General features: G+C 51.3%; 51 protein-coding genes, 1 other RNA gene and 1 pseudogene (1 of these 53 running past the window's edge). 22 read left to right on the forward strand and 31 right to left on the reverse strand.

Going from position 1 to position 57,671, the window contains the following annotated elements; translation table 11 throughout:
• The coding region (locus tag HA050_RS22730) for a polymorphic toxin type 33 domain-containing protein (protein WP_501037372.1) at positions 1-125 on the reverse strand (125 nt) is incomplete at its 3' end.
• A gap of 72 nt (positions 126-197) precedes the next feature.
• Between HA050_RS22730 and HA050_RS17255 the strand changes: the two genes are divergently transcribed.
• Positions 198-1,285 (forward strand): IS3 family transposase gene (locus tag HA050_RS17255; protein WP_166828907.1). Its coding sequence is split into 2 segments (ribosomal slippage): positions 198-450 and positions 450-1,285, totalling 1,089 coding nucleotides; the frame shifts between segments, so codons are not numbered across the junction.
• Here the strand turns inward: HA050_RS17255 and HA050_RS17260 are convergent.
• The 11 genes and pseudogenes from HA050_RS17260 to HA050_RS17310 all read right to left on the reverse strand — a co-directional run bounded on the left by HA050_RS17260 (position 1,251) and on the right by HA050_RS17310 (position 13,021).
• Positions 1,251-1,952 carry an RHS repeat domain-containing protein gene (locus HA050_RS17260; RefSeq protein WP_166828910.1) on the reverse strand — a complete coding sequence of 234 codons (702 nt, stop codon included), beginning with the start codon at positions 1,950-1,952 and terminating at the stop codon, positions 1,251-1,253. The two genes, HA050_RS17255 and HA050_RS17260, sit on opposite strands and share 35 nt — an antisense overlap.
• Positions 1,953-2,198: 246 nt before the next feature.
• A complete protein-coding gene (locus tag HA050_RS17265) occupies positions 2,199-2,489 on the reverse strand; it encodes a hypothetical protein (RefSeq protein WP_166828912.1) in 291 nt (96 codons plus the stop codon).
• 23 nt (positions 2,490-2,512) lie between these two features.
• Positions 2,513-3,730: pseudogene (locus HA050_RS17270) on the reverse strand (RHS repeat domain-containing protein); the annotation flags it as partial.
• Positions 3,731-4,208: 478 nt separating this feature from the next.
• Positions 4,209-5,558, reverse strand: coding sequence for an RHS repeat-associated core domain-containing protein (locus HA050_RS17275; RefSeq protein WP_501037373.1), 1,350 nt, complete (start codon positions 5,556-5,558; stop codon positions 4,209-4,211).
• Positions 5,559-5,739: 181 nt separating this feature from the next.
• The gene (locus HA050_RS17280) at positions 5,740-5,988 is read right to left on the reverse strand and encodes a hypothetical protein (RefSeq protein WP_166828917.1); all 249 of its coding nucleotides are present in this window, start codon (positions 5,986-5,988) and stop codon (positions 5,740-5,742) included.
• An 8-nt stretch (positions 5,989-5,996) separates the two neighbouring features.
• On the reverse strand, positions 5,997-6,782 hold the full coding sequence (locus HA050_RS17285; RefSeq protein WP_308418914.1) for an RHS repeat domain-containing protein: 786 nt from the start codon (positions 6,780-6,782) through the stop codon (positions 5,997-5,999).
• Positions 6,783-7,022: 240 nt separating this feature from the next.
• Positions 7,023-8,033: a YncE family protein gene (locus HA050_RS17290; protein WP_166828920.1), complete on the reverse strand. Its 1,011-nt coding sequence runs from the start codon at positions 8,031-8,033 to the stop codon at positions 7,023-7,025.
• Positions 8,034-8,050: 17 nt separating this feature from the next.
• Complete coding sequence (locus HA050_RS17295; protein WP_166828923.1) at positions 8,051-9,532, reverse strand: BACON domain-containing protein; 1,482 nt, start codon at positions 9,530-9,532, stop codon at positions 8,051-8,053.
• 469 nt (positions 9,533-10,001) lie between these two features.
• A complete protein-coding gene (gene fba, locus HA050_RS17300) occupies positions 10,002-11,045 on the reverse strand; it encodes a class II fructose-bisphosphate aldolase (protein WP_166828926.1) in 1,044 nt (347 codons plus the stop codon).
• A gap of 159 nt (positions 11,046-11,204) precedes the next feature.
• Positions 11,205-11,720 carry a cupin domain-containing protein gene (locus HA050_RS17305; protein ID WP_166828929.1) on the reverse strand — a complete coding sequence of 172 codons (516 nt, stop codon included), beginning with the start codon at positions 11,718-11,720 and terminating at the stop codon, positions 11,205-11,207.
• A 128-nt stretch (positions 11,721-11,848) separates the two neighbouring features.
• Positions 11,849-13,021 carry a phosphoglycerate kinase gene (locus tag HA050_RS17310; RefSeq protein WP_166828932.1) on the reverse strand — a complete coding sequence of 391 codons (1,173 nt, stop codon included), beginning with the start codon at positions 13,019-13,021 and terminating at the stop codon, positions 11,849-11,851.
• A 131-nt stretch (positions 13,022-13,152) separates the two neighbouring features.
• On the opposite strand from HA050_RS17310, the gene HA050_RS17315 reads away from it, so the two are divergent.
• Complete coding sequence (locus HA050_RS17315) at positions 13,153-14,367, forward strand: MFS transporter (RefSeq protein ID WP_166828935.1); 1,215 nt, start codon at positions 13,153-13,155, stop codon at positions 14,365-14,367.
• A gap of 92 nt (positions 14,368-14,459) precedes the next feature.
• Here HA050_RS17315 and HA050_RS17320 read toward each other — a convergent pair whose 3' ends face one another.
• Positions 14,460-14,993, reverse strand: a complete 534-nt coding sequence (locus tag HA050_RS17320) for a YfaZ family outer membrane protein (protein ID WP_166828938.1) — start codon at positions 14,991-14,993, stop codon at positions 14,460-14,462.
• A gap of 695 nt (positions 14,994-15,688) precedes the next feature.
• Between HA050_RS17320 and HA050_RS17325 the strand changes: the two genes are divergently transcribed.
• Positions 15,689-24,859 carry a beta strand repeat-containing protein gene (locus HA050_RS17325; protein WP_166828941.1) on the forward strand — a complete coding sequence of 3,057 codons (9,171 nt, stop codon included), beginning with the start codon at positions 15,689-15,691 and terminating at the stop codon, positions 24,857-24,859.
• 46 nt (positions 24,860-24,905) lie between these two features.
• On the opposite strand, the gene HA050_RS17330 is transcribed toward HA050_RS17325, so the two are convergent.
• From HA050_RS17330 to cysK, 6 genes are all read right to left on the reverse strand, one after another.
• Complete coding sequence (locus HA050_RS17330; protein WP_166828944.1) at positions 24,906-26,006, reverse strand: alkene reductase; 1,101 nt, start codon at positions 26,004-26,006, stop codon at positions 24,906-24,908.
• Positions 26,007-26,047: 41 nt separating this feature from the next.
• Positions 26,048-27,070, reverse strand: a complete 1,023-nt coding sequence (curA, locus tag HA050_RS17335; RefSeq protein WP_166828947.1) for an NADPH-dependent curcumin/dihydrocurcumin reductase — start codon at positions 27,068-27,070, stop codon at positions 26,048-26,050.
• Between the two features lie 79 nt (positions 27,071-27,149).
• Positions 27,150-28,061, reverse strand: a complete 912-nt coding sequence (locus tag HA050_RS17340; RefSeq protein WP_166828950.1) for a glutathione S-transferase — start codon at positions 28,059-28,061, stop codon at positions 27,150-27,152.
• A gap of 1 nt (position 28,062) precedes the next feature.
• Positions 28,063-29,220: an iron-containing alcohol dehydrogenase gene (locus tag HA050_RS17345; protein ID WP_166828953.1), complete on the reverse strand. Its 1,158-nt coding sequence runs from the start codon at positions 29,218-29,220 to the stop codon at positions 28,063-28,065.
• Between the two features lie 163 nt (positions 29,221-29,383).
• Positions 29,384-29,980: a TetR/AcrR family transcriptional regulator gene (locus HA050_RS17350; RefSeq protein ID WP_099399418.1), complete on the reverse strand. Its 597-nt coding sequence runs from the start codon at positions 29,978-29,980 to the stop codon at positions 29,384-29,386.
• Positions 29,981-30,098: 118 nt separating this feature from the next.
• On the reverse strand, positions 30,099-31,031 hold the full coding sequence (gene cysK, locus HA050_RS17355) for a cysteine synthase A (RefSeq protein WP_166828956.1): 933 nt from the start codon (positions 31,029-31,031) through the stop codon (positions 30,099-30,101).
• A 94-nt stretch (positions 31,032-31,125) separates the two neighbouring features.
• Here cysK and HA050_RS17360 point away from each other — a divergent pair, with 94 nt between their 5' ends.
• Positions 31,126-32,343 carry a multifunctional CCA addition/repair protein gene (locus tag HA050_RS17360; protein WP_166828959.1) on the forward strand — a complete coding sequence of 406 codons (1,218 nt, stop codon included), beginning with the start codon at positions 31,126-31,128 and terminating at the stop codon, positions 32,341-32,343.
• Between the two features lie 225 nt (positions 32,344-32,568).
• Here the strand turns inward: HA050_RS17360 and amt are convergent, their stop codons facing one another.
• The 3 genes from amt to HA050_RS17375 all read right to left on the reverse strand — a co-directional run bounded on the left by amt (position 32,569) and on the right by HA050_RS17375 (position 34,658).
• On the reverse strand, positions 32,569-33,978 hold the full coding sequence (amt, locus tag HA050_RS17365) for an ammonium transporter (RefSeq protein ID WP_166828960.1): 1,410 nt from the start codon (positions 33,976-33,978) through the stop codon (positions 32,569-32,571).
• A 23-nt stretch (positions 33,979-34,001) separates the two neighbouring features.
• Positions 34,002-34,340 carry a P-II family nitrogen regulator gene (glnK, locus tag HA050_RS17370; RefSeq protein WP_099399413.1) on the reverse strand — a complete coding sequence of 113 codons (339 nt, stop codon included), beginning with the start codon at positions 34,338-34,340 and terminating at the stop codon, positions 34,002-34,004.
• A 141-nt stretch (positions 34,341-34,481) separates the two neighbouring features.
• Positions 34,482-34,658, reverse strand: a complete 177-nt coding sequence (locus HA050_RS17375) for a hypothetical protein (RefSeq protein WP_166828962.1) — start codon at positions 34,656-34,658, stop codon at positions 34,482-34,484.
• On the opposite strand from HA050_RS17375, the gene HA050_RS17380 reads away from it, so the two are divergent.
• The 4 genes from HA050_RS17380 (at position 34,657) to HA050_RS17395 (ending at position 36,831) form a co-directional block, all read left to right on the forward strand.
• Positions 34,657-34,917 carry an accessory factor UbiK family protein gene (locus tag HA050_RS17380; protein WP_099399412.1) on the forward strand — a complete coding sequence of 87 codons (261 nt, stop codon included), beginning with the start codon at positions 34,657-34,659 and terminating at the stop codon, positions 34,915-34,917. The two genes, HA050_RS17375 and HA050_RS17380, sit on opposite strands and share 2 nt — an antisense overlap.
• Positions 34,914-35,489, forward strand: coding sequence for a ribosomal protein S5-alanine N-acetyltransferase (gene rimJ, locus HA050_RS17385; protein ID WP_166828963.1), 576 nt, complete (start codon positions 34,914-34,916; stop codon positions 35,487-35,489). The genes HA050_RS17380 and rimJ overlap by 4 nt, the downstream gene beginning before the upstream one ends.
• Positions 35,490-35,609: 120 nt before the next feature.
• On the forward strand, positions 35,610-36,305 hold the full coding sequence (gene aqpZ / locus HA050_RS17390; RefSeq protein ID WP_166828966.1) for an aquaporin Z: 696 nt from the start codon (positions 35,610-35,612) through the stop codon (positions 36,303-36,305).
• A 70-nt stretch (positions 36,306-36,375) separates the two neighbouring features.
• Positions 36,376-36,831: a VOC family protein gene (locus tag HA050_RS17395; RefSeq protein WP_166828968.1), complete on the forward strand. Its 456-nt coding sequence runs from the start codon at positions 36,376-36,378 to the stop codon at positions 36,829-36,831.
• A 64-nt stretch (positions 36,832-36,895) separates the two neighbouring features.
• On the opposite strand, the gene rnpB is transcribed toward HA050_RS17395, so the two are convergent.
• From rnpB to HA050_RS17415, 4 genes are all read right to left on the reverse strand, one after another.
• Positions 36,896-37,330, reverse strand: an RNA gene (gene rnpB, locus HA050_RS17400) — RNase P RNA component class A.
• Positions 37,331-37,344: 14 nt separating this feature from the next.
• A complete protein-coding gene (locus HA050_RS17405) occupies positions 37,345-37,836 on the reverse strand; it encodes a hypothetical protein (protein WP_166828971.1) in 492 nt (163 codons plus the stop codon).
• Entirely contained in the window at positions 37,833-38,867 is a 1,035-nt protein-coding gene (pyrC, locus tag HA050_RS17410) for a dihydroorotase (protein WP_166828973.1), read from the reverse strand. The genes HA050_RS17405 and pyrC overlap by 4 nt, the downstream gene beginning before the upstream one ends.
• A gap of 64 nt (positions 38,868-38,931) precedes the next feature.
• Positions 38,932-39,171 (reverse strand): sulfurtransferase TusA family protein, encoded by a 240-nt coding sequence (locus HA050_RS17415; RefSeq protein ID WP_166828976.1) that lies wholly within the window; start codon positions 39,169-39,171, stop codon positions 38,932-38,934.
• 216 nt (positions 39,172-39,387) lie between these two features.
• On the opposite strand from HA050_RS17415, the gene HA050_RS17420 reads away from it, so the two are divergent.
• From HA050_RS17420 to HA050_RS17450, 7 genes are all read left to right on the forward strand, one after another.
• Positions 39,388-40,311, forward strand: coding sequence for a cation diffusion facilitator family transporter (locus HA050_RS17420; protein ID WP_166828978.1), 924 nt, complete (start codon positions 39,388-39,390; stop codon positions 40,309-40,311).
• A 103-nt stretch (positions 40,312-40,414) separates the two neighbouring features.
• Positions 40,415-40,684: a PepSY domain-containing protein gene (locus HA050_RS17425; RefSeq protein WP_115230099.1), complete on the forward strand. Its 270-nt coding sequence runs from the start codon at positions 40,415-40,417 to the stop codon at positions 40,682-40,684.
• 168 nt (positions 40,685-40,852) lie between these two features.
• A complete protein-coding gene (locus HA050_RS17430) occupies positions 40,853-41,395 on the forward strand; it encodes a cytochrome b/b6 domain-containing protein (protein WP_166828981.1) in 543 nt (180 codons plus the stop codon).
• A gap of 27 nt (positions 41,396-41,422) precedes the next feature.
• On the forward strand, positions 41,423-42,088 hold the full coding sequence (locus HA050_RS17435; protein WP_166828984.1) for a response regulator: 666 nt from the start codon (positions 41,423-41,425) through the stop codon (positions 42,086-42,088).
• Entirely contained in the window at positions 42,085-43,371 is a 1,287-nt protein-coding gene (locus HA050_RS17440; protein ID WP_166828986.1) for an ATP-binding protein, read from the forward strand. The genes HA050_RS17435 and HA050_RS17440 overlap by 4 nt, the downstream gene beginning before the upstream one ends.
• Positions 43,372-44,349, forward strand: a complete 978-nt coding sequence (locus HA050_RS17445) for a cation diffusion facilitator family transporter (protein WP_166828989.1) — start codon at positions 43,372-43,374, stop codon at positions 44,347-44,349.
• A 31-nt stretch (positions 44,350-44,380) separates the two neighbouring features.
• Complete coding sequence (locus HA050_RS17450; RefSeq protein ID WP_166828992.1) at positions 44,381-44,938, forward strand: CNP1-like family protein; 558 nt, start codon at positions 44,381-44,383, stop codon at positions 44,936-44,938.
• 83 nt (positions 44,939-45,021) lie between these two features.
• Here HA050_RS17450 and HA050_RS17455 read toward each other — a convergent pair whose 3' ends face one another.
• A complete protein-coding gene (locus HA050_RS17455) occupies positions 45,022-46,230 on the reverse strand; it encodes a multidrug effflux MFS transporter (RefSeq protein WP_205836489.1) in 1,209 nt (402 codons plus the stop codon).
• 9 nt (positions 46,231-46,239) lie between these two features.
• On the reverse strand, positions 46,240-46,770 hold the full coding sequence (locus HA050_RS17460) for a lipocalin-like domain-containing protein (RefSeq protein ID WP_166828997.1): 531 nt from the start codon (positions 46,768-46,770) through the stop codon (positions 46,240-46,242).
• Between the two features lie 277 nt (positions 46,771-47,047).
• Here HA050_RS17460 and HA050_RS17465 point away from each other — a divergent pair, with 277 nt between their 5' ends.
• Positions 47,048-47,938, forward strand: coding sequence for a LysR family transcriptional regulator (locus HA050_RS17465; protein ID WP_166828999.1), 891 nt, complete (start codon positions 47,048-47,050; stop codon positions 47,936-47,938).
• A 39-nt stretch (positions 47,939-47,977) separates the two neighbouring features.
• Here HA050_RS17465 and proB read toward each other — a convergent pair whose 3' ends face one another.
• A complete protein-coding gene (gene proB, locus HA050_RS17470) occupies positions 47,978-49,102 on the reverse strand; it encodes a glutamate 5-kinase (RefSeq protein WP_166829002.1) in 1,125 nt (374 codons plus the stop codon).
• Here proB and msrQ point away from each other — a divergent pair.
• The gene (gene msrQ / locus HA050_RS17475; protein ID WP_240929138.1) at positions 49,089-49,805 is read left to right on the forward strand and encodes a protein-methionine-sulfoxide reductase heme-binding subunit MsrQ; all 717 of its coding nucleotides are present in this window, start codon (positions 49,089-49,091) and stop codon (positions 49,803-49,805) included. The genes proB and msrQ overlap by 14 nt on opposite strands.
• A 219-nt stretch (positions 49,806-50,024) precedes the next feature.
• Here msrQ and HA050_RS17480 read toward each other — a convergent pair whose 3' ends face one another.
• On the reverse strand, positions 50,025-51,248 hold the full coding sequence (locus HA050_RS17480; RefSeq protein ID WP_166829005.1) for an HD-GYP domain-containing protein: 1,224 nt from the start codon (positions 51,246-51,248) through the stop codon (positions 50,025-50,027).
• Between the two features lie 57 nt (positions 51,249-51,305).
• On the opposite strand from HA050_RS17480, the gene HA050_RS17485 reads away from it, so the two are divergent.
• The gene (locus HA050_RS17485; protein WP_166829007.1) at positions 51,306-51,647 is read left to right on the forward strand and encodes a 2Fe-2S iron-sulfur cluster-binding protein; all 342 of its coding nucleotides are present in this window, start codon (positions 51,306-51,308) and stop codon (positions 51,645-51,647) included.
• A gap of 82 nt (positions 51,648-51,729) precedes the next feature.
• Here HA050_RS17485 and HA050_RS17490 read toward each other — a convergent pair whose 3' ends face one another.
• Positions 51,730-52,488: an IclR family transcriptional regulator gene (locus HA050_RS17490; RefSeq protein ID WP_166829010.1), complete on the reverse strand. Its 759-nt coding sequence runs from the start codon at positions 52,486-52,488 to the stop codon at positions 51,730-51,732.
• Between the two features lie 109 nt (positions 52,489-52,597).
• Between HA050_RS17490 and hmgA the strand changes: the two genes are divergently transcribed.
• The 4 genes from hmgA to HA050_RS17510 all read left to right on the forward strand — a co-directional run.
• On the forward strand, positions 52,598-53,884 hold the full coding sequence (gene hmgA, locus HA050_RS17495; protein WP_166829012.1) for a homogentisate 1,2-dioxygenase: 1,287 nt from the start codon (positions 52,598-52,600) through the stop codon (positions 53,882-53,884).
• A 242-nt stretch (positions 53,885-54,126) separates the two neighbouring features.
• On the forward strand, positions 54,127-55,431 hold the full coding sequence (gene fahA / locus HA050_RS17500) for a fumarylacetoacetase (protein ID WP_166829015.1): 1,305 nt from the start codon (positions 54,127-54,129) through the stop codon (positions 55,429-55,431).
• A gap of 191 nt (positions 55,432-55,622) precedes the next feature.
• Positions 55,623-56,252, forward strand: coding sequence for a maleylacetoacetate isomerase (gene maiA, locus HA050_RS17505; protein WP_166829018.1), 630 nt, complete (start codon positions 55,623-55,625; stop codon positions 56,250-56,252).
• A gap of 180 nt (positions 56,253-56,432) precedes the next feature.
• Positions 56,433-57,671, forward strand: the 5' portion of a protein-coding gene (locus tag HA050_RS17510; protein ID WP_166829021.1) for an acetoacetate--CoA ligase. It continues 720 nt past the right edge of the window; 1,239 of the gene's 1,959 nt are visible here — the first part of the coding sequence; the start codon lies at positions 56,433-56,435; the stop codon falls past the right edge of the window.

Here is a 57,671-nt window from a genome sequence, read left to right on the forward strand (position 1 = left end):
CAACCATTTACATTCATATTTAAATACTTTGGAATCCCCGTCCCTTTTCGTGGGCCAGAATACATATTTCCATCCTTATCTGAAAATATATCGCTTCTTGAGTTTAACTTTAAATCATTCTTCATATGGTAATCCCCCCACCAAATAATCGTTGTTAGAAGTAGAATTTTCTCCTAATGAATTTGAGGAAGTTTTACATGAAATCATCCCGCTTTACTGACAGCCAAATCATCGCCATTCTTAAGCAAGCCGAAGGCGGTAGCCCGGTAGCTGAACTGTGCCGTGAGCACGGCTTTAGCTCAGCGACGTTTTACAAATGGCGTGCCAAATTTGGTGGCATGGACGCCTCCATGATGGCGCGCCTTAAAGAGCTCGAAGACGAAAATCGCCGCCTCAAAAAGATGTATGCCGAAGAACGCCTGAAGGCTGAAATCGTCCGGGAAGCGCTCGAAAAAAAGTGGTAAAGCCATCTCGGCGGCGCGAGATGGCACGGCGAGTAGTCAAAGAACAACGCGCAACCATTGCTTTGGCCTGCTTGGCGTTCGGCATCAGCCCAACCTGTTATCGCTATGTGAGTCAGCAATCGAGTGTCAATCGAGAGATTGCTGATCAGCTCATCACCTTGACGCAGAATCAGCGTAACTGGGGATTTGGGCTGTGTTTTTTGTATTTGCGGAATGTGAAAGGTCAGCACTGGAATCACAAACGGGTGTATCGAATTTACCGCCAGTTGGCGCTCAATCTGCGAATCAAACCGCATAAACGCTTGATTCGCGCCAAGCCTGAGCCGCTCGCCGTGCCAGCGCAAATCAATGAGTGCTGGTCAATGGATTTTATGCACGATCAGTTGGCCGATGGTCGCAGCTATCGTTTGTTAAATGTGATTGATGACTTTAATCGCGAAGATTTAGCAATGGAAATAGACCTGTCCTTGCCGGCGGAACGCGTGGTACGGACGTTAGAGCAAATCATTGAATGGCGAGGCAAACCGAAAGCCATTCGTAGTGACAATGGCCCTGAATATATTAGCGTCACCTTGCTGAATTGGGCCGCCCAGCAAGGTATTCGGCTGGAGCACATTCAGCCAGGCAATCCACAACAGAATGCCTACGTTGAACGCTACAACCGAACCGTGCGTTACGATTGGCTAAATCAATATTTATTTGATTCAATTGCCGAAGTGCAAGAGTTTGGCACGAGTTGGCTGTGGACTTACAATAACGAAAGACCGAATATGGCTTTGGGTGGCATTACGCCAAAACAAAAATTAGCACTTGCGGCATAGCTCTACTTTTAACCCCGATTAAAAATGGGGGGATTACCATATCATGAGCATCTTTATAGCCATTTTTTTTGCAGGCATTATCAAGTTCACTATCTGACACTCTTACCGCATCTTTAGCCTGTTGCTCACTCGGATTTTGGCCATCATCTGTACAGTTCTGTAAATCAAAACCTGGCATTTTTAATATGGTTTTACATTTGTAGGCAAGGCCTAACGGATCTATATATCCAATAGGATTCCCCCCAACATACCCATAAGTATTAATCCCGCCCGCCAAACCAATCGGGTCAGATTCAATATACCTGCCTGTCGCCGGATCGTAATCCCGGAAGTAGTTGTAGTGCTTGCCGGTTTCTTTATCAAAATACTGGCCGGGGAAGCGCAGGTTGTAGCTGAACTTTTTACCTGTCTTACTTGGGTCTTCGTCAGCCAGGCTGTTGCCGAAGGGCTCGCCATCCCAGCGCCAGAGGATTTGTTTGCTGGCTGGGTCAGTAATCTGGCGGGGCGTGCCGAGGTGATCGGCCCAAATATAGCTGATGTTAGCACTTGCGCCCGTTGTGCTGACCACGGCTACCGGCGTATCGCCCAGCCAAATGATTTCCTGCACCGGCTTGTCATCTGCCTGATATTCACCCAGTAAATGACCCTGAGTATCATTGATACACAAAGCAGGACTAACTCAGCGTATAACTTGGATCAGAAAAAGTTTAATTCCTTTATTTAACATTCTCAGAGCCAAAGAAATTAGATTTAACTTTACTCTGACCCCAGTTATTCAGGTGTATGGCGGGTTAGCCCTAAGCCTAACCCGCCACTATTTTTGCAGTCTGAGAAGTGATTAATGCAGACAGTCTATTTAATGAATATCAGCGCGGGTTGATAAAACTAACCAGAGCCCTGCTGGGCTCCCCCCTTATAACTCCCCTAGTTCAACAAGTCTGAAGGTAAATTGGGTACCAGCCTCATCTAACGAATGTTTAAAATTAAAGTTTTTATGAAAATGATATCCACAAGGGAAATTTCCAAGAGCCAATTCAGCACAGATACGAGCCATATGCAGAAAACCATCAGCATTAGCACTGAGACAAAAATTTCCAGCTTCATCGACTTTCATAAAAATTGTGGCTCCATCAGGGGTATCAGTATTGAACGGAATATATCCATCCAATTGATCATCAACACGGTGGGAGAATTCTTTTCTCATGAGTAGCTCCAAATATTTTCAATTCAATTTTTGTAAGTAAAAAGTCGTTCCACACCCCTCGTGTTTCGAGCGTGGAAGTGTGGACAATTATGATGGGCGGGTCCTGGCTGATCAGGATGAGCAAACGGATGCTCCGTCACTGATGCCCCATCAGGAGTGCCATAACCATAAGGTGGGGCATTATTTTTTCGCATAAAATCCCCAAAAGGCCGCCCTCCCTTACTCATGCCCGCCGGAAAATTAAAGTTACTCCATGGAATGGGATTAGCATCATCACCGGAAGAAGAAATTCCTGCCCAGCTATATGCCGCAGCCATTGCTTCAGCTCGCGACATAGTTGCATCGCACTTATCGTCATCATTCTTTTTGCAAAGATCAGCAATATTTTTAGCAAAATCTTTAAGTACTTTCTGCCCCGGTGGAGACATAAGGATCAACGAACCAACCCCAGCAGCACATCCCCATGGCCCTCCCAAACACCAAGTTAATGTAGCAGCTTCACCTGTCGGGTCCGTAGAACTCAGTGGATTCCCCCCAACATACCCATAAGTATTAATCCCTCCCGCCAAACCAATCGGGTCAGATTGAATATACCGGCCGGTAGCCGGATCGTAATCCCGGAAGTAGTTGTAATGCTTGCCGGTTTCTTTATCAAAATACTGGCCGGGGAAGCGCAGGTTGTAGCTGAGTTTTTTACCTGTTTTACTTGGGTCTTCGTCCGCCAGGCTATTGCCAAATGGCTCGCCATCCCAGCGCCAGAGGATTTGTTTGCTGGCTGGATCAGTAATCTGGCGAGGCGTGCCCAGGTGATCGGCCCAAATATAGCTGATGTTAGTGCTTGCGCCCGTTGTGCTAAGCACTGCCACCGGCGTATCGCCCAGCCAAATTGTTTCCTGCACCGGCTTGCCATCGGCTTGATACTCACCCAGCAAATGCCCCTGAGTATCATAAGCAAACAAGGTAGTGCCGGTTGCTGAGGTTTTTTGTACCCTTTGCCCAAGCGCGTTATAGCTATAGCTGACCGCCACCGTGCCTTTGCTGGATTTAACTAAGCGGCCAGCGTTGTTATAAGTCAGCAGCCAGCCATTATCGTTAGCGCGATTCCCTGCCGCATCGTAAGTGTAAGTGGCTTTGTTCGCCCCGCTGGATGAAAGCAGGCGGTTGCTATTGTCAGCGTGCTTATAATTTGTAGTCCCCGCCCCAACGGTTTGGTCGGTACGGTTGCCGCTTAAATCGTAATAATAGTTAAAAGCTCTGCAGCTTGGGCTGGTGACCGATCAGCCCAACAATTCCATGATGCAAATGTTGGGCTGATAAAGCTTTAGCCCAACCTACCGAGCTGCGACAAGAGAACGCGGGCGTGAAACGCTTAGAACAACTGCAAAGATCAAATGCGCGAATCAAACTGTCTGCTGATTTGAAGGAATGGCTGCTGAGCGAGAATGAGACAAATACCAACACGTGATTTATTCAGTACAAAAGACAAAGCCAGCTCAATGGCGGCACACGGTTTTTAGTGTGCCGCCATTGAGCTGGCCGACAAGCGAAGCGCGGCAGCTTATTACTTATTACAGATACCCGTGATGAGGTTTAATCACGAAATACGAGCACAAGAATAACAAGAAAGAAAGTCACTCCAACGCATACAAAGACCCATGGTTTAATTTTTTCTTTTGTGCCATCACGCTTGTAACCACCAATAAACATAAACCCCCCGGTTTATTTGTCACAACCACATTTTAATGCGGCAGGATCCCAGCTTATTCCTGTTTCGCCTTGATCTTTGGTATATCCACCACCGGGACCTCCAGCTAATTGCGCTGCAGAGCCATAAGCATATCCTACCCCGACACCAACAACTGTTGCAGTGCCACTACCAGGAGAATAAACCAGTCCACCGCCGACTCCTGTATATGCAGCATTTCCTCCACCAGCATAACCAGAAAGAAAACCATTTGTTTGACCTGGTTTTACCGTCCAAGTATTCAGCCAGCCAGCCGAAACGCTGGCATTCAGGTTTAACGGATTTGAATACCCTCTATTAAATCCTCCCCCAGCAAAAGAGTGTCCGTCCCTAGAGAAAGTACCCCAAACACTGAAAACATAAAGATCAAGTTGGAAGTTTACAAAGTCTGGAGCTCTTGGAACCTTACAACCATCCCCTTTATTTGGAACTCCAGACATTGGACCACTAGGACGCACGCCAGCCAATCCATTAGGATCAATAGCGTTCAGCGGATTCCCGCCCACATACCCATAAGTATTAATCCCGCCAGCCAACCCAATCGGGTCTGATTGAATATACCTGCCGGTAGCCGGATCGTAATCCCGGAAGTAGTTGTAGTGCTTGCCGGTTTCTTTATCAAAATACTGGCCGGGGAAGCGCAGGTTGTAGCTGAACTTTTTACCTGTCTTACTTGGGTCTTCGTCAGCCAAGCTATTGCCAAATGGCTCGCCATCCCAGCGCCAGAGGATTTGTTTGCTGGCTGGATCAGTAATCTGGCGGGGTGTGCCGAGGTGATCGGCCCAGATATAGCTGATGTTAGCGCTTGCGCCCGTTGTGCTTAGCACAGCTACCGGCGTATCACCCAGCCAAATGGTTTCCTGCACCGGCTTGCCATCGGCTTGATATTCACCCAGTAAATGGCCTTGCTGATCGTAAACAAACAGGCTAGAGCCGGTTGCTGAGGTTTTTCCTACTCTTTGCCCGAGCGCGTTATAGCTATAGCTGACCGCCACTGTGCCTTTGCTGGATTTAACTAAGCGGCCAGCGTTGTTATAAGTCAGCAGCCAGCCATTATCGTTAGCGCGATTACCTGCCGCATCGTAAGTATAAGTGGCTTTATTGGCCCCGCTGGATGAGAGCAGGCGGTTGCTATTGTCAGCGTGCTTATAATTTGTAGTCCCCGCCCCCACGGTTTGGTCGGTACGGTTGCCGTTAAAGTCATAAAAATAATTAAACGAGCTGTTATTACTGACAGCCAGATTTAGCCGGTCGAGCAGATCGTAGCTATATTCCTGGCTGCGCTGCGGGGCGTTAATGTCTTCGATGTGGCGTAAATTGCTGATGCCGTACTATTTACTCAACATTTATTGGGTATTTGGGCTTTGTAAGCTTTGGCATAAGCTACAAAGCCCACCGTGGAGTATTGCGGGTTAGCTCTAGGCGTAACCCGCCACCATTTTGACAACCTATTTAATGATCGTCAGCACAGATTGATAAAACCAATCTGCCCAGAAGGTAATAACATTATTTTCGAGGTAATAGGTCTATATCTGCTCTGGAATAATAAAGAAATCCGTACTCTTCCGTCTTCACCATAACTCCTCCAGAAAAAATATCGCCATTTGCCAACTTCTCCATGGTTAGCCAGGACTCATACCCTGAAAGGCACAATTGAGACTCATAATCACAAATAACAACCCCCTCCACTCCATCAGCAACAACTTGGTCACCAAGTTTAATTGTACTTCCTGTCCCAAAATATTTCATAAACATGGTTCTCACTATTTAATAAATTGTTCAATTGGAATTGAACCAGGAAGTAGTTGATCAGGCTTAAGTACATAATTTTTCTTTGCCCAAAAACAATTGCAATTTGATGGAATTTGATTAGCTTCAAATATATTATGATGTGAGCCATAAACACCATGCTGCATCTCATTTTCTGGAATAACATCTAATGGCCGATATGCAATTGTTCCAACGGGAACAATTTTGCCTGTAACTGTTTTGCAAGGAGGACATTTATTATCAGTCTTTTCACAAGCATTATAAATTGCTGTACCAACAATGATTGCGACTCCAACTACATCCCCTACAGGCAAAGGCCCGTCCGCGGCAGCCGCAGTACCTGCTGCAGGTAATGCTACATTCCATGGAATAGCAGCAAGACCTCGTGAGTCGGTATAACTAACTGGATTCCCCCCCACATACCCATAAGTATTAATCCCACCCGCCAAACCAATCGGGTCAGATTGAATATACCGGCCGGTAGCCGGATCGTAATCCCGGAAGTAGTTGTAGTGTTTGCCGGTTTCTTTATCAAAATACTGGCCGGGGAAGCGCAGGTTGTAGCTGAACTTTTTACCCGTTTTACTTGGGTCTTCGTCAGCCAGGCTATTGCCAAATGGCTCGCCATCCCAGCGCCAGAGGATTTGTTTGCTGGCTGGATCAGTAATCTGGCGGGGCGTGCCCAGGTGATCGGCCCAGATATAGCTGATGTTAGTGCTGGCACCCGCAATGCTAAGCACAGATACCGGCGTATCGCCCAGCCAAATTGTTTCCTGCACAGGCTTGCCATCTGCCTGATATTCACCCAGTAAATGGCCTTGAGTATCAGTGATACACAGAGCAGGAATAACTCAGCGTATAACTTGGATCAGAACAAGTTTAATTCCTATGTTTAACATTCTCAGAGCCAAAGAAATTAGATTTAACTTTACTCTGTTTCCAGTTACTAAACTGAAATGCAAACAAGCACACCATTTTGGTGTGCTTGTTTCTAAATATCGATTTAATTAATTCAATCTTTACAAGCCAATCGCTACAAAAGCCAGTAATGGATCATCTGTTAGCGCGGCAACAATTAAGCCATCAGGCGTCATGACCAGTTGCCGGTCTTGAAGAGCTCTTCCATAACCGGCAATTTTATAGCTGGCCAGTTGCGCCCCATTTGCAGAGTACACCCAAAAATCAGCTTTTGAATACCAGCCAAATATGCCACAAATCACTCGCCCGTCATTGCTCACTTCAACATTATTCGGATAGGCATCTCCGCCAGGCAATGAACCCGTTTTACTCATGGTATAGAGATCGGCGACCGTGCATTGATAAGGATAACCAGATGCCAGATAGAGACGTGTACCATCCAAGCTTATAGCAATATCCTTTCCGTTTGATCCTCCCAGCCCAGAAGACCTCGACCCAGGCTTGACCATCAACATCCCCCCACCTATGGCAGAGTAAGTAATGTGATATACAGCCGATGATGCTGGGCTCATACCAGAATCTTGAATATACACGGCACTCCCGTCAGCCATTGCGCTCATTGCACCCGCCTGCGAGTAGTAACCCGCACTCATCCCCGTTCTCCCCAGGCTAAGCCCATCGCGTAACGCCATTCCATTGCCCAGCAGCACAAAATCAACATCATTGGAACGCATTGCCAGTAGGGGCATAGTCGAACTATTGGCACCCTTTGTGCTCCAAGTGGCGCTTAGCTTCATAGTGGATAAATCAATCACGGCTAAAGCAGGATTGGCTGTATCCAGCACAAACAAGCGGCTGCCATCTGGCGATACAGCCATGCCTGCTACATTGGCCGCTACATTATTAATGGTAAAGATTTTTTTAGCGGTAAAGGCATGATAAACATCGATCGATGTCCCCCCGTTATGAGCATAAATATACGGACGAATTTTATCTGCAATAATCGTGCTGTAATTTATTGGCAATTTGTTCATCGCCACAGCACCCGCGCTGTCCTTCCAAATAGCGACTTTAATCAGGGCGGGATCCACCCCTGCCACATTGGTTTTCACGGAGATGTTGGCGTAGCTTAGCGATCCATTTGCAAGCTTGCCTGGATTGCCTTCATTACGAGATCGGTAGTTTTACCCGTAGTGCCGCTGGGAGTAACGCTCAACCAAGCACTATCCGATGTGGCCGTCCAAGCGGTATTGCCAGCAAAATTATCGCTAATTTTGATACTTCGGCTCGTCACATCACCAGTTGGTGTACTCGATAAACCAATGCCCCACTCCGATGCCAGTAATTTTTGCTGGTCCCGATTAGCGTTAATCGTAATCGGGACGGAAATTTTATCTCCGTTTACAGTGACTGTAATCATTGCTGCTGCAGAAGAAGAGCCGTAGGGTAGTTTATTGAGATCCAAACCAAAACTAAGTGTTGCCCCTTTTTGACTCACCGTGCCAGATGGTGTTGTTGTAGTTACCCAGTCTGGCAAGTCGCTTAATACCCAGGGAAAAGCGTTACTGCCGGTATTCAGGCGAATATTTAGTGTTTTGACCGAATAATCACGCCCATTATCTCCCCCCAAAAGAATGGACGATTCTGAGACAGTCAAGCTTGCGGGAAGCAATGTTAAGCCCACACTGACTTTACGACTCAAACCTCCAGACGAAGTCAGCAATAAATCGGTTGAGTACGTTCCACTGGCTAACTTTGCAATGCTTGGGTCTGGGCGCAGCATAACGCTGCCTTGAGTTGTGCCAGAGAGAGGGGAGCCTGGCAACCATGAGGCCGTTGTGCTTGCAGACCATTGTGCAAAAGGCCGGTAAGTCAGCACAAAAGAAACCGCCTGCCCTGCAATCGGCTCACCGTTTACAGCAGTAAACTGAGGAATGGCACTCGTAATCCTGATTTCTGCAGGGGGCTCAATAGGTGGGGTGACGCTGCTTGGGCCCGATGCTGTTGGAGTTGATGGTACTGGAGTTGGTGTCGGGGTTGGAAAGTCAACTTGCTTAGGTAAGATAGTAAGATTAAAAGGCAATACATTGGTTTGGCCAGTCGTGTTGCTGACTATGATATTAGCTGAATAATTGCCAGGTGCCAGCCCTGCTGAAACAAAACTTACAGACATAACTCCTGAGCCGCGTCGTTTTTCTGTGCTCACTTTTAGCCAGGATGCCTCGCTGCGAGCAGACCATTCCTGCCCCTCCGCATTGACGAATACACTCGCATCAGGCGCTGCTCCACCAAGATGCATTGTCGCTTGAGGGCTGGTTTCCATCCTGCTGGTGAGCGAATAGTTATTCACCACTATTTCATACGGCAAGTCCACTGGTGAGCCTGCGTACTGGGCGGCGCACTGTACGTCCTTGCAAATTTGTACCTGTAATGTTCCAGTATGCTGGCCCACTGTAAGATTTGCTGACGTATGAAATGTGGTCGAAAACAGTGTAGGAGTCAGATTAGATAAACCAAAATCTTTGCTTAATACCTGTTTGCTATCAACGATATAAATATAAACAGGGGCAACGCTACCATTTGCAGTGGCAAAGGTCAGCAGATCGTTCACACTTGCCTGCATACTCACCGTCGCCGACACACCTGGCTGAACATTTGCCCGCAATACTGAAGGCGAAAAAGTAAGTGCCGGACTTGGGTTAGCAGGAACAGTTGGCGGCTTTGAACCGGTATTTGATGGGCCTGACCCAGAACTGCTATCCCCCCCACCCCCACCGCATGAAGTTAAAATACTCAAACACAGAATTGCAATCAGTCGACGTAACACGCGGACACTCCATATCCTCTCATGCACCAGGGCTAAGCCATTATTATGAATTGAGGAAATAAATTGAATCGATAGGGGCAGCTTGGTTTTTGCTTAGGCATACCAGCATGCAAACAAAATTCTGCGCATATTGTAAGATAAAAGTCAGCCAGCACCAATATTTAAATGGCATACCCTAAAGATACGCTGCGCTAAATGCAAAAAGGGAGTGCAGTTTCGTGCACTCCCTTTTAAGTTCTTGCCATTAAAATATTTATGCTTTGTTATACCGCTGCGCCATTTTCTCCAGCGATACGGGTTTCATTTTTTCTGCCATCCCGGCTGCGCCAAAGGCGTCGTAGCGGGCTTCGCATACTGAGCGCATGGCGCTGATGGCGGGTTTCAGGTAGGCGCGGGGGTCGAAATCTGCGGGGTTCATGGCTAAATGACGGCGGATGGCGGCGGTCATGGCGAGGCGCAAATCGGTGTCGATATTGATTTTACGTACGCCGTACTGAATGGCGCGGCGGATTTCTTCTACGGGAACTCCCCATGTAGGTTTCAGCTCACCGCCGTATTTACGCATTTCTTCCAGCAATTCTTGCGGCACGCTGGATGAGCCGTGCATCACCAGATGCACATCGGGGATGGCGGCGTTAATTTCACGCACGCGATCAATGGCCAGCACTTCGCCGCAAGGTGGTTTGGTAAATTTATACGCGCCGTGGCTGGTGCCAATGGCAATGGCCAGGGCATCTACGCCGGTGGCTTTTACAAAGGCCAGCGCTTCTTGCGGATCAGTCAGCATTTCGGCGTGGCTTAATACGCGGTTGGCGCCTACGCCGTCTTCTTCTTCGCCCATGCCGGTTTCCAAACTCCCCAGGCAGCCCAGCTCGCCCTCTACTGATACGCCACAGGCATGCGCCATGCGTACCACTTCGGCAGTCACTGCCGCATTGTAGGCGTAGTCAGACGGGGTCTTGCCGTCTTGCAGCAAGGAGCCATCCATCATCACGCTGGTAAAGCCCATTTTAATGGCGGTCATACATACTGCGGGGCTTACGCCGTGATCCTGATGCATCACAACAGGCAGATGCGGGTAGCTGGCTACTGCGCCTTCGATCAGCGTTTTTAAAAACTGCTCGCCTGCATATTTACGCGCACCGGCACTGGCCTGCAGGATCACCGGGCTGGATGTGGCATCGGCGGCTTGCAAAATAGCCTGAACTTGTTCGAGGTTATTGACGTTAAAAGCAGGTACGCCATAACCGTGTTCGGCGGCGTGGTCAAGAACTTGGCGAAGGGATACGAGTGACATGACGAAGATCCGGAATATTGTTGCTGCGATGCAACACATATTAGTATCCCACGCAGCCGCATCCAATCGGGAGTAACGTCATTCGGGAAAACGCTAAAACCACTTTGCAGCCGTTTTAGCGCCTGATTTAAATCTGTTTACCTTAAACTTTCCCTTCCATCAAAAGGGCCCGTTTGATGCGCGCAGCTGATCGGGCAAACCATCGTGATCACCCAGCGGCTGCTTTGGCGCGTCGTGCCAGTGAAAATCGCCATTAGCGAGATTTTTCCTGGCGTCCAGCGGGTAATCCACTTGATTGTCTGCCCGGTTGGTGTCACCCACAACCAGCAGGCGCACATCGCTGCCGGTATTATTAATAAAGGTATGGGCAATGCCTGTGCCTGGCACAAAACCCACGCCATCCCCTGGCGCTAAGCGATGCAGCACCCCATCCACCCAGCAATCCGGGGTGCCTTCAATGACGTAAACAAATTCTTCTTCGGTTTTTTCTGAATGCGGCCACGAGGTGCGGCGGCCTGGCGGCAATACTTCGTGATGAATACCAAGACGGGTCAGGCCAAAAGTGCGGCCAAAAGGCGAGCCTATCGATAGTTTCTCTGAGCTATTGGCATAACAGGCCTTATCTTCCTCCTGGATTTCTTGCCAGTGCTTGATAAAAGGGGGGCGGGTGGTCATAGCGAATCCTCTTGTCAAAGTAGAACAGACGAAAAAAACGCCAGCATGCTTGCTGGCGTTGATCTTACTGATAGAGCTGAACTGCCGTCTACCGATACGTCCTTGTATGGCAATTGTGCTGGCGCAACTTAAGCGCCGCGCTGTTCCAGAATCTCTACGGCTGGCAATACTTTGCCTTCGAGGAATTCAAGGAAGGCACCACCGCCGGTAGAGATATAGCTGACATCATCAGCAATATCATACTTAGCCACAGCGGCCAGGGTGTCGCCACCACCGGCAATCGAGAACGCTGGCGATGCGGCAATGGCGCGGGCCAGCACTTCAGTACCTTTGCCAAACTGGTCAAACTCAAACACGCCAACCGGGCCATTCCAGACAATGGTACCTGCGGTTTTTAATACTTCAGCCAGGCGTGCTGCGGTATCCGGGCCGATATCAAAAATCATATCATCGCTGGCCACATCGGCAATCGCTTTAACAACAGCAGGCTCGGTTGGAGAGAATTGCTTGCCAACCACTACATCTGTTGGCAAAGGCACATCGCCGCCACGGGCGCGGATTTTGGCGATTACGCGCTTGGCGTTATCCACCAGATCGGCTTCGGCTAAGGATTTACCCACTTCACGGCCTTCGGCCAGTAAAAATGTATTGGCAATGCCGCCGCCCACGATCAGGTAGTCCACTTTATCTGACAAAGATTCCAGAATGGTCAGCTTGGTAGATACCTTAGAGCCCGCCACAATGGCCACCAGTGGTGAAGCCGGGGCTTTCAGTGCTTTGCCCAAAGCATCCAGCTCGCCCGCCATCAACAGGCCAGCAGCTGCGACGGGTGCAAATTTAGCCACGGCGTGGGTAGATGCTTCGGCGCGGTGCGCTGTACCAAAGGCATCGTTTACAAATACATCGCACAACGCAGCGTAGGCCTTGCCCAGCTCGTCAGCGTTTTTCTTTTCGCCTTTATTGCAGCGCACGTTTTGCAGCAGTACCAGCTCGCCGGCTTTAACTACAAAACCGTTGAAATCATTCACCACAGCCACGTCCCTGCCCATGAGTTCGCCAAGGCGTTTAGCTACAGGGGCGAGATCATCGGCAGGCTGAAATTCGCCTTCAGTCGGGCGGCCCAGATGGCTCATCACAATCACGCCGGCACCGGCTTGCAAAGCGGCTTCGATCGTTGGGATCGATGCGCGGATACGGGTGTCATCACCAATCACACCGTCTTTTACCGGCACATTCAGATCGGCACGGATCAGTACTTTTTTACCCGCTAATTCAAGCTCGGTCATCTTACGAAAAGCCATGGTGATTTCCTTTTAAAGGATGAAATGTAAAGAGGAATAGTGTGAGGCAAATACGCAAGCAGAGCATAACGCTCTGGCAGCGACTGCGCTTAAGATGTTTGACGCATTTTAACATACTGATTCTGAGATCTATGAAGCAAGCTCCTGCACTATTGCGCAATCGCAATTTCCTTTTGCTCTGGCTGGCCAGCCTGATCAGCAACTTTGCACTCGCCATCGCCATGCTGGCCGAAACATGGCTGGTAATCAAAACCCTGGGGGCAAAAGAACAGCTGGGGCTGGTGATGATCGCCGGATCAGTGCCCCGCATTATGCTGATGGCGGTAGGCGGCGTGCTGGCCGACCGGATGAAGCGCAGCCATATTATTCTGGCCTCGGTGGGCCTGCGGGTGCTGCTGCTGATGGTGCTGGTGGGGATTGTTGCCAGTGATCAGCTCAGCATGGGTGTGATGGTTGGCTTTGCGCTGATTTATGGCGCACTGGATGCTTTTTTCTGGCCTGCACGCGATGCACTTGTCCCCAATATTGTGGCCGACAGTGATTTAACCCGCGCCAACTCCATCATGCTGACGACGAATCAGGCAGGGCTGGTGTTTGGCCCGGTGCTGGGTGGCACTATGCTGGCTTTATTCAGCTATGAAACCGTATTTTCGCTCACCGCCATCATGTTGCTGGCCGGGCTGATTGCCATGGCACTGATCAAAGAGCCCGCCTTACTGGCTGGCCGCAAGCGATTCAGCATGCTCAGCGAGCTGAAAGAAGGCATGCAGTACATGATTCAAACGCCCGTGCTGCGGACCCTGATGCTGGTTTATGCTGCGGCCAATTTACTCTTTATGGGCCCGCTGGGGTTAGGCGTGCCGCTGGTGGTAACGGATCTTTTACAAGGCAGCGCCAGTACGCTTTCCTTTATGCAAAGCGCTTTTGCGGCGGGCATGGTGCTGGGCGGGCTGCTGCTTACCCTCTACCCGCCTACCCAAAAACGCCTGCTGATGATTACCGTGGTGATTGCCATCGAAGGCCTGCTGCTGGCCTCTTTGGCACTCGCTACCTGGCTGCCCGCAGCATTAGCGCTGCAAGTTTTAATCGGGCTGGGCGTTGCAGCCAATAATGTGCCGATGATGTCGCTGATCCAGCATTACACCGACAGGCAAAAGCTGGGGCGGATTATGAGCCTGAACTCAATGGCATCCATGGGCCTCGCCCCGCTCTCCTATGCTCTGGTTACCGCCTTATTTGCGATGCATATCAGCATCCAGTGGGTGCTGCCGGTATTTGGCCTGCTGCTGGCACTGCTGATGGTGGGGATGACGATGAAAATACGGGTGATCAGAGAGATTGATTAGTTATCAACCCTCACTAAAACAGCTTGTCATGGCATCCCGCACATAAAAAAACGCAGCCCACCGCTGCGTTTTTTTATCGCTGACTTCTGAAATCAGAAGTTAAGCTGTGCACCCACATAGAGACCATCAGCTACCGTCACTGAGCGGTTTCCATCTTTACCTTTCATATGGCCATACTGATAGCCCGCATCCAGCGATACCATCTTAGTCATATTCCAGCGCACGCCTGCACGCATTTCTTTGTAATGATCCACGCCATCAGAAGCCAGGCCCGATGGTGCAAAATAGCCCTGGCCATAAATCGTAAATGCACCAACAGGAATATCCACACCGCCACCCAAAGCGGCCGCGTAATGGTTATCCTGATGATTAAAATTCATATAAACCAGCTTGCCGCCTGCTTTAAGCTTGGCAATCCCCAGTGGCGCCTGCACACCCAGGCCCAGCGAGCCGATATTGCCTGTGCCATCATTGGTGAGCCAGTCTGCACTGGTAGTCAATAAAAGCAAGCTGCCTTCATAAGACGCACCAAAAAAACCATCCCCTGCTCTTGCTGTCAGCTCACCCGCTTGTGCTGCCACAGGTAAAGACAGCGCCAGGATTGCGCCCAAAAGTGTTTTTTTCATGTCAGCTCCAGCAAGCAGTTTAAAAATACTTGCCTGATAGTAAGCCTGCGAAACCCACCATGGGTAGGCGATTAATTCCAGTTTTAATGGCTATTTTTTACGAAATTAAATCAATACATCAAGAAATGAGCACTATTTGCTGCAGATGAATAACGCTGCCGGTTCCGCGGATATTTTGGCAAAGCATGACCTTGCCTGCCAGCCTAAAAAAACAAACCACTATCGCAGAGCCGCTGCAGGCAGGCAGCAATTTATCTGTGCCATTTTGAATAAAAACATAAGAGACCTAAAAAAATAAATCCGCTTTAACTATGTACTTCAGCGCCTGTGGATTTCTTTTAATCTGCAAATAAAATATATCTGTAACACCACCAGATTCATCATCCATGCGAATAGGCCTGAATATTATTTAATGAAAAATAATCTGTAAAAAAACTTGAAAAAAGCAACTGTGTCATCTAGCAAGCAACCAATTTCTTACAAAGATCATGTAAGAGAAACAAGTATTAAAGTTATTAACTAATAAACCGATAAATGGCTGATTCATTATTAAACGGCAAAAAACCACCATGTATCTTGTGAGCAGAACAGGGCAAGAATTCCTCTGTATCATAAGAGACTGAATCTCATGTTTTTAAAAGTGCCGGATGTAAGAATGACAGCCCTGCTTTTATCACTTGCAATTGGATAGCATGATGAGCGTCTTTACTGGCATGACCACCAGCCAAATCGCAGAACTGACCACGGCCCAGATAGCCAGTGTGAATACCGCTGCGATTGCCTCTCTGACAACAATCCAATTAGCACAATTTAACACCCGCCAAATTGCAGCATTAAACAGCACACAAATCAGCCAGGGCCTGAGCACTACGCAAATTGCCGCGCTGAGCAGTAATCAGATTCAATCTTTAAGCAGCGCACAAATCAGTGCATTTAGCAGCACACAAATCTCAGCACTGGAAACCGGCGATTTCGCCGCCCTGAGCACGGCAATCATCGCCAGCTTAAATACCAGACAACTTAGCGCACTCAGCAGCAATCAGATTGTGGCACTGTCCAGCGCTCAGGCCGCCGCGCTCAGCCAGGCACAAGTAACATCGCTCTCTACTTTACAACTGGCCTCCTTAGAAACCAGCGATTTTAATGTGCTTAAAACCAGCGCCATCGCGGCGCTGTCCAGCAGCCAGATTACAGCCCTCACAAGCAGCCAGATTGCCGCACTGAACTCCAGCCAGGCAGCAGCGCTCAGCAGTACGCAGCTGGCGGCACTGTCTTCAACACAATTAGCTGCACTTGAAACCACCGATTTAGCTGCAATCAAATCCAGCGCCATTGCCGCACTTTCCAGCCAGCAAATCAGCGTGCTCAGCAGCAGCCAGATCATTGCACTGAGCACCAGTCAGGCGGCAGCGCTGACTTCCGGCCAGGCTGCGGCGCTTTCCAGTACGCAATTGCTGGCGCTGGAAACCAGCGATCTTGCTGTATTTAAAACCAGCGCAATCGCAGCATTATCAAGCGATCAGCTCAATACGCTGAGCACTTTGCAAATAGCCAGCCTGAGCACCAGCCAGATCGCAGCGATCAGCACCACCAATACAGCCAGTGGTTTAAACAGCAGCCAGATTGTGGCGCTCTCAACCCAGCAAGCTGCAGCACTCAGCTCAGCACAAGTGGCCGCCTTATCCACCAGTAATATTGCCGCCCTGGAAACCGCTGATTTAGCCGCACTGAAATCCAGCGCCATTGCCGCGCTCAGCAGTAAGCAGCTGAATGTGCTGAGCACCTTACAAATCAGCAGTCTGAGCAGCAACCAGGTTGCTGCACTCAGCACCAGCAATATCGCCAATGGCTTAAACAGCAATCAGATTGTGGCACTCACCACCAGCCAGGTGGCCACTTTAAGCAGCGCCCAGGTAGCCGCCTTATCAGCAAGCAATCTGGCCGCAATGGAAACGCGTGATTTAATTGTGCTGAAAACCAGCGCTGTTGCCGCTTTAAATACCGCACAGCTCAGCGCCTTAAGCAGCGATCAGATTGCCAGCCTGAGCACCAGCCAGACCAGCGCCTTAAGCACATCCAATATCGCCAGTGGTTTAAACAGCAATCAGGTTGTGGCGCTCACTACCAGCCAGGCGGCCGCTTTAAGCAGCGCACAGGTGGCCGCTTTATCAGCCAGTAATCTGGCGGCAATGGAAACACGTGATTTAATTGCATTAAAAACCAGCGCAATTGCGGCCTTAAACACCTCGCAAATTGGCGCGCTGACTACGGCGCAAATTGCCAGTTTAACTACCAGCCAAATTGCCGCACTCAGCACGTCAGACATTGCTTACGGGCTAAACAGCGCCCAGGTTGCCGCCCTCACCAGCAGCCAGACCACGGTACTGAGCAGCGCCCAGCTGGGGGCGCTGTCCACAACAAATCTGGCCGCGATGGAAACGGCTGATTTTGCAGCACTCAATACCAATGCCCTTGCCGCTCTTTCCAGCAATCAGATGCAGGCGCTCACCTCAGATCAAACCGTTGCCCTGACGACCGCTCAGGCTGCATCGCTGTCTTCCAGGCAAATATCTGCACTCACAAGCAACAATATTGCTGCGCTGGAAACCTCTGATTTAAGCGTTCTTAAAACCAGCGCCATTGCCATTCTTGGCAGCAATCAGATCGCAGCATTAAGCAGCCGCCAGATTGCCAGCTTAACCACTCATCAAATTGCAGCGCTGAATACGGCTGGCATCGCAGGCGGGCTGAACAGTCTTCAGGTAATTGCTTTAAGCAGCAGCCAGATTGCCACCTTAAACTCCAGCCAGGCAGCGGCGCTTTCCGCAACAAATCTGGCGGCCATGGAAACACGAGATTTAATCGCGCTCAAAACCAGCGCCATTGCCGCTTTTAATACCGCGCAGATCAGCGCCTTAAGCACTGATCAGATTGCAAATCTTACTACCAGCCAGATTGTGGCTTTAAGCACCACCCATATTGCCTATGGCCTGAACACCAGCCAGATTGTGGCGCTCACATCCAGTCAAACTGCGGCGTTAACAACGGCCCAGCTTGCTGCGCTTTCCGGCACCAGCCTTGCTGCAATGGAAACCCGCGATCTCATCACCCTTAAAATCAACGCCATTGCCGCCTTAAATACCACGCAGCTCAACGCCTTAAGCTCTGATCAGATTGCCAGTCTCACCACCAGCCAGATTGTGGCTTTAAGCACCAGCAATATTGCCTATGGCCTGAACACCAGCCAGATTGTGGCGCTCACATCCAGTCAAACTGCAGCCTTCACAACGGCTCAGGCCGCCGCGCTTTCAACCAGCAACCTGGCCGCCATGGAGACCAGCGATTTTGCTGCGCTCAAGTCAGCGGCCATCGCCGCTTTTTCTACCAGCCAGATTAAAGCGCTGACATCTGATCAGGCCATTGCACTCAGCACTTTGCAAGCATCGGCACTCAGCTCCTCACAGGTGGCTGCGCTTTCAAGCAGCAGCATTGCTGCTCTTGAAACAAGTGATCTGAGCGTCTTTAAAACCAGTGCCATTTTTGTGCTCAGCAGCGCCCAGCTTGATGCCCTGAGCACCAGCCAGATTGCCAGCCTGAGCAGCAATCAGATTGCGGCTTTAAGCACAGCCAATATTGCAAATGGCTTAAACAGTAACCAAATTGTGGCACTGACCACCAGCCAGGCTGCGGCGCTGACCACCGCACAAATTGCTGCCTTGTCCACCAGCAATCTGGCCGCCATGGAAAGCCGTGACTTAGCGGTGCTGAAAGTGGCCAGCATTGCCGCGCTATCCAGCAAACAAATTAACGTGCTCAGCACCGATCAGTTTGCCAGCCTGAGTACCAGCCAGATTGCCGCACTCAATACCACCGTGATTGCTGGTGGCTTAAGAACCGATCAGATTGCGGCAATGAGCAGCAGCCAGGCCGCCGCTTTAAGTGCGGCGCAAATCGCCGCGCTGTCGGCCAGCAATCTGGCCGCAATGGAAACCACAGATTTTGCTGCACTGAGCGCGGCAGCCATTGCCGGTCTTTCCAGCAATCAGGCCAGCGCCCTGAGCACCAGTCAGCTGGTTGCACTGACCCCCCTTCAGGCAGCAGCGCTCAATACCCGCCAGGCAGCAGCCTTATCCAGCGCACAATTAGCCGTACTGGAAACCAGCGATTTAGCGCTGATACAGGCGGCCTCTATTGCTGTTTTATCCAGCACGCAAATCAGCGGGCTGAGCAATGCTCAGCAAATCAGCCTGAGCAGCAGCCAGATTGCCGCGCTCAATACCCAGGCCATCGCCAGTCTGAGCAGCGATAAAATCGCGGCTTTAACATCAGCTCAGGCCAGCGCCCTGAATACCGCGCAAATTGCAGCGCTATCCACAGCGCAAATTGCAGCCATAGAAACAACGGACTTGGCCTCCCTCAGTAACGCCGCCATTGCCGCGCTTTCTACAGATCAAGTGGGCGCGCTGAGCACCGCACAAACCGTTGCGCTGAGCTCCGGCCAGGCCAGCGCGCTGACTACACGGCAAATTTCGGCATTATCCAGCACGCAACTTCAGGCTTTAGAAACCAGCGACTTAGCTGCACTTTCCAGCACGGGCATTGCCGTTTTATCCAGCAGCCAGATCAGTAATCTGAGCACTTATCAGCTAAGCAGCCTCAGCAGCAGGCAAATTGCGGCGATAAATACCAATGCATTGGCGGGCCTGAGTACAGAGCAAATAGCGGCGCTGACTTCCAGCCAGTCGGCAGCCCTGATCACCAGCCAGATTGCCGCATTGTCAGGCAGCCAGATTGCCGCTTTTGAAACCAGCGATCTGGCTGAGCTTAAAACCAGCGCAATTGCCGCACTGAGCAGTACGCAGCTGCAAGCACTCAGCACACAGCAAATTGCCAGCCTGAAAACAACACAGATTGCCGCCTTAAATACCGCTGAAATGGCAAGTTTAACCAGTGATCAGATTGCAGCCTTAAGCACTCAGCAGGCAGCCACACTGAGCAGCACACAAGCAGCGGCACTTTCTTCCTTGCAAATCAGCACGATGGAAACCAGCGATATCGCGGCACTGGGCACAACAGTGCTTGCCGCTCTGTCTACCCTTCAGATTGCGGCGCTCACCACCGGGCAAATTGGCGCATTAAGCAGCATCAGCAGTTTGACGGCCAGCCAGATTGCAGCGCTCACCTCAAACCAGGCGGCCGTACTCAGCGCCAGCCAGGCAGCCACTTTAAGCACCCAGCAAATAGCCGCCCTGGAAACAACAGACTTAGCTGCCATCGCTGCGGCATCGATTGCCGTGCTGTCCGGCAGCCAGATTGGCGCGCTCAGCACCCAGCAATTTGCCAGCCTTGGCAGCAGCCAGATCGCCAGCTTAAATACTCAGGCCATTGCAGGTTTAAGCAGCGATAAAGTCATTGCCCTCAGCACCAGCCAGGCCGGGGCACTGACAGGCGTGCAGGCCGCAGCCCTGACAAGCACCAATATTGCCGCGCTGGAAACCAGTGATTTAGCCGCACTCACAACCAATGCCATCGCCGCGCTGACAACCAATCAGATTACGGCGCTCAGCACCCGCCATATTGCTGCACTGAGCACAGATGCCATTGCCAATGGCTTAACCATGAATCAGGTGATGGCGCTGACCTCCACCCAGTTTGCTGCGTTTTCCATGGCACAGATTACCGCCCTCTCAGAAAACACCATAGGCGGGCTGGATACCTCTTATCTTGCGCTGATCAGCACCAGCGCCATTGCGGCTTTATCAAGCACACAGACCGGCTCGCTCACGGCGGCACAAATTGCCATGCTCAGCAGCACACAAATTGCCGTGCTGAACACCAGCGCCATCGCCAATTTAAGCGCCGGGCAGGTCATTGCACTCACCACCAATCAGGCATCCGCCCTGACGACCAGCCAGGTTGCCGTGCTTTCAAGCACTGCGATTGCGGCCATGGAGACCAGCGATTTAGCCACCTTTAAAACCACGGCCATTGCGGTACTCAACAGCAATCAGACCAGCGCGCTGACTGTGGAGCAAATCGCCAGCCTGAGCACCAGGCAAATCGCCGCCATCAGCAGTAATGGCATCGCTCATTTAAGTGCCGATCAGGTGATTGCACTCACCACTAATCAAGCCGCAGCCCTCAGTACAAGCCAGATAGCCGCTCTGAGCACGACCAGCATCGCAGCGATGGAGCTTGAAGATTTTGCGGCGCTTAAAACCAATGCCATCGCCGCGCTGACAACAAATCAAATCAGCGCACTGACTGCAGATCAAACCATTGCACTGACCGCACAACAAGCCGCTGCGCTAAGCAGCAGCCAAGTTGCGGCGCTCAGCACCAGCAATATGGCCACAATGGAAACCAGCGATTTGCTGGTGATTAAAACCACGGCCATCGCAGCATTAAATACTGCCCAGATTGCCGCCATGACAGGCGAGCAAATAGCCAGCCTGAGTACCAGCCAGGTACAGGCACTCAACACAGCGGCCATTGCCAGCGGCCTGACGCCGGATCAGATTGTGGCGCTGACCACCAGGCAAGTTGCTGCGCTCAGCACAGCTCAGATCACCGCGTTTTCTGCCTCCGGCCTTGCTGCGATGGAGGCAGAAGATTTTGCCGCGCTGAAAACCAATGCCATTTCTGCGCTGCTGACTCATCAAATCGCCGCGCTGACGGCAGAGCAAACCATTGCCCTGACCACACAACAAGCGGCTGCTCTGAGCGCCAGCCAGATCTCTGCGCTGGGCAGCAGCAATATCGCCGTGATGGAAACCAGCGATCTGGCTGCCCTGCAAACCAGTGCCATTGCCGCCTTAAGCACAGCCCAGGCAGCGGCGATGAATGCCAGCCAGATTGCCAGCCTGACTACAAATCAGCTTATTGCGCTCAGCACCGCCGCTATTGCCAGTGGCTTAAGCAACGCAAAAATTGCGGCGCTCACCTCGCAACAAACAGCCGCCCTCAGCACCGATCAGATCAGCGCGCTTACAAGCACCCAAGTGGCCGCCATAGAGGCCGCTGATTTTGCGGCACTGGGCACGCTATCCATTGCTGCTCTCTCTACCGCGCAAATTAAAGCCTTAAGTGCAGCCCAAACCATTGCGCTGACCACACAACAAGCCGCCGCGCTTAGCACCAGCCAGCTTGCCGCGTTTACCGTCAGCAATCTGGCCACAATGGAAACCAGTGATCTGCAGGCTCTGAGCACTAATGCCGTGGCTGTACTCAATACGGCACAAGTGGCCACCCTGAATGCAGATCAAATCAGCAGCCTGAGCAGCTATCAGATTGCCGCCTTAAATACGGCTGTCATCGCCAGTGGTTTAAATGCAGATCAAATTGTGGCCCTGACAACGAGGCAAGCTGCGGCGCTCAGCAGCGCCCAGCTTGCCGTATTATCAGGCAGCAATCTTGCGGCCATGGAGGTGGAAGACCTTGCCGCGATTAAAACCAGCGCCATTGCTGTTTTATCCAGCGCACAGGCGGGCGCTTTGGGAATTGAGCAAATTGCAGGCCTGAACACAAAGCAAATTGCCGCACTGAATACCACCGCCATAGCAAACTTAAGCGATGATCAGGTCGTGGCCATCACCACCAGCCAGGCCGCTGCCTTAACAACAAGCCAGGCAGCGGCGCTCAGCAGCAACAGCATTGCGGCCATGGAAGCCATTGACTTTGCAGCCCTTAAAACCAGCGCCATTGCGGTGCTCTCTACCGATCAGATAAATGTACTCACCGCTGACCAGACCATCGCCATGAGCACATCCCAGGCCGCAACCCTGAGCGCCAGCCAGATTACCGCCCTCAGCGCCACGAATATGGCATCCCTTGAAACCAGCGATCTGCTGGCACTCAAAACCAATACCATTGCTGCCTTAAATACCGCTCAGGTTGCCGCATTAAGCGCGGAGCAAATTGCCAGCATGAGCAGCGCCCAGATCGCCGCACTTAATACAGCGGCCATTGCCAATGGATTAAGCAATGAGCAAGTCATTGCACTGACAACAAAACAAGCTGCAGCACTCACTACATCGCAAATTGCAGCCCTCTCTGTCAGCAATATTGCCGCGCTGGAAACCGCTGATTTAGCCGCGCTCAAAACCGCAGCCATTGCCACGCTGTCATCGGTGCAGGTTGCCGCCTTAACAGAAGAGCAGGCCGGGGCGCTCAGCGCCAGCCAGATTGCGGCGATTACTCCCAACAGCCTGGCAGCCATGAGCATCAGCGATATCGCCCTGTTAAAAACCAGCGGCATTGCTGCATTAAGCTCAGCGCAAATTACCGCCTTAGGCACATCACAAATCGCCAATCTGAGCAGCAGCCAGATTGCAGCAATCAGCACGGCCAGCATGGCAACAGGCTTTACCGCCGCACAAATCATTGCGCTTACTTCTTTCCAGGCCGCGTCTTTAAGCGCCAGCCAGGTTGCATCGCTGTCAACCAGCCAGATTGCCGCCTTTGAAAGCACTGATTTTGCTGCAATCAGCAGCAGCGCCGTAGCCAGCCTGTCGGCCAGCCAGCTGGGCGCACTCAATACCGCCCAGGTAGCGGGGATGAGCACCAATCAAATCGTGGCGCTGAACTCTGCCAGCCTTGCCACAGGCTTTACCACCGAACAAATCATTGCCCTTACTTCGGTACAGGCTTCTGTCATTAGCGCCGGCCAGTTAGCAGCGCTTTCCACCAGCAATATTGCAGCAATAGAAAACGTCGATTTTGCTGCACTCAATACCAGCGCCATCGCAGCCTTATCAGGCAGCCAGGTGCTTGCCATCACCACCTCACAAGCAGCCGTGCTGACCAACAGCCAGCTGCAAGCCTTCTCAGGCAGCAATCTGGCCGCGCTGGAAACCAGCGATCTGGCAGCGATCAGAAGCAGTGCCATTGCATCGCTCAGCACGCAACAGATCCCAAGCCTCAGCACCACGCAAATCCAAAGCTTAACCACGCTGCAGGTGCAGGCATTTACCACTACCCAAACGATGGCACTTACCGGCGCCCAGCAAGCGGCCTTTACCACCACACAAACGCCTTACCTTGCATCAATCAGCCCGCTGGTTCTGGATTTAGACGGCAACGGTATCAGCACCACCAGCCTGGCCGATGGTGTTGAATTTGATTTACTCGCCAGTGGCAGCAAAATCAAAACCGGCTGGGTGAGCCAGGGCGATGGCTTGCTGGTGATGGACAGAAACCATGATGGCGTGATTAATGACGGGAAAGAATTATTTGGCACCTCCACCCTGCTAAGCGATGGCAGCAAGGCCGCCAATGGCTACGCCGCACTGGCCGGACTGGACAGCAACCACGATGGCGTAATCGATAGCTATGACAGCGATTTTGAAGAGCTGCGTGTCTGGCTGGACGCCAATCAGGACGGCATCAGCGACGCCAGCGAATTAAAACGCCTGATCTCACTGGATATCAGCAAACTCAACCTGGATGTGCGCCAGGCGGCGGAAAAAGACAACGGTAATTTCATTGGGCTTAAATCGACATTTGAAACCACCGATGGCCAAATCCACACCGCCGCCGATGTTTGGTTTACCACCGAAAAACCCGCAGCAGCCACGGATTTGCGCACAAAAGTAGTCAATATGGTGCAAACCATCGCCGCCTTTAACGAAGCCAGCACAAACGCATGGCAAGCACCGGAAAAACTGCCTGTTACCCTCAGCAGCGATGCCATGCTGGCTTCACCAACCGTCAGCAACGTCAGCCAGATGGCATCCCTGCTGAAAAACTTTGACACCAACGGCAGGCTCATCGGTGGCACAGAAGCCCTCGTCTCCAGCGACCAGACACTGCGCCTGAACGGACTGGCCAATACACAGGCTGCGGGGATATTGGCAATAAGCAAGTAAATGTAGCGTGGGCAAGATAAATCACCTTGCCCACCCTGCTGTCTGATTACCCCAGTACCGGGTAATCGGTATAACCCACTTCATTACCACCATAGAATGTCGCCTGATCAGGCGTATTCAATTCGGCACCTTGCTGGTAGCGCGCCACCAAATCCGGGTTAGCAATAAACGGGCGGCCAAAAGCAATGGCGTCAGCGGTGCCTGTGGCTAAACGTGCTTCTGCGGTTTGAGCATCGTAACCACCACAAGTCATAATCACGCCCTGGTATTGCTTGCGTAAATCAGCGCGGAAAGTATCGCTTAAAGGCTGACCACCAGCCCAATCCGGCTCGGCGATATGCAGGTAGGCTACGCCAGCACGGTTAAATTCCTCAGCCAGATACATAGTCATTGCTTCGGATTCGTCGTCCACAATATCGTGCGCTACAAAATTAGGCGATAAGCGCACGCCTACTTTATCTGCACCGACTTTTGCGGCCACTGCATCGATCACTTCCAACAACAGGCGGGCACGGTTTTGCATATTGCCGCCATATTGATCGGTGCGCTTATTGCTGCCCGTGGCTAAGAATTGCTGCAGCAAATAGCCATTGGCCGAGTGGATTTCTACAAAATCAAACCCTGCCCGCATTGCACGCTCTGCCGCGGCGGCATAATCAGCCACAATCCCAGGCAGCTCGGCGGTTTCCAGCGCACGCGGCGCATCGCATGGGGCCCGGCTTGGCGTGCCATCCGGCAGAATCACAAAACTGGTGGAATTGATGGCCTGAATAGCGGAAGGAGCAACAGGCGCTGCGCCGTTTTCCTGTACCAGCCGGTTAGAGATCCGTCCCACATGCCAAAGCTGCAAGGATATCTTGCCCCCCCTGGCGTGCACTGCCTCCACCACTTTTTTCCAGCCCGCTTCCTGGGCGTCGGTATAGATACCAGGCGTCAGAGAATAACCCTTGCCTTGATTTGTAATATTGGTTGCCTCTGAAATAATCAGCCCCGCACCAGCGCGCTGGGCGTAATAGATGGCATTCATTTCCGTTGGCACATCGCCAGGCTGGCTGGCGCGGGAGCGGGTCAGCGGCGCCATGATCATGCGATTAGCAAGTGTGGTTTTGCCGATGGTGACAGGAGTGAGCAATTTATCTGCAGACATAAGATTTCCTTTATCAATAAAATTAAATATAAAAATCAAACTTACTCAGCAACCTTCACGACCAGCTTGCCCGCGTTCTTCCCTTCCAACAGACCAATAAAGGCTTGCGGGGCGTTTTCCAGGCCTTGTACTACGTCTTCGCGGTATTTGATTTTGCCCTCAGTAATCCACTGACTCATGGCGGCAAAGAATTCACCGTAGCGATGGCCAAAATCGTCCCAGATAATAAAGCCTTGCATACGGATACGTTTTCTCAGCAGCGTACCCATCAGAAGTGACAAACGATCAGGGCCATCTGGCAGGCTGGTAGCGTTGTATTGAGAAATCAGGCCGCAAAGCGGTACACGCGCTGCAGGGTTGAGCAGAGGCAGAACCGCATCAAATACCGCGCCGCCTACATTTTCGTAATACACATCGATGCCTTTATCGCAGGCCGCAGCCAGCTGCTCGGCAAAGTCGCTGGCGCGGTGATCGATACAAGCATCAAAACCCAGCTCTTTCACGGCGTAAGCGCATTTATCTGCACCACCGGCAATACCCACTACACGGCAGCCTTTAATTTTGGCGATTTGCCCGACAATCGCGCCTACCGCACCGGTAGCAGCAGCCACCACCACGGTTTCACCCGCCTTAGGCTGGCCAATTTCCAGCAGACCCATATAGGCGGTAAAGCCTGGCATGCCCAACACACCCAGAGCATGTGATGGGGATGCCAAAGCGCCCAGCTTTTGCAGACCTGTGCCATCCGAGATGCTGTAATCCTGCCAGCCACCAAAGTTCACCACTAAATCGCCCACAGCGTAATCGCCATGTTGCGATGCTTCAACGCGGCTAACCGTACCGCCAACCATTACAGCGCCCACTTCAACAGGCGCGGCATAAGAAGGCGCATCGCTCATCCGGCCACGCATATATGGATCGAGCGACAGATACAAGGCGCGCAGTAATACTTCTCCATTAGCAATAGCAGGGACGGCGTGTTCTTCTAAGCGAAAATCGGCGGGTACAGGTGCGCCATGCGGACGGCTGGCTAAAACGATGCTGCGATTCAGTGTTGATGACATAAGTAAGCTCCAGAGTGTTTGATCCCCGCACGCAGGGAAAACGACAGGAAACAAAACCTTTTGCTTCCTGTGTGATTAATTAAACAGCGCGAATTTCGTAATCCATACGTGGGAAATGAAGGTGCAGCAGGCCGCAAACGGTGCTTTGACGGGCAATCACAATCTTTTTCTCGTCCAGATAAACCAGCTCGCCCGCCACGCTTTCCTGCGGATAGCCTTCTGGTTGCACGCTCACTGTTTGACCGGCTTTAAACAGCAAATTTTGCATCTCAGCTAGTGCAACAGGCTTAGCCTGCCTTGCTGCAGCAAACGCATCACCCGCTGAGATACTGCTCATCTCGCCATGGCCAAATGCCGCTATTCTGGCCATCCACGGCAATACAGCCCTGATGTTTGGCGCCAGCGCTTCTAAGGCATGTGCTCCCTGCAAAAACCACAGGGTATGAAACACCGCAAAATCGCCCGCAGAGGGACTGATGCCGCCCAGAAAATCAACCCCGCTTAAAGCCTGATCCAGCTGATAAATCAAGGCACGCAGCTGGATAGCTAATTGCGCCTGATCAGCAATCAATTGCGATTTTTGTAAAGGCAAATGGGGGTGCATAGCAATACGATCATCAAGCAGGGCTTGTGGAATATGCTCCACGCGACTTGCCATCAAATAGCGTGCAGCACGCCAAAAAATATCCACATCAAATAAGCGGCCCAGTAATTCGGCTTGCGCCGCCTGTGGCCCTGAGGCCAAAGCAGGCAAAAGGGAGCGCTGCTCCAGCTCCGCAATAATCAACGCCGAATCACAATAAATATCTGCGCCAATTTGCAATACCGGCGCACGCCGGTATCCACCGGTAAGCTCCATTAAATCGGGTTTAGGCAGCACAGGTGGCATAAGCAGGGATTGCCACGCCAGCCGCTTAAACCCCAGATAGGATCGCACTTTCTCTGAGTAGGGCGAGGCCTGGTAATGATGCAAAATCAGCGCAGCATTCATATCAGTAGCTGCCTTCTAAAACGAGCTTGCTGGTAGCTAAGTCCACATCACCGTGCTCACCCAGGGCCACCATGCCGTGGGCTTTTAGCTGCTCAAGCACTGCATTAATGGCGCTGACTTCCAGACCATAATCACGCATGCGGGTTTTAACGCCCATCTCTTCAAAGAAATCACGGGTTTTGGCAATCGCGGCATCGATACGCACATCATCCGAGCCTTCCGTAATGCCCCAAACACGATCGGCGTATTGCAGCAGTTTTTCACGCTTGGCAGTACGGCGCACATTCAGCATGGATGGCAAGATAACCGCCAGCGTTTGCGCGTGATCGATATTGTATAAAGCAGTCAGCTCATGCCCCAGTAAATGCGTCGCCCAATCTTGTGGCACACCGGCACCAATCAGACCATTGAGCGCCATCGTGGCGGCCCACATTAAATTAGAGCGCACGGTGTAATCATGCGGAGTTGCCAGCGCTTGTGGACCCACTTCGATCAGCGTTTGCAACAGGCTTTCGGCAAAGCGGTCTTGCACGGGGGCATTGGCTGGGTAAGTTAAATATTGCTCAACCACGTGCACAAAGGCATCCACCGCGCCGTTGCCAATTTGCCGTGCCGGCAGGCTGTAGGTTTTAGTTGGATCAAGCACAGCAAACTGCGGGAACACCAAGGGATTCATAAATGCTAATTTAGTCTTGGTTTCGCTGCGGGTAATCACCGAGCCACTATTCATTTCCGAGCCGGTAGCAGGCAGAGTCAGCACAGCGCCCATCGGCAAGGCGGCTTTAATATTCCGGCCGTGCGTAGTCAGAATATCCCAAGGCTCGCCTTCGTAAAGAGCCGCTGCGGCAGCAAATTTAGTGCCATCAATGACCGAACCACCACCCACAGCCAGCAGAAAATCAATTTTCTCTGCCTTAATCTGCGCCACGGCTTTCATCATGGTTTCATAAGTTGGATTGGCTTCAATGCCAGAGAATTCAGCAACGCTGTGGTTTTTTAAGGCATCCATCACTTCGGTGTAAGTGCCATTTTTTTTAATACTGCCGCCGCCGTAGAGCACCAGCACGCGGGCATTTTCAGGCACCAGAGTGGCCAGCTTAGCAATCTGGCCTTCGCCAAAAACGATTTTAACGGGGTTGTAAAATTCGAATTGTTGCATGGTGCATTCCTTATAAAATCATAAAAATAGACCAGTCGTCTAGTCTTGATATCAAAAAAATCGGCAACGTTGCCGAAGTGTTTATTACAAATATGATCGGGAAGGCAAAACTGATCTGCCCTTCCCCATTAGGCGGTGCGCGGGCACAAAAGTGTGCCGCTTCCTACAAATCTTTCACACCTAAAAGGTGGCAAGTGGTTTGCATGGCGGTTTCCAGCGCGCTGCTATCCTGACGTATTTTGGTCAGCAGGCTGGCACCCAGCCACATCTGATACAGCATCAGCGCCACAGCCTGCGGGCTCATTTCTGGCAATACGGCCCCTTCGCAGCGCGGCTCATCCAGCCATTTTGCCAGACGCTCAATCACGCCATCAGTGCCCTGCTTGAACACCTGCCTCATAGGTTCTGACAAATCGGCCACTTCTGCAGAAAGCTTAACCACCATACACTGATTCGCCTGGCTGCAAGCGCCTTGCGTCATCAGCCAGCTGCGCCAGTAATGCATCAGCCGCTCGCTGCCGCAATCGTATTGCGCCTCTAAAGACTGCATATGCAGCTGATAATTGACAAAATAACGCTCTAAAAGCGCACAGCCAAAGTGCTCTTTTGAGGGGAAGTAATGATAGAACGAACCTTTAGGCACTTCGGCAGCCGTTAAAATCTCTGCCAGCCCCACCGCAGTGAACCCCTTCCCCCTGAGGATGGATTCGCCCACTGCCAGTAAATGTTCGCGTGTATCTTCGTGTTTTTTCTTAGCCATGGACGCAGTCTCTCACAAGAATAGACCAGTCGTCTAGTTTTTTATGCAGTGTTGGCAAGGGAATATCTGTGTGGGCACGATAAAGCTTTGTGCCCACTCTGCACGATCTATCCCGCCATCAATCCAGCAAACCTTCAAACAAAGGCGTAGATAAATAACGCTCGCCAAAGGAAGGAATAATCACTGCGATCAGCTTGCCTGCGTTTTCTGGCCGTTTGCCCAGCTCGATGGCAGCCCAGGTTGCGGCGCCTGCGGAAATCCCGGCCAGAATCCCTTCTTGCGTGGCCAGGGCTCGCGCTGTTGCAAATGCATCTTCGCTCTTTACCCGAATCACTTCGTCATAGCTTTCGGTATTCAAAACACCTGGCACAAAACCCGCGCCGATACCCTGAATAGGATGCGGGCCTTTTTGACCGCCGCTCAGTACAGGGCTGGCATCCGGCTCTACTGCCACCGCTTTAAATGAAGGTTTACGCGCTTTTAATACTTCCGAAATCCCTGTGATTGTGCCGCCTGTACCTACACCTGCCACCAGAATATCAATCTGGCCATCGGTATCTTTCCACAGCTCTTCAGCCGTTGTGCGGCGGTGGATTTCCGGATTAGCCGGGTTTTCAAACTGCTGCGGCAAAAAGTAATTACTGTGCTCAATCACCAAGGCTTTTGCCGTGGCAATTGCGCCGCCCATGCCTTCAGCAGCAGGGGTTAACACCAGCGTGGCGCCATAACCGCGTAATAATGCACGGCGCTCTTTAGACATACTTTCTGGCATAGTGAGCACTAATTTATAGCCACGCGCCGCACAAACCATCGCCAAACCAATGCCGGTATTGCCGGAAGTAGGCTCCACAATCACCGTATCCGGCCCGATCAGGCCAGCCGCCTCGGCAGCATCAATCATCGCTACAGCAATGCGGTCTTTCACCGAGTGCGAAGGATTAAAGAACTCCAGCTTTGCTACAATCGTTGCCCCGCTTGCTTGAGCAACACGATTTAACTTTACTAAAGGCGTATTGCCGATCAGATCGGTAATGCTATTGGCGATTTTCATGCGGCATCCTTGTCATCAGTTTCATAAAAGATGGTTGATTGTAGCGGCAATATAATTAACAGATAAAGTGACTAAAAAATCTAAGGAAAGATCAATGAAGGTTTATCGCGTTGGCGGTGCTGTAAGGGACAAATTGCTGGGCCTGCCGGTAAGAGATATTGATTGGGTGGTGGTTGGCAGTACGGCAGAGGCGATGCAGGCACTAGGCTACACGCCTGTTGGCAAAGATTTCCCGGTATTTTTGCACCCTAAAACGCACCAGGAATACGCCCTTGCCCGCACCGAACGCAAATCCGGCCATGGTTACAAAGGCTTTACCGTGTTCGCAAACGAAAAGGTCACTTTAGAAGAAGACTTGCTGCGCCGCGACCTCACCATTAATGCGATGGCCGAAGATGAGCTCGGCCAGATCACCGATCCGTTTAATGGCCAGGCTGATCTGGCCGCCAAACTCTTACGCCATGTTTCCCCCGCTTTTAGCGAAGACCCGGTACGTATCCTGCGCCTCGCCCGCTTCGCCGCACGCTTTGGTTTTGATGTGGCGCCAGAAACACTCACCCTGATGCAGGAGATGGTCGATAGCGGTGAAGCTGATCATCTGGTGGCAGAAAGGGTGTGGCAGGAATTTGCCAAAGGGCTGATGGAAGACACACCATCCCTGATGTTTGAAATGCTGCGCCGCTGTGGAGCATTGGCCCGCATTGCCCCAGAAATCGATGCACTTTGGGGTGTGCCACAGCGTGCCGACTATCATCCAGAAGTCGATACTGGCGTGCATGTGATGATGGTGCTCGACTACACCACAGCCCAAAACTGGCCGCTTGCCACCCGCTTTGCCGCGCTCTGCCACGATTTAGGCAAGGCCACCACGCCAACCGATATTTTGCCAAGACATATCGGCCATGAAGCACGCGGTGTGCCGCTGGTAGAAGCGCTCTGTGAAAGATTGCGCGTACCCAGCGATTGCCGAGATCTGGCCCGCATGGTTTGCCGTGAACACACCCATATCCACACCGCAGAACAGCTGCGCCCCGCCACCGTGCTAGAAGTCTTCCAGCGCTGCGATGCATTCAGAAAACCTGAGCGCTTCCAGCAAATGCTTGACGCCTGCCTCGCCGACGCTCGCGGGCGCACTCATTTTGAAAACTGTGAATACCCGCAGGCCGCCTATTTATTAAAACTACTCGCCGCAGCCAACACCGTAAACAGCGGTGAGATTGCCCAAAGCTGTACAGATAAGGCACAAATCCCGGAGAAAATCAGGCAGGCGAGAATAGCGGCCATTCGTGAAGCGGGCACACACAAGCTTTAAAAAAATAAGACTCTCAAAAAGAAAGCGTGAAGGATGCCGTGCGCAAAAAAGCCCGCCAGTTGCCTGGCGGGCTTCCCACAATACGCTGCACATCCATGAGACAAGCAGTAAACCGATACCTTTTAGAGAGAGAATTGGAGGACACCCGTCTCACTTGCTTGCAGCGAACTGTCAGTACGCGCGAAGGCCACCTTGCAGATGGCCTTAGCGCCTTATCTATATAAGCTACAGATTATATGCCTTTTCACCGTGGCTCGTCACATCCAGGCCTTCGCGCTCTTCTTCTTCCGGTACCCGCAGGCCAATCACCAGATCAACCAGCTTAAAGGCAATAATCGAAACCACAGCAGACCATAACAAAGTTGTGCCTACACCGATAGCCTGAATTTTTACCTGGGCAAGAATCGAATAATCTGCGGCCACTTTATTAGCGACATAATCCCAGATCCCTGTGCCACCCAAATCTGGTGCTGCAAATACACCGGTCAGAATGGCTCCTAAAACACCACCCACGCCATGCACACCAAACACATCCAGAGCATCATCCACACCCAGAAGGCGCTTCAGGCCATGTACGCCCCACAGGCAAATAACGCCTGCCAGCAGGCCTATCACCAAGGCTCCTCCTACCCCTACAAAACCGCAAGCTGGGGTAATCGCCACAAGGCCCGCTACCGCTCCCGATGCAGCACCCAATAATGAAGGCTTACCTTTTAGCATCCACTCGGCCAGTAACCATGACATGGTCGCAGCCGCTGTTGCCAGCCATGTATTAATAAATGCCAGAGCCGCCACACCATTGGCTTCCAGTGCTGATCCGGCGTTAAAACCAAACCAGCCAAACCACAGCAATGATGCACCAATCATGGTCATAGTCAGGCTGTGCGGTGTCATGGCTTCACGTCCAAAACCAATACGCTTGCCCACCATAAACGCCCCGGCAAGCCCTGCAACCGCAGCGTTAATATGCACAACCGTACCACCTGCAAAATCAAGCGCACCTTTTTGGAATAAGAAACCTGCCGTGGCGGTTGCCGCATCAGCCGCAGCTTGCGTCAGATATGCATCAGGGCCGGTCCAGTACCAAACCATATGCGCCATTGGCAGGTAGGAGAAAGTAAACCAGATCGCGCAAAAAGCCAGTACGGCTGCAAATTTAATCCGCTCAGCAAACGCGCCAACAATTAAGCCGCAGGTAATCGCCGCAAATGCCCCCTGGAAAACCACATAAATCAGCTCAGAGATGCCAATGCCTTTACTAAAGGTTGCAGCGATCGAGTCCGGCGTTACCCCTTTAAGCATCACTTTGCTGAACGAACCAAAGAAAGCATTGCCTTCAGTAAAGGCCAGCGAGTAACCGTACACCACCCACAGCACGGAGATCATTGCAAACACAGAAAACACCTGCATCAGCACCGACAGCATATTTTTAGAGCGCACCAAGCCACCATAAAACAGGGCAAGGCCTGGAATAGACATCAAAATCACCAGGGCAGTAGAGATAAACATCCATGCGTTATCCCCCTTATTAATGGTATCCACGATGGCAACGGGGGCAGATGCGGCAGCTTCAACAGCAAAACTATGAGCTGAGGCCGCGCTAAGGACGAAAGCTGCAAATAATTTTTTCATCATCACTCTCTCCGGCAAGTATTAAGTTAAATGGCTGCTTCGCCCGTTTCACCCGTACGAATCCGCACCACGTGCTGCAGATCAAATACAAATATTTTGCCATCGCCAATCTTGCCGGTATTGGCGGCTTTTTCGATGACTTCCAGCGTTTGCTCCAGCTGATCATCACCGATAGCCACCTCCACTTTGACTTTAGGAAGGAAATCCACCACATATTCGGCACCACGATAAAGCTCGGTATGCCCTTTTTGGCGGCCAAAGCCCTTCACTTCAGTCACGGTTAAGCCCTGAACGCCAATTTCCGACAAAGCTTCGCGAACTTCATCGAGCTTGAACGGCTTAATAATCGCAGACACGAATTTCATGGGGTGCTCCTTCTCAAAGGTGGGTACGATCAAAGTTCAGCACAAAGTATGCCAAGCGATAAAACGCACTAAATTCATAGCCTTGAAAATCACTCAGCGGGGTAATGCACCAACAATAGACGTTCCATGGTGCACTGCAACTTAAATTTGCACCAGAGTGGTGCGATCTAAAAATGGCAAGCTTCTGCTAAACTTAAAAGTCAAACCGACACCGTTCAAAAGCAAGTCAGCAACACTTGCCTGTGCAACAACGGAATAAGAATGAACAATCGCCCGCCCCACATGCGGTGCAGCAACAACACCAAGGATATTCACCATGCTTAAAGATAAATTTTTTGACGAAATCGCCAGCAAAATCACCGAAGCGATTGCTGCCAGCCCAGCCAAAGATATGGAAAAAAACGCCCGCGCCATGATGGCCTCGGCCTTTACCAAAATGGATTTAGTCACCCGTGAAGAATTCGAAATTCAACAGGAAGTGCTGGCCCGCACACGTGAAAAAATGCATGAATTAGAAGCCCGGATCAGCGAGCTGGAAACCAAACTCCACGCCAATAACCCGCAAGACGCACTATGATTTTTGGTCGAAAAACGCCAAAAATAGAACAAATCAATACCGGGCGCTTAAAGCTTGTGCTGGCTGAGCCTGCACAGGCGGCGCTTTGGGCCAGCTTCCAGCAAGAAAACCGCAACCATCTTGCCCCCTGGGACCCGCAAAGGGATGAGGATTTTTTCACCCCTTTTGCCTGGCAGCTCAGGCTGGAAAACGCCAGGCTGCAATTTGAGCAGGGCACAGCAATTCACTGGGTATTGCTGGATGCTCACAGCACTGAAATGCTGGGGCAATGTAGTTTTAGTAATATTGTTCAAGGGCCATTTATGGCCTGTCACTTAGGCTATTCACTTGCAGCTTGCGCGCAGGGCAAGGGCCTGATGAAAGAAGCCTTGGATGCGGCGATTGAACACCTGTTTCGCACCCGGGATTTGCACCGCATTATGGCTAACCATCTGCCGCATAATCTGCGCAGCGCCAGGCTGTTGCAAAGCTTAGGTTTTGAGAAAGAAGGCTATGCGCGTTCTTACTTAAAAATCGCCGGACAATGGCAGGATCATGTTTTAAACTCACTAATTAACCCAGCTCATATGTGAGCTTCAACACAAACACCCGCAGCAAACACTGATGCAAGCTACTTTTACCTGTACCCGTACAAGGGCTCAGCTGTATATTCGCCCTCTCAAAATGTAATCTAATTGAAAGGAATGCACAAAATGCAAAAATACGCGGCAGAATTCTTTGGCACTTTCTGGCTGGTACTTGGCGGCTGCGGCAGTGCAGTTTTGGCAGCAGCCTTCCCCGCACTGGGAATTGGCTTTGTGGGTGTTTCCTTAGCTTTTGGTCTGACCGTTCTGACCATGGCCTATGCAATAGGCCATATTTCTGGCTGCCATCTTAACCCTGCGGTTTCTATAGGACTTTGGGCGGCCAAACGCTTCCCTGCGAATCAACTTATCCCTTATATCGTTGCCCAGGTTGCAGGCGGGATTGTGGCAGCAACCGTGCTGTATTTTATTGTGACCGGTAAAGCAGATTTCACAACCCTGGGTGGCTTTGCTTCAAATGGCTACGGCGAGTACTCACCAGGTAAGTTCTCCATGGCCGCAGCACTGATTACCGAAGTGGTCATGACCATGATGTTTCTGATCATTATTCTGGGTGCAACAGACAAACGCGCCCCGCAGGGCTTTGCCCCCATCGCAATTGGTTTGGGCCTCACTCTGATTCACCTGATCAGCATTCCCGTAACCAACACTTCGGTGAACCCGGCCCGCAGTACTGCTGTCGCTCTGTTTGCAGGCGAATTTGCTATCGGCCAGCTATGGTTGTTCTGGCTTGCTCCAATTGCAGGTGCCATCTTAGGTGCCGTGATTTACCGCTTTATTGGTAATGAAGATCAGCCTGCTTAAGCGGGTTGTTAAAGGCGCGACTTAATCCCGAGCGCGCTATGTTGGGCTACTTTTGAACAAGGATGCAGCAATGAAAGCCATACCTCATGGATACCATACCGCAACGCCTTACTTGATAGTCAACAACGCAGTGAGCGCCATTGAGTTTTATAAAAGCGCCTTTAACGCCACCGAAGTCATGCACCTGGCTGACCCAAGCGGCAAAATCGCTCACGCCGAAGTTAAAATTGGCGATTCATCGATTATGCTGGCCGACGAACATCCGGACATGGGCTATGTAAGCCCGGCCGCTCTGGGTAATTCGCCAGTGAGCATCATGCTGTATGTAGAAAATGTTGATGCTGCTTTTGAGCAGGCGATTAAGCACGGTGCTGTTGAGCTGCGCGCCGTCAGCGATCAGTTTTATGGCGATAGGATTGGTACATTAAAAGACCCGTTTGGCCATATCTGGAGCCTTGCTACGCATATTGAAGATGTGTCTCCGGATGAAATCAATAAGCGCTTCGCGGCGTTTTTCACTCAGTAAACACTGTTAATTCAAACGTAAAAAAGCCGATCTGTATCCGGATCGGCTTTTTTACTTATTCGGGTTGCGGAGCCGGCCGATAAGCCGGGTTTTGTAGCCTTGAGTTACCCCAAGGTGACAGTCATTCCTCTAGGCCCAGCATTGCTACTGGGCTCGTGCAACCTACCCGTAGACTCGGCGGGCCACCTCAACGTCTACTGCTTGGTCTTGCTCCGGATGGGGTTTACCCTGCCGTCCGTGTTACCACGTCCGCGGTGCGCTCTTACCGACAAACCTCGCGGCCTGCATCCCTGACGGGAACACCTTTTCACCCTTACCTGATCCCAATCCGGCCTTGTTTCAATAAAGGCTTTCAACTTGGGCCATAGGCGGTTCAGCTCTCTGTTGCACTTTCCGTCGCCTTGCAACGCCCGGTCGTTAACCGGCATCCTGCCCTATGGAGCCCGGACTTTCCTCCCCCATACCCTAAAAGTATGGCAGCGACTGTCTGGCCTGCTCCGCAGCGGCGGATTATCACACCTCTGAGGCCGCTTGTGCAAATGGCAAACCGCTTATTTGTGATAAATCACCTGCCATTTGCTGCGCTTTAGCGATTCCCCGCTGGCTGGCAGGAAAATACGCGAACACAAAACGACGAGTGGTTTCTCCATCTTCGCTCTTAATCAGGCTAAGCCACACGCTATCTTTGCCAAAAACATTCGGCTCTTGCGTCAGCTCTACCCGCTCAAAAGCGCTCACAGGCTCGCTTTTACGCCAAAGTGGCAGCAAACCCAGCAGCATAGTGCGACGCTCAAGAATGGTGCCGTCAGTAAATTGCTCACCCGGCAGGCCCCAAAAGATCAATCCCAAGGCGATCATGGAATACCAGAACACGCCAAAGAAGTGGTTTTCAAAGTGACCCGAATCCACCAGCGGCTGCCCCCACCATGCGGCGGCAAGCATCACCATGCCAAATATCCACCATCCGGGTTTAGCCACAGCCCGGCTGACTAATATCGTTTTCAAACCAGCTTCCAATGGATTTCTTCCCCGGCACGTAATGGCACAACATTGTGCTCACCAAACGGATAGCTGGCTGGCACCTGCCAGCTTTCTTTAACCAGTGTCACCGTACCGGTATTTTCTGGCAGGCCATAAAAAGCCGGACCGTTTTTAGAGGTAAAGGCTTCGAGTGAATCGAGCGCGCCTACCGATTCAAACGCTTCGGCATATAAAGCCAGCGCAGCATGGGCGGAGTAAATCCCTGCACAGCCGCAAGCGGCTTCTTTTGTGTGCTTGGCGTGCGGTGCGCTGTCGGTGCCGAGGAAGAATTTTTTGCTGCCGGATGTCACAGCAGCCAGCAGCGCACGGCGGTGTTCTTCGCGCTTCAATACGGGCAGGCAGTAGTGATGCGGGCGAATTCCGCCAGTAAACAGCGCATTGCGGTTCATTAATAAGTGCTGAGGTGTAACCGTAGCGGCGATATTCGGGCCTGCCTTTAATACATATTCAGCTGCTTGTTTGGTGGTGATATGTTCAAACACAATTTTTAATTTAGGCAGGCGCTGCTGCAATACCATCAGCACGCTGTCAATAAAGGCCGCTTCACGATCGAATACATCCACCTGCGGATCGGTGACTTCGCCGTGCACTAAAAACGGCAGGCCCAGCTCGGCCATTTTTTCTAAGGCTGGCATGACTTTATCGAAGTTAGTCACGCCCGAATCTGAATTCGTTGTAGCCCCGGCAGGGTAAAGCTTTACCGCTTTGACAAAACCACTTTGCTTAGCTTTCACGACTTCTTCAGGAGTCAGATGATCAGTTAAATACAGCACCATCATCGGATCAAACTGCACGCCTGGAGGCAGGGCTTCCAAAATCCGCTGGCGATAGGCAAATGCCGCATCGACGGTTGTTACAGGCGGTTTCAGATTAGGCATCACAATCGCGCGGGCGAATTCTTTAGCAGTATGTGGCAAAACGGCGGCCATTAAATCGCCATCGCGTAAATGCAGATGCCAGTCATCAGGTTGGATAATTGTGATTGATTTGCTCATATATGGATTCTCAATATTTCAGTATTAGTGAATAAGTAAACGTTTTATAGTTTTTCCTGGTCACTTAGCGTTTGCGAATCAAAAACAAAAATTTATCGTCTTGCGGCCAGGTTTCGATCAGCTCGTGCCCGGTCTGACGGCAAAACGCGGTGAAATCGGTCGGCGTGGCCGGGTCGCTACAGATCACATGCAGCACTTCACCACTTTGCATCGTGGCAAGGGCCTTTTTAGTGCGCAGGATAGGCAACGGGCAATTAAGTCCGCTTAAATCGGCGGCTTGCTGGTGCTCCGGGCGGCTGGACATGGATGTCTCCGATAAAAAGAACCATTGTACCAAGCCAGCTCTTCTGCGTATGAACAAGAGCTGACAGTTCTTTCAGATTTATACTCGTCCCAGGCTGACAGCGACTATCTGCACAAGCTTAATTTCTGCTTAATCACGGCATGGTGCAATGCCCACACCTGATTTGCCTATAAATGAGTACCACAAAACAGACGTCACAAAGGATGGATAAGTAATATGAATGGCAAAGTCTCTGCCGAAAATACCCCCGACCGTGCAGCCGCAGCATCGCGCAGCACCTGGGTTAGCGTGGCGGTAAATATTATTCTGGCAAGCGCCCAGATTGTACTGGGCCTGTTTGCGCATTCTCAGGCACTGATTGCTGACGGGATTCATTCCCTCTCTGACCTTGTGGCCGATGGTGTGGTGCTTTTTGCCGGGCACCACAGCAAAAAAGATGCAGATGAAGATCACCCCTATGGCCACCAGCGCTTTGAAACCGCAGCCTCACTGATTATTGGCCTGATTTTGCTGGCAGTGGGCATAGGCATGCTTTGGGCGGCATTTAATAAGCTTGAAGCACCTGAAACCATTCAAAAAGTACACATCATCGCGCTGTGGGTAGCGGGTGCGGCGCTGATTGCTAAAGAGCTGCTGTTCAGATATATGCTGAATGTGGCCAAGCGGGTGAAATCCAGCATGCTGATCGCCAATGCCTGGCACGCCCGCTCGGATGCTGCATCGTCGCTGGTAGTGGGCCTCGGCATTATTGGTAATTTGCTGGGTTATCCGATTCTGGATCCGATTGCGGCGCTCTTAGTGGGCTTTATGATCAGTAAAATGGGCTGGCAATTTAGCTGGGATGCCCTGCACGATTTAATGGACAGAGCGGCGGACGATGATGAAGTGCAGGCCATCAGACAAACCCTCATCAGCACGCCTGGCGTGCTGGGTGTACACGATCTGCGCACACGCAAAATGGGCGACATGATTGTGGTCGATGCGCATATCGAAGTAGAAGCGCTGATTACCGTAGAAGCAGGCCACGATATCGCCGTAGAAGCGCGGCAACGCGTGATGCAGCGGCACCGGGTGCTTAATTTGATGACGCATCTGGATCCATCCCAAAGGCCTGATTTAGATCATCATCCCCTGGCCTGAAACAGCAGGCTGCAATTTTTATTTAATCCTTCAAGCTTAAGTCTCGCTTAATGATGCTGTGTTGAAATGCAAGCTCTTCAACACACACCACGAAGGAAACACCATGAAAATCGCAGCCCTGATTGCAGTTGCCACCCTCGCAACCTCTTCCCTGACCATGGCCAGTGCAAATTGCACACCGCACCCAAAGGCTGAATGGCTAAGCCCAAGTGACGCCCAAAGCAAGATTGTGGCCATGGGTTACAAAATCAAAAAATTCAAAACATCCGGCGAATGCTACGAAATCTATGGCTGGAATAAAGAAGGCAAAAAAGCCGAAGTCTATTTCGACACCAAAACACTGGACATCGTTAAATCTGAGATCGGCGATTAATTTTCGCACCGATAAAATATGAGGAGCAGGCTCAGGCCACTCCTCTTATTTTAAATACATGCCGCAAAGCTTTTAACGCTGGCTGTCTCAGCCAGGTTTTCACGTTAACAACAACGCCTGCCAAAACCAGGCACTGGCGCTGTTAATCATGCCGGGAAGGATTCAATCATGAATCGAGTTAAAGTCTGGGACCCGCTGGTGCGCGTATTCCACTGGAGCCTGGCCATTGCAGTTTTAGGCAATTTTTTGAACGAAGAAGGCGCAATCTGGCACCGCTGGGAAGGCTATACAGCACTGGGCATTGTATGCCTTCGCATTATCTGGGGGTTTATTGGCAGCCGCCATGCCCGCTTTAGCGATTGGTTTCCCAGCCCCAAACGGGTGATTCCCTATGTACAAGCCATGCGCCGTGGCGAGCACCCGCGTTTTTTGGGCCACAATCCGGCAGGAGCCGTGATGATGCTGTTTTTATTGATCATGGTCTTAGCCATGGGCGGCACGGGCTATATGATGGGAACAGACGCATTTTTTGGTGAAGAATGGCTGGAAGAACTGCATGAGGTATTGGCTTACACCTTATTAAGCGGTGCAGGCTTACATATTGCTGCAGCGCTTTTAGAAAGCTGGCGGCATAAAGAAAACCTGCCTGCTGCGATGATTCACGGCTATAAACGAGCAGAAATACCCGACATAAAAGAGGAACACAGCTGAGGCTGCTGTGCCTTATAAAGGATCTCCATGCGCTTACTCCTGGTTGAAGATGATACTCTCCTCGGCGATGGCATTGCCGAGGGCTTAACTGACGCAGGCTTTGTAGTCGACTGGTTAAAAGATGGCGAATCAGCAAAACTGGCGCTGATGACCGAGCACAGCTTTGATGGCGTGGTGCTCGATATTGGCCTGCCACGTATGGATGGCCTGCAGCTTCTGGCATGGATACGCCGTGAACGCGGCCATTTGCCGGTATTGCTGCTCACGGCCAGAGACAGCATTGAAGATCGCATCAAGGGCCTCGATGCAGGCGCGGATGATTATCTGATCAAGCCCTTTGCGCTTGGCGAGCTTTGCGCCAGGGTCAGAGCCCTCGTACGCCGGGGCAAGGGTAAGCATGATGGCGAGCTGTGCTGGCAGGATCTGGTACTTGATCCTGCTCATCAGTCGGTGCAACAAGCAGGCCAGACACTCAACCTGACAGCGATGGAATACCGCCTGCTGCATCTTTTAATGGCGAACCATCCGCACTATTTGTCCCGCCCGCAGCTGGAAGAAAAACTCTATGGCTGGCAGCAGGATATTGAAAGCAACACCCTCGATGTACATCTCTCGCATTTACGCAAAAAACTCAATCATGTCGTGATACGCAATGCCCGTAACCTGGGATGGCGCCTGGAAGAAAAAGAATGAGAAGCTGGCTGCAAAGTGCCTCGCTGGCCACAAGGCTTACCCTGCTGGTGCTCTTACTCACCTCGCTCACCTGGGCTGCATTCAGCGCCGTATTGCTTTACGAAACCCATGATGAAATCAGCGAGCTGCTGGATAAACAGCTTTATGTCTATACCGACCTGCTCTGGCAAAGCCTGGGCGACGACGACGATTTACAGTTTGATCTGCGCCGCAAACCCGATCATCTGCCCCGAGTGGCCTTTAGCCTTTATAACAACAGCGGCAAGCTGCTGGTCTCCAGCAACGAGCATCCACTGCCTTTTCAGACCCTGCCCGAAAAAAAAACGCGCACCATCAACCTCGACGGCAATCATTGGGAAATTGCCATTCGCCAGGATAAGGAGCGCCAGCTTATTGTGGGTGAGCCCCATCAAAAACGCGATAAGCTGATCGACGAAATCGTCGGCTATGTAGGCATGACAGCAGGGCTGGCATTAGCGATTTTATTGCCACTATTATTGCTGGCCATCCGGCACGGCCTGCTCCCCCTTAAAGCGGTCGATGCCGAGCTTGCACGCCGCGCGCCTGATAACCTGGAAGCACTCACCCTGCCAGTGCCGCGCGAAATTGCACCGCTGCGCGACCGGCTTAATACGCTTTTTGCCCAGGTGAATGACACGCTGGAAAAAGAGCGGCGTTTTACTGCAGATGCCGCCCACGAGCTGCGTACCCCGCTAGCCGGATTGCGTGTACAAATCGAGCTGGCCCAGGGCAGCCCGCGCCCCGCTACCCGAGAAAAAGCGCTCACACAAGCCTTGCTCGGTGTAGATCGCAGCACGCATTTGGTCGCACAGCTTTTAGAGCTGGCACGCCTTGACTATGCAACAGTAAAAACCGGACTCAGTATCGATATGGCTCAGCTTGCCCGGCAAGCCTTACAAGATGCCGGACTGCCGCAAACCTGCTTACATACTGGCAATGTTTGGACATGGCATGGCCATGCAGGATTACTGGCGCTGTTACTGCGTAATTTGCTGGATAACGCCAGGCGCTACGCGGGTGAAAATGCGGCCATCACAATTAAGATCCATCAAAACGCCATCAGCATTAGCGACAATGGCCCCGGCGTTCCACCCGAGGTACTGGCCCGCTTAGGTGAGCGCTTTTACCGGCCTCCCGGCCAAAGCCAGACGGGTGCCGGGCTGGGCTTATCCATCGTGCACAGAATTGCAGAATTACACCAGGCCAGCATCACCCTCACCAGCGATCAGGGTTTTCAAGTCACAATCCGTCAGGAAAAATAAATGCCGCATCAACACGAACATCCGCACGATCAGCCCGGCGGGCATAACGAGCACCATGATCACACCTTTGATCACGCCCATCACCATCACGACCATGGCAAGCCCAGCTCGCAAAAGCGGCTGCTGCTGGCACTGATTATTACCGGTGGCTTTGGAGTTGTTGAGTTAGCAGGTGGGGTGATGACCGGCTCGCTGGCCCTGATTTCAGATGCGGGCCATATGTTTACCGACGCCGCTGCGCTGCTCTTAGCGCTGATTGCCAATCTGATTGGCCAGCGGCCCGCCAATGCAGACAACTCCTATGGTTATGCCAGGGCAGAGGTGATTGGCGCGCTGATCAACAGCCTTGTGATGATTGCACTGGTGGTGTGGATTGTGGTGGAAGCGGTCAGCCGCTTGCTCAATCCTCATCCTGTTAACGGCATGGGCGTAATGATTATCGCGGTGATTGGTCTTGTCGTGAACATCATTTCGGCATGGCAGCTATCGCACGACCACGATAATCTGAACAGCCGTGCGGCGATGATTCATGTGCTGGGCGATTTACTGGGATCGGTTGCGGCGATTACCGCTGGTGCGGTGATTTACTTTACCGGCTGGAAGGCAATTGATCCGATTTTATCGGTGGTGGTATCCATGCTGATTCTGCGCTCTACCTGGAATCTGCTACGCCAGGCCACCCATGTTTTAATGGAAGGCGTGCCGCATCACCTGAATCTGGAAGAAATTGGCGCCGCTCTGGCCTCTGAAAAGGGCGTGGTTCAGGTGAATGATCTGCATGTCTGGAATATATCCGGTGGCAAAGTGGCACTTTCAGCGCATATTGTGATCGAAAAACCAGAAACATGGCCCTTGCAGCTGCAACATATCAACCATATGCTGGGCGAACATTACGGCATACAACATATTACCCTGCAGGCCACATGGTTTAGTATTCGTCCCACGCGTAGTATTCCTATTCGCCGGATTCCACACTGACAAGCAGACAAACAATATTTTCAGGATAAATATGCAACGTTTATTTTTTATTACCCTCCTTGCCCTGCCTTGCCTTGCCAGCGCATCTGAATACAGTAATACCACTCCGCCGGGCATAGAGCGGGATAGCGGAACAACATTTTCACGCCTACTCAAAGACGCGCCACTGCCCACGCCTGAAGAAAAAGAATTCACCAAGCCAGATCCAAAGAAACTCGAAAAATGGCAGGAATTCAGCGCAAATTATGATTCCAGAATGAATAAATTTGAAATCGCACTGGATGGCATTGTTGTGGGGCAAGACGATATTGTCCGCTATGCCGTGGCCGTAACCAGCAAGGGCAGCAAGGTCAGAAATGTCAGCTTTGAAGGGATTGATTGCAAAACCAGGCAATACCGCAGCTACGCCTATTTAAGCGGCGATCAGTGGCAAAACCTTAACCGCCCGTGGGAGCTTATTTTTAAAGATAAACGCAATGGCTATCAGTACAAGCTGGCCAAAGAGTTTTGCTGGGGCGAATCGCCCTCATCGGCAGAAAAAATTGTCGATTCAATGACATCGAACGAACCGCTTAAGATTGTTCGCTAACACACACCGCATCAATGCAGGACATAAAAACCACTTATGCCCTGCATCTTTATCCATAAAACAAACAAGGCCTCAGTTAGTCGTCAGGCAGACTTCAAAGCAAGTACTGGCTCAGCACGATAGATACGAAACAACATCGCACCTGACGAAATAGCAATAAACAAATACAGCAAAGCCAGGGGTAATAAACTGTCAATCGGTAATAAGCTGGAAAGATACATCACCAATCCGGCACATAACGTCAGCGAAAAGCCAAGTAAAGAGCTGGCCAAACCCGCCAGAGCAGGGTACATCGACACACTGCGGGCCATCATATTCGGAAAAATAACCCCTGAGAAAAAAGTAATCAGCAGGGTTGGAATAATTAGGCTGAATAGATTCAACCCCCATTGCAATGCAAGCGCCACCATTACAATACTAGTGAAAATATTAATCATAGCAGCGGAGCAACACAGGCGTGCGGCAGCAATACGCCCCGCAATAATCCGGTTACTAAATACCCCGGAGAAATAAGCGCCCCCCATCGCTAAAGCTACATTTCCAAAAAAAACCGGTGAGCGATGCAATACGTCCTGAACCATAAAGGGTGCGCATAAATTAAAACTTAACAAGACGCCATAGCAAAGCCCCATAATTAAAAAACACAATTGAAACTCGCGATTGGCATAAATCATCTGCGAATTTTCAATAATCAATTTTAATTTAAGTGGAACCGTTTTTTTCAGAGACTCTTTCAGCCCGAAAAACACAATTAAAAATAAAATTGCTCCATATGCGAGCAAAAAGTACAGACATGACTGCCAGCCCCAATGAATTTGCAATTGGGCCCCAAGCACAGGCGCAACAATAGGCCCCATCCCCCAGCCAATCACCATATACGTCATCACATGGGCCAGCTCCTTGCCTGCAAAGTGATCTGGTGCAAGCGCCTTCATCACTACAGAACCACAAGCAACGCCTATTCCCTGCACAATCCTTGCGGCAAGGAACAAGGCAAAGTGATCCGTCGAAAGTAAAAGCACACTCCCCAGCAAATAAAGCCCAAGCCCAAATAGTAAAGTGGATCTCCTTCCCCAGGCATCAGCCAGAGGCCCGTAAAATAATTGCCCAATAGCAAAACTCAATAGATAGGCCGTTACACTTAATTGTATTTGCTGTTGGCTGACACCAAAATCGTGCCGCATTGCCGGCAGGGCGGTGACATAAATATCAATCGCCATTTGTCCTATTGGCGACAGCATAATAATCAAGCACATCACAAGAGAAGGATGATTGGGGAGCTGCTTTTGCATATCAGGCCCCTATGCCGCGATCAGACGAAACTGTTGGTTAACAGCCTCACTGTCCGTCATAGTTGCAGAACGCTTACGCCAGACTAAGTGAGTGGTCATTTGCTTTCCACGGAAGGAAGAAGCCTGGCATGTGCTTAATTCAAGCCTGTCCCCCTGCAAATGAAGACGGCGAAGCAACGAGCAGCCAACCCAATTAGGGAAAAGGCTGTTTTGCATATGATGCTTGATTAACCCACTAAAAGATTGCTCCGACATTCCATTCGCAGCGGGCTCAATTTCCACCTCATATAAACCTGAGTATGCAAAATAGCTTGCTGCAGCCAGGCTTAGCTCAGGAGCCGTTTTTTCATGCAGATTATCTGAAGCAAACAGTGCCCGCTCACTATCCATAATTTGCACAGACATATAGCCGTCAGGCGTGTACATAATCATGCCCTGTGGTTGCTCTCCCATCGGAAAGGCAACACTACCATCCTCTGCACGCTTCAGATAAGACTCCAGCACCCATGCACCAGCCAAAATTGCTTTCAAATTAACCAATTAAATCTTTCCCAATTATTTTAAACACCCACGGAATAATGCAAAAAATTCCACGGAACAAGTAAGGAATTGATTATAAGTTGAAGACAAAAGGGACTGGAATCGGCAAAACTGCATGATCGTATTGCATTTTTATAGCCTATCTACAAATATATATGGAATATTAATTACTTATTTATAAAAAAATCAGCACAATAATCCAAAAATACTTGACAATGATAGACGAATAATTTTATTAATGTCCGCGACAATCAATCACCCCTCCCGGCAGCAAGGTATGGACTGGAATAACGTTCGCTACTTCCTGGCAATTTACAAAATGAAGACGCTTGCAGCGGCTGCCAATCTGCTGAATGTGGATCAGGCAACCGCTGGCAGACACCTGAATGCGCTGGAGCGGCAGTTAAACACCCGCTTATTTCTGCGCACTACGGCAGGTATGATGCCAACTCCATTTGCAGACCTGTTATTACCACAGGCACTGCGGCTGGAGGAGGCTGCGCTGTCGATGCAAAAAATGGTACAGGATTCAGACTTGGGATTAGCCGGGCTGATACGCATTGCCACCACCGATACGCTGGCGCAATTTTTTGTAATTCCTGCTGTAAAAGCACTGCAAAAACAAAACCCGGATATAGAAGTTGTGCTTTTAACAGGAGCGGAGTTAGTAAATATGAACCGGCGAGAGGCGGATATAGCCCTGCGCACCATTCGCCCGGAGTCGCCTCTGTTAATTACCCGGAAACTCATGGATCTCACGGTTTCTCTTTATGGGTCGGCTCAATATTGGCGAACACACCCTCAGCCTGTTTGGGGCGAACATTTCAATGGACACACCCTGCTACTGCCCCTGCAGCCTACAGGCTGGTCAGAGCCAGAACAGCTGGCAGGAGAAAGTATTGATCAGGGAAAAATTGGAATGCGCTGCAACACGCTATTTAGTTTGTGCGCCGCAACCCGCTCGGGCCTTGGCATCACAGAATTACCTGATTTTCTTGCCCATGAATACCCTGAGCTGCAAGCCGTCTGGGCAGAACGCCGGCGACGGTATCCGGTATGGCTGGTCGCTCACCCCGATCTATACAAGACAGCAAGGGTGAGAGCTTTGATCGATGCAATTTGCATAGCCGCTGCAGCATACCCATCCTTAGTCCCTGCCTTTACATAAGGCACATCAAGAATAAACAAAGGTTTACAGCGGGCTTGATTAGTCCATCAGCACCATATTATCGCGGTGGATCAGCTCTGATTCATCGATATAACCCAGAGCTGCTTCAATCTGCCCCGTGGGCAAACGCATAATCCGGCGGGTTTCAGCGGCACTATAATTGGCCAGACCACGGGCAATTTCTACTCCGCCCGCATCCACACAGCTCACCACATCACCCCGCAGGAAATCGCCAAGCGCTTCTTTTACGCCAATAGGCAGCAGACTTGAGCCTTGCAAGCGCAGCGCTCTCACCGCACCTGCATCCAGCACCACACTGCCTTTAAGCAGCAAATGATCGGCAATCCATTGTTTTTTGGCCGCGATTGGCGTTGATTGTGCGGTCAGCTGCGTGCCAATCCGCTCGCCACGGGCTAAGCGAGCCAATACTTCATGCTCCCGGCCACTAGCGATCACGGTTGATGCACCACTTCTGGCTGCCCGCTTGGCAGCAATAATCTTGGTATACATGCCGCCTGTGCCCACACTGGAGCCCGCACCGCCCGCCATATCTTCCAGGCGGGCATCCCCTGCTTCGGCTTCTTCAACCAGCCGGGCATCAGGATCAGAGCGCGGATCAGCGGTATAGAGGCCTGTTTGGTCGGTCAGGATAATCAGCGCGTCACCCTCGATCAGATTGGTCACCAAAGCGCCAAGGGTATCGTTATCGCCAAATTTAATTTCGGCAGTGACCACCGTATCGTTTTCATTAATGATGGGAATCACGCCCAGATTCAGCAGCGTCATCAGGGTAGAGCGGGCATTAAGATAGCGGGTGCGATCAGCCAAATCTTCGTGTGTGAGCAAAATTTGCGCCGTTTTTAAACCATAGGCGCGAAAAGCACTCTCATAAGCCTGACACAAGCCCATTTGCCCTACCGCAGCGGCTGCTTGTTTTTCGTGTACCGAAGTCGGCTTTTGCGACCAGCCCAAGCGTGCCACACCCTCGGCAATAGCGCCGGAGGAAACCAGCACCACCTGTTTGCCCATTTTTGAGACTTCGGCAATTTCCTGCGCCCAGCGCAAAAGAGCGGCGTGATCGAGGCCACGGCCTTCATTGGTAACCAAGCTGGAGCCAACTTTCACCACAATACGGTGCGCGGCGTGAATAATGCTCTGCGACATAGCCATTTCCTTATGCGAGGATGGGCATTATACCGGTAAGGCGGCTTATCAGATTAAGCAGTATCAAACGACTAAACCGCTAACCCCACTTAAAGAGTCTGCCGCAATGCGTTTTAGTAAACCTCTGCTTTTTATCGCCTGCCTGCTGCCGCTCGCCTGGATATTATTTGCAACCGGGCAAGCGGTTAATCCGATTGAGTTTTTAACCAGGCAAACGGGCACGTGGACGCTTAACTTTCTGCTGATCACCCTCGCCGTTACCCCGCTGCGCCGCCTGAGTGGCTACGGCAAGCTGCTGCTTTACCGCCGCATGCTGGGGCTTTATGTGTTTTTTTACTCTTTTATCCACGCGCTGACTTTCTTTGTATTCGATCACGGCTTAGACCCGGCCGCAATCTGGCACGACGTGATCAAACGCCCTTTTGTAACCGTTGGATTTTTGGCTTTTGTTTTGCTGATTCCACTGGCAGCCACATCGAATCAAGCAGCGATCCGCAAGCTAAAACGCCAGTGGCAACGCCTGCATAAGCTGGTGTATCTGATTGCCAGCTTAGGCGTACTGCATTATCTGTGGCTGGTAAAACGGGATTTAAGCACCCCGCTTATTTACGCCGCCATCTTAGGGTTGTTGTTCTTAATGCGTACGCCAATGGCAAGGCGGCTTGATGGGATATTGAAACCCAAAGGTCTGTCCAAACCCTAAATCTGCAGGCACAGAAAACACTAAGTTGAAAAGCAGAGCACTGAAAAAACCATAAAGTAAGTATATTTTTTCAGGTATTTAAATCGTCATCCCCTAATGTATTTATCGGGGGCTCAGTTTAAATACTGAGTTCCCGGCAGAGCAAAAATGATGGAACTGAATAAATTAGTTTTTCTCTTTGTACTCTGTGTCTGCAGATCTTTTAGTTTTATTCCCCCCTCAACCCGGTGGAATTAAAAAGCGGGTAACGTCAATTCCCCATTTATCCGGCGATTCATGCCCGGTAATCCGGTCTGCTCCGCCCAGCCCCATAGGTTTGGATAAATCAATTTCTACCGGTGGAATATAAGTATTAGCCTTAGTGCTAAATACAGCCTTCACCCTTGGCATTAATAAATTGCCTTCGTTTTGCTCAAGCACCACAGCCAGGCGCCCAGATTCTAATTTAACCAAAGAGCCCACAGGGTAAATACCCACTGTCCGCATAAAGGCTTGCACAAGAGTAGGGTTAAAATGGAATTTACTCCATTCCCATAATTTTTTTAGTCCTTCTGATGCAGGCATTCCCTTGTGATAACAGCGATCAGAAGTAATGGCATCGTATACATCCACCACCGATGCCATTTGCGTTAATTGTGTAATATTGTCGCCGGGTAATTTATGCGGATAGCCACTGCCATCCATACGCTCGTGATGATGAAGCGTAATTTCCAATGGAATTTCGCCAATTGAATCCACCTGCGACAATATTTTAAAACCCTCCATGGGATGAGAGCGCATAACTTCAAATTCTGCTTCCGTCAGTCTGCCGGGTTTATTCAGAATTTCATTGGGCACCATGGTTTTACCGGTATCGTGCAATAAACCACCAATACCAGCCTGCCTGATTAATTCCGCAGGAAAATTCATACTTTTTGCAAAAGTAACCATCAGCGTACACACGCTTACCGAATGCAAAAAAGTATATTCGTCTTTATCTTTAATTCCCGACAAGCCTAATAAAGCGCTGCTATTTCGCAATATAGAATCAGTAATTGCCTCAACAACTTCTTCCACATCATCCATATGAATTGCTTTACCCATACGGGCATCCTGCATCACAGACCGCACCAAATTATGCGCCTGCTTGTGAATCCGCTTGGCACGGCTCATTTCTTCTGTGGTGGAAACCTGAATAACCGGGGCGGGAGCGGTGGCGACTTTAACCATCTCGGCCTCAATTGATGCATTCACTTCATCCACCGTAGGCGCATGGGCATAGTCCAGCCCTCTGTCGGTATCGATATAAACCTCATGCGCCCCGGATGCGATGATTTTTTGTAAATCTTCGTCCGTTTTAACCACAAACTGCTTGCGCAAAAAGGGATGGTCCATCCAGTCCACATTCAGATCATGGATATACATGCCGATCTTTAATACTTCTGTGGGGATTTTCTTGATCATGGCCAGTTACAATGTGGATTGTTCCTTCATCTTAGAACTAAGCTTTGCTCCCCGCTCATGTACAAATTAACTTTCATCAGCTTACAAGACAACCGCCGCCTGGAATGCACAGCCCAAGCGCAAAGCACGCTGATTTCGGCGGTCAGATCATTAGTCAGCGATGGAAAATTACAACTGGCGTGGCGCTGTGGTCAGGGAACCTGTGGTGCCTGCAAAGTGCGCTTAGAGCATGCAGGCAGCGGCAGCATGGTGACGCTGGGCGGTAAAGAAAAAAACGTGATGATCCGCCATGCCGGGCTGGCCGCGGACTCCCCGCTTACCATTCCTGATACACCAGAACTGGTGCGGCTGGCCTGCCATATTCAAATTAAGAGTGATTTAACGATTTATGTTGAATGATGCTTGGGGTGTTGCTTATAAATATGCCCCAAAAATCTGCAGGCACAGAGAAAAACCAAATAACGGGCGCCCTGGTCCCACCTTAAACCGCCCCCATCCTGCGGCTGATCGCTTGTGTGGCAGCTAATAATCTTTTTACCAGCTCGCTTTCAGCACTAGGTTGCAGAGTGGATGAAGAAGAGCCCACTACAGTGATCACACCAATAATCTGATTGCGCGCATCAAAAACCGGGGCAGAGATTGCATCAACGCCGCTGATCAGCAAGCCTTGAATACTGTGCCAGCCCTGGCTGCGTATTCCAGCCAGCAGCGTATTGATTTCCTGAACTTCTGCCCTGGCAAGCGCCGCTTCCTGCAATAAGTGCTTCAGCTCCAGCTCTGGTAAATACGCGCTGAATACCAGGCCCGTGGCCGATTTAAACGCAGGCAATACCGAGCCCACCTGAGTAATCAGGCTGATGGATCTGAGCGCCTGCTCTACTTGCACCACGGTTGCGCCCTTATTGCCCCATACCGCAAAAAACACCGTTTCATTCAGCTGATCGCGCAAATTTAAAAGATAGGGCGTGGCCACTTTGAGTACGTCCATTTTGCCCAGCGCAATCAGGCCCACCCGTAAGGCTTCAGGGCCAAGCGCGTAATGATTGCTGCTGGAATCCTGCTCGGCAAAGCCTGTGGTAATCAGCGCCTGCAAATAGCGATGCACCTTGCTGGCTGGCATTTGCAGAGAGTCAGCCAGCTGAGTCAGCGAGGTGGCCGGGGCCAGATCAGCCAAAGCTTTTAATACTTGTGCAGCCACTTCTGCCGAACCAACGCTTTGCCGCCTGTCATTTTCTGCCATGCTTTTTTACCACTGAAATACAAGGATGGGCGTTTATAGCTTGACGGGTATTTAAAATCAAATTATGTTTTGCGTAAACCAATTACGCATAACGTAAAAAGGACTCGTCATGTCACACGCAGCTTTGTCTTACCTGTCAGGGTTTGGAAATGAATTCGCCAGTGAAGCATTGGCGGGAGCCTTGCCAGAAGGGCAGAATTCGCCGCAAAAAGCCCCCTACGGCTTATATCCTGAGCAGTTTTCTACCAGCGCCTTTACCGTGCCACGCGCCGAAGCCCGCCGCACCTGGATGTATCGTATTTTGCCCTCTGCCGCACATGGCAAATTTGAGCGCTTAGAAAAACAACGCCAGGACTGCAAATTAGGAGCGATCACCCCTAACCGCCTGCGCTGGGATCCGCTGCCCGTTCCTGATGTCCCCACTGATTTTATTGATGGCCTGATCACCATGGCCGCCAATAGCGATGCGCCTGAAGGCATCACCATCCATCTTTACCGCGCCAATAGCTCCATGCAGCGGGCATTTTTTAATGCCGACGGCGAAATGCTGATCATGCCCGAGCAAGGCCGCCTGCGCCTTGTTACTGAGCTGGGCATTTTAGAAATAGAACCCGAAGAAATTGCCGTGATTCCGCGCGGCATGAAATTCCGTGTGGAGCTGCTTGATGCCGCTGCCTGCGGCTATATCAGCGAAAACCACGGCTCGCCTTTCCGTATCCCGGACTTAGGCCCCATCGGCAGCAATGGTCTGGCTAACCCGCGCGACTTTTTAACACCAGTGGCCGCCTACGAAGATGTGGATCAGCCGACACAGTTAGTACAAAAATTTCAGGGTGAATTCTGGGCCACCACCATGAGCCATTCGCCCTTTAATGTAGTGGCCTGGCACGGCAACAGCGTGCCGTATAAATATGATCTGCGCCGCTTTAACACCATAGGCACCGTGAGTTACGACCATCCGGACCCATCTATCTTTACCGTGCTCACCTCGCCCTCTGCGGTGACTGGCCAGGCCAATTGCGACTTTGTGATTTTCCCGCCACGCTGGATGGTTGCTGAAGACACCTTCCGCCCACCTTGGTTTCATCGTAATCTTATGAATGAGTTCATGGGCTTGGTACGTGGCGAGTACGACGCCAAGGCCGGTGGCTTTGTGCCGGGCGGCTGCTCCCTGCACAACGTAATGAGCGCCCACGGCCCGGATGCCCGCACTTTTATTAATGCCAGCAGCGCAGAGCTAAAACCGCAAAAAATCGAGCGCACTATGGCATTTATGTTTGAAACCCACGCCGTAATCCGCCCAACGCAATACGCACTGGAATGCGCACAGCTTCAAACAAACTACGACGACTGCTGGGCAGACATGCCCAAAACATTTAATAAAAACCAGATATAAATTGAAACCCCAAAAGCTGTTAAGACTAAGAACGCAGAAAGGCCAAGTTAAAATCCTAAAATCTGCAGACACAAAGAACACAGAACTAAAAAGCAGCACGCGGAGAAAACCATAGCTGGACGGGGTTTTTCTCTGTGTGCCCTGTGTTCTCCCCGGTCTTTGTGCTTACATATTTTTTACAACCTGTATTTTCCGTTCTCTGTGTCTGCAGAACTTTTTAATAAAACCCAACGGAGCCCCTCATGACTTCCACTACATATCGCCTCAGCTGGGTTACTTCTGCTAATAATCACCGTGATTTCCCATTGCAAAACCTGCCTTTCGGGATTTTTAGCCCGGAAGGCTTGCCGCCGCGCGGTGGGGTGGCGATTGGTGATTTTATTTTTGATTTGCAAACCGCAGTCGAAAACAGCTTATTTACCGGCGAAGCCCTGAGCGCTGCACAAGCCGCCAGCGGTAAATCGCTGAATGCTTTTTTTGCCCTGCCGGTCAGCGCAAGGCTGGCACTGCGTGAGCGGCTGTTAGAGCTGCTTGACGCCGATTATGCTCAGCTGAAAAACCTGCAGGCACAAGGCGAAGCCCTGCTGCGCCCTGCCAGCGTTTGCAAAATGCACTTGCCAGCAAAAGTCGGTGATTACACCGATTTTTATACCGGCATTCATCACGCAGTAAACGTTGGCAAATTATTCCGCCCGGATAATCCGCTGCTGCCAAATTACAAATATGTGCCGATTGGCTATCACGGCCGCTCGTCCACCATTTACCCAAGTGGCTTTGCCGTACGCCGCCCGCTGGGCCAAACACTCAAACCCGGCCAGGAAGTGCCCGCACTCACCCCATCAGCCCGTTTAGATTACGAGCTGGAGCTGGGCATCTGGGTAGCTGGCAGCAATCCGCAGGGCGAGGCCATCAGCATTGCCAACGCCGCCGAGCATATTGCAGGTTTTTGCTTGCTGAACGATTGGTCGGCACGCGATTTACAAGCATGGGAATACCAGCCGCTCGGGCCTTTCCTCGCAAAAAACTTTGCCACCACCGTGTCCCCATGGGTAGTAACAGCCGAAGCCCTCGCGCCCTATCGCAGCGCTCAGCCTGCCCGCCCGGAGGGTGACCCTCAGCCGCTGCCCTATCTGTATGACGCAGCCGATCAGGCCAATGGCGCTTTTGATATCGAGCTGGAAGTACTGCTGCACACTGCAGCGCAAAAAGCCCAGGGCCTGCCGCCACATCGTTTGGGCCTGTCCAACACCCTGAATATGTACTGGACCGTGGCGCAGCTGATTACCCATCACACCGTGAACGGCTGCAGCTTGCGCTCTGGTGATTTGCTCGGCACCGGCACCTTATCCGGCCCAACAGCGGATTCGCTCGGCAGCCTGCTGGAGCTGAGCAATGGCGGCAAACAAGCTATCAGGCTGGATTCCGGCGAAGAGCGCTGCTTTTTAGCCGACGGCGACGAAATCATCATGCTCGCCCGCTGCAAAAAAGAAGGCCACCCAAGCATCGGTTTTGGCGAATGCCGTGGGGTAATTTTAGCTGCTTCGTAGGGTGGGTTAGCCCGGTTGTTTGGGCGTAACCCGCCATGATGCATCCGTAAAATCTGGCGGGTTACGGCCGAAATAAATCAGCGCCCTAATGAGTATCGAGAGCGGCCTAACCCACCCTACGATAGCCATATTCTTGATCAGGAATTGCGTAGATATTTATACCCAAAGACAAATATAAACAAGGTTTAAGCATGGAACTCTACGGCTATTACCGCTCCACCTCGTCTTACCGCGTACGGATTGTACTGGCGCTAAAAGGGCTGGCTTATGAAGCCGTGCCAGTCAACCTGCTCAAGGGCGAGCAAAAGGACGCGGCTTATCTTAGCGTCAACCCACAGGCACGCGTCCCGGCTTTGCTGGATCAGGCACAGGAAGCAATTATCCAGTCGCCCGCAATTATTGAATATCTGGAAGAGCGCTACCCGGAAACGCCTCTGCTGCCCAAAGATTTATTTGAGCGGGCAAAAATTCGCGGCATGGCAGCGCTGATCGCTTGCGATGTGCATCCGCTGCATAACGTCAGCGTGCTCAACTATCTGCGCCAAAACTACCAGTGCAAAGAAAACGATATTACGGCATGGATTAACGAATGGATTGCCCAGGGGCTGGCGGCGGTTGAGCAGCTTATTGGCGGGAGCGGCTATTGCTTTGGCGAAATCAGCCTGGCCGACGCCTACCTGATCCCCCAGCTTTACGCAGCACGCCGCTTTAATGTGCCGCTGGATGCATACCCAAAGATATTAAGAGTAGAAGCCCTCGCCAATGAACACCCGGCCTTTATCGCAGCCCACCCCCAAAATCAGGCCGATAGCCCTGAATAACTCAAAAACCAAAAAGCCCAAGTCTTAAAAAACGGAGAGAAGGAGAACACGGAGAAAAACCAACAAAAATGAAAACAAGCTCGCATATCACTGGGCTAAGAAGTCATTTTTCTCCGTGTCCTCTGTGCCCTCCGTGTTTCAAGATTTGGGTTTGATGTAAGTTAACATAAAGGAATCGACATGCAAGAAGCGCTTTGGACGCCCTCACCTGAGCAGGTTGCTGCTACGCAGATGGATGCGTTTCGCCGCCATATTAACCAGGCGCATGGCCTTGATCTGGCCGATTACGCCCAGCTGCACGCCTGGAGCGTGGCACATCGGGTGGCATTCTGGCTGGCGATTGTCGATTTCTTTGCCATCAAATTCAGCCAGCCCGCCAGCGAAGTGCTGACCGAAGGCTCGGAAATGCCGAGCGCGAATTGGTATCACCAGACCAAGCTCAACTTTGCCGGGCATCTGCTGCGCCGCCGCGATGCACATCCGGCGCTGATTTCTATTGCAGAAGATGGCTCGCGCGAAGTGCTTAGCTATCAGGAACTTGCCGCCCATGTGGCTGGCCTGCAAAAAAGCCTGAGTGATGCAGGTGTAGGCTATGGCGACCGGGTAGCCGCGATGATGCCCAATACCTGGCAAACCATTGTCGGCGCATTGGCAACTGCCAGCCTGGGTGCAATATGGTCTTCCTGCTCGCCCGATTTTGGCACGCAGGGCGTCACCGATCGCTTCGGCCAGATCGGGCCCCGCGTATTAATCGCCTGTGCAGCCTATCGCTACGCAGGTAAAACAATACCGCTATCAGAGAAAATAAAAGAAATCGTCAGCCGGCTTCCTTCGGTTGAGCAGCTGATTATCGTTCCCTACGCCAATGCAGAGGCGCAAGCCGCCAGCTTTAAGGCGGGCAATACCAGGGTTACGCTATGGCAGGATTTCTATCAGGCCGGCGGCGAGCCGGAATTCACCCCAACTGACTTTGCCCACCCGCTTTACATCATGTATTCCAGCGGCACCACGGGCGTGCCCAAGTGCATTGTGCACGGCGCAGGCGGCACACTGCTGCAGCATGTAAAAGAGCTGGGGCTGCACACCGATCTCACCATGAGCGACACGCTTTACTACTACACCACCTGCGGCTGGATGATGTGGAACTGGATGGTGTCCGGCCTCGCCCTTGGCGCAAGCATTGTGCTGTATGACGGCTCGCCGTTTTACCCCAAGGCCGACCGGCTGATTGATCTGATTGATGCCGAGGACATCAGCATCTTTGGTACCAGCGCTAAATATTTAGCTGCGCTTGAAAAAGCGGATTCCAAGCCGATTAACACCCACCGCTTAGATAAGCTGAAAGCGATTCTTTCAACCGGATCGCCGCTCTCGCACGAAAGCTTTGAATACGTTTACCGCGATATTAAACAAAACCTC

The sequence above is a fragment of the Iodobacter violaceini genome, from assembly GCF_011601265.1.
Classification (GTDB): Bacteria; Pseudomonadota; Gammaproteobacteria; order Burkholderiales; family Chitinibacteraceae; genus Iodobacter; species Iodobacter violaceini.

Excerpts from the sequence above, each read along its gene's own strand:
- HA050_RS17265 (WP_166828912.1), bottom strand. The coding sequence starts at position 2,489 with ATGAGAAAAGAATTCTCCCACCGTGTTGATGATCAATTGGATGGATAT.
- HA050_RS17280 (WP_166828917.1), bottom strand. The coding sequence starts at position 5,988 with ATGTTTATGAAATATTTTGGGACAGGAAGTACAATTAAACTTGGTGAC.
- fba (WP_166828926.1), bottom strand. The coding sequence starts at position 11,045 with ATGTCACTCGTATCCCTTCGCCAAGTTCTTGACCACGCCGCCGAACAC.
- HA050_RS17305 (WP_166828929.1), bottom strand. The coding sequence starts at position 11,720 with ATGACCACCCGCCCCCCTTTTATCAAGCACTGGCAAGAAATCCAGGAG.
- HA050_RS17310 (WP_166828932.1), bottom strand. The coding sequence starts at position 13,021 with ATGGCTTTTCGTAAGATGACCGAGCTTGAATTAGCGGGTAAAAAAGTA.
- HA050_RS17315 (WP_166828935.1), top strand. The coding sequence starts at position 13,153 with ATGAAGCAAGCTCCTGCACTATTGCGCAATCGCAATTTCCTTTTGCTC.
- HA050_RS17320 (WP_166828938.1), bottom strand. The coding sequence starts at position 14,993 with ATGAAAAAAACACTTTTGGGCGCAATCCTGGCGCTGTCTTTACCTGTG.
- HA050_RS17325 (WP_166828941.1), top strand. The coding sequence starts at position 15,689 with ATGAGCGTCTTTACTGGCATGACCACCAGCCAAATCGCAGAACTGACC.
- HA050_RS17330 (WP_166828944.1), bottom strand. The coding sequence starts at position 26,006 with ATGTCTGCAGATAAATTGCTCACTCCTGTCACCATCGGCAAAACCACA.
- curA (WP_166828947.1), bottom strand. The coding sequence starts at position 27,070 with ATGTCATCAACACTGAATCGCAGCATCGTTTTAGCCAGCCGTCCGCAT.
- HA050_RS17340 (WP_166828950.1), bottom strand. The coding sequence starts at position 28,061 with ATGAATGCTGCGCTGATTTTGCATCATTACCAGGCCTCGCCCTACTCA.
- HA050_RS17345 (WP_166828953.1), bottom strand. The coding sequence starts at position 29,220 with ATGCAACAATTCGAATTTTACAACCCCGTTAAAATCGTTTTTGGCGAA.
- HA050_RS17350 (WP_099399418.1), bottom strand. The coding sequence starts at position 29,980 with ATGGCTAAGAAAAAACACGAAGATACACGCGAACATTTACTGGCAGTG.
- cysK (WP_166828956.1), bottom strand. The coding sequence starts at position 31,031 with ATGAAAATCGCCAATAGCATTACCGATCTGATCGGCAATACGCCTTTA.
- HA050_RS17360 (WP_166828959.1), top strand. The coding sequence starts at position 31,126 with ATGAAGGTTTATCGCGTTGGCGGTGCTGTAAGGGACAAATTGCTGGGC.
- amt (WP_166828960.1), bottom strand. The coding sequence starts at position 33,978 with ATGATGAAAAAATTATTTGCAGCTTTCGTCCTTAGCGCGGCCTCAGCT.
- glnK (WP_099399413.1), bottom strand. The coding sequence starts at position 34,340 with ATGAAATTCGTGTCTGCGATTATTAAGCCGTTCAAGCTCGATGAAGTT.
- HA050_RS17380 (WP_099399412.1), top strand. The coding sequence starts at position 34,657 with ATGCTTAAAGATAAATTTTTTGACGAAATCGCCAGCAAAATCACCGAA.
- HA050_RS17375 (WP_166828962.1), bottom strand. The coding sequence starts at position 34,658 with ATGGTGAATATCCTTGGTGTTGTTGCTGCACCGCATGTGGGGCGGGCG.
- rimJ (WP_166828963.1), top strand. The coding sequence starts at position 34,914 with ATGATTTTTGGTCGAAAAACGCCAAAAATAGAACAAATCAATACCGGG.
- aqpZ (WP_166828966.1), top strand. The coding sequence starts at position 35,610 with ATGCAAAAATACGCGGCAGAATTCTTTGGCACTTTCTGGCTGGTACTT.
- HA050_RS17395 (WP_166828968.1), top strand. The coding sequence starts at position 36,376 with ATGAAAGCCATACCTCATGGATACCATACCGCAACGCCTTACTTGATA.
- pyrC (WP_166828973.1), bottom strand. The coding sequence starts at position 38,867 with ATGAGCAAATCAATCACAATTATCCAACCTGATGACTGGCATCTGCAT.
- HA050_RS17415 (WP_166828976.1), bottom strand. The coding sequence starts at position 39,171 with ATGTCCAGCCGCCCGGAGCACCAGCAAGCCGCCGATTTAAGCGGACTT.
- HA050_RS17420 (WP_166828978.1), top strand. The coding sequence starts at position 39,388 with ATGAATGGCAAAGTCTCTGCCGAAAATACCCCCGACCGTGCAGCCGCA.
- HA050_RS17425 (WP_115230099.1), top strand. The coding sequence starts at position 40,415 with ATGAAAATCGCAGCCCTGATTGCAGTTGCCACCCTCGCAACCTCTTCC.
- HA050_RS17430 (WP_166828981.1), top strand. The coding sequence starts at position 40,853 with ATGAATCGAGTTAAAGTCTGGGACCCGCTGGTGCGCGTATTCCACTGG.
- HA050_RS17435 (WP_166828984.1), top strand. The coding sequence starts at position 41,423 with ATGCGCTTACTCCTGGTTGAAGATGATACTCTCCTCGGCGATGGCATT.
- HA050_RS17440 (WP_166828986.1), top strand. The coding sequence starts at position 42,085 with ATGAGAAGCTGGCTGCAAAGTGCCTCGCTGGCCACAAGGCTTACCCTG.
- HA050_RS17445 (WP_166828989.1), top strand. The coding sequence starts at position 43,372 with ATGCCGCATCAACACGAACATCCGCACGATCAGCCCGGCGGGCATAAC.
- HA050_RS17450 (WP_166828992.1), top strand. The coding sequence starts at position 44,381 with ATGCAACGTTTATTTTTTATTACCCTCCTTGCCCTGCCTTGCCTTGCC.
- HA050_RS17455 (WP_205836489.1), bottom strand. The coding sequence starts at position 46,230 with ATGCAAAAGCAGCTCCCCAATCATCCTTCTCTTGTGATGTGCTTGATT.
- HA050_RS17465 (WP_166828999.1), top strand. The coding sequence starts at position 47,048 with ATGGACTGGAATAACGTTCGCTACTTCCTGGCAATTTACAAAATGAAG.
- msrQ (WP_240929138.1), top strand. The coding sequence starts at position 49,089 with ATGCTCTGCGACATAGCCATTTCCTTATGCGAGGATGGGCATTATACC.
- proB (WP_166829002.1), bottom strand. The coding sequence starts at position 49,102 with ATGTCGCAGAGCATTATTCACGCCGCGCACCGTATTGTGGTGAAAGTT.
- HA050_RS17480 (WP_166829005.1), bottom strand. The coding sequence starts at position 51,248 with ATGATCAAGAAAATCCCCACAGAAGTATTAAAGATCGGCATGTATATC.
- HA050_RS17485 (WP_166829007.1), top strand. The coding sequence starts at position 51,306 with ATGTACAAATTAACTTTCATCAGCTTACAAGACAACCGCCGCCTGGAA.
- HA050_RS17490 (WP_166829010.1), bottom strand. The coding sequence starts at position 52,488 with ATGGCAGAAAATGACAGGCGGCAAAGCGTTGGTTCGGCAGAAGTGGCT.
- hmgA (WP_166829012.1), top strand. The coding sequence starts at position 52,598 with ATGTCACACGCAGCTTTGTCTTACCTGTCAGGGTTTGGAAATGAATTC.
- fahA (WP_166829015.1), top strand. The coding sequence starts at position 54,127 with ATGACTTCCACTACATATCGCCTCAGCTGGGTTACTTCTGCTAATAAT.
- maiA (WP_166829018.1), top strand. The coding sequence starts at position 55,623 with ATGGAACTCTACGGCTATTACCGCTCCACCTCGTCTTACCGCGTACGG.